Source organism: Oerskovia merdavium, from assembly GCF_014836755.1.
GTDB lineage: Bacteria > Actinomycetota > Actinomycetes > Actinomycetales > Cellulomonadaceae > Oerskovia > Oerskovia merdavium.
In genome coordinates, this window is record NZ_JACSQF010000008.1 from 34,761 (window position 1) to 91,331 (window position 56,571).

52 protein-coding genes and 3 tRNA genes (1 of these 55 cut by a window edge) are annotated in these 56,571 nt (G+C 72.8%); 32 read left to right on the forward strand and 23 right to left on the reverse strand.

Going from position 1 to position 56,571, the window contains the following annotated elements; all coding sequences use genetic code 11:
* Nucleotides 1–219 precede the first annotated feature (219 nt).
* A complete protein-coding gene (locus H9641_RS09070) occupies nt 220–855 on the reverse strand; it encodes an alpha/beta hydrolase (protein WP_191803023.1) in 636 nt (211 codons plus the stop codon).
* 217 nt (nt 856–1,072) lie between these two features.
* On the opposite strand from H9641_RS09070, the gene H9641_RS09075 reads away from it, so the two are divergent.
* From H9641_RS09075 to H9641_RS09160, 18 genes are all read left to right on the forward strand, one after another.
* Complete coding sequence (locus tag H9641_RS09075; protein ID WP_056648538.1) at nt 1,073–2,290, forward strand: toxic anion resistance protein; 1,218 nt, start codon at nt 1,073–1,075, stop codon at nt 2,288–2,290.
* A gap of 10 nt (nt 2,291–2,300) precedes the next feature.
* On the forward strand, nt 2,301–2,858 hold the full coding sequence (locus tag H9641_RS09080) for a hypothetical protein (protein WP_056648536.1): 558 nt from the start codon (nt 2,301–2,303) through the stop codon (nt 2,856–2,858).
* Nucleotides 2,855–4,600, forward strand: coding sequence for an AAA family ATPase (locus H9641_RS09085; protein WP_191803024.1), 1,746 nt, complete (start codon nt 2,855–2,857; stop codon nt 4,598–4,600). Before H9641_RS09080 ends, H9641_RS09085 begins: the two co-directional genes overlap by 4 nt.
* On the forward strand, nt 4,597–5,964 hold the full coding sequence (locus H9641_RS09090; protein WP_191803026.1) for a hypothetical protein: 1,368 nt from the start codon (nt 4,597–4,599) through the stop codon (nt 5,962–5,964). Before H9641_RS09085 ends, H9641_RS09090 begins: the two co-directional genes overlap by 4 nt.
* Nucleotides 5,961–6,959: a glutamate ABC transporter substrate-binding protein gene (locus H9641_RS09095; protein ID WP_318244479.1), complete on the forward strand. Its 999-nt coding sequence runs from the start codon at nt 5,961–5,963 to the stop codon at nt 6,957–6,959. The genes H9641_RS09090 and H9641_RS09095 overlap by 4 nt, the downstream gene beginning before the upstream one ends.
* Nucleotides 6,956–8,149, forward strand: coding sequence for a hypothetical protein (locus H9641_RS09100; RefSeq protein WP_225220233.1), 1,194 nt, complete (start codon nt 6,956–6,958; stop codon nt 8,147–8,149). Before H9641_RS09095 ends, H9641_RS09100 begins: the two co-directional genes overlap by 4 nt.
* Nucleotides 8,149–10,506: a serine/threonine-protein kinase gene (locus H9641_RS09105; protein WP_191803028.1), complete on the forward strand. Its 2,358-nt coding sequence runs from the start codon at nt 8,149–8,151 to the stop codon at nt 10,504–10,506. Before H9641_RS09100 ends, H9641_RS09105 begins: the two co-directional genes overlap by 1 nt.
* A complete protein-coding gene (locus H9641_RS09110; RefSeq protein ID WP_191803030.1) occupies nt 10,503–11,738 on the forward strand; it encodes a PP2C family protein-serine/threonine phosphatase in 1,236 nt (411 codons plus the stop codon). Before H9641_RS09105 ends, H9641_RS09110 begins: the two co-directional genes overlap by 4 nt.
* Before the next feature lie 22 nt (nt 11,739–11,760).
* Nucleotides 11,761–13,044, forward strand: a complete 1,284-nt coding sequence (locus H9641_RS09115) for a VWA domain-containing protein (RefSeq protein ID WP_191803032.1) — start codon at nt 11,761–11,763, stop codon at nt 13,042–13,044.
* Nucleotides 13,041–14,039 carry an FHA domain-containing protein gene (locus H9641_RS09120; RefSeq protein ID WP_191803034.1) on the forward strand — a complete coding sequence of 333 codons (999 nt, stop codon included), beginning with the start codon at nt 13,041–13,043 and terminating at the stop codon, nt 14,037–14,039. The genes H9641_RS09115 and H9641_RS09120 overlap by 4 nt, the downstream gene beginning before the upstream one ends.
* Nucleotides 14,040–14,304: 265 nt before the next feature.
* Nucleotides 14,305–15,012: a TetR/AcrR family transcriptional regulator gene (locus H9641_RS09125; RefSeq protein WP_318244480.1), complete on the forward strand. Its 708-nt coding sequence runs from the start codon at nt 14,305–14,307 to the stop codon at nt 15,010–15,012.
* A gap of 80 nt (nt 15,013–15,092) precedes the next feature.
* Nucleotides 15,093–16,862, forward strand: a complete 1,770-nt coding sequence (locus H9641_RS09130; protein ID WP_191803036.1) for an oleate hydratase — start codon at nt 15,093–15,095, stop codon at nt 16,860–16,862.
* 190 nt (nt 16,863–17,052) lie between these two features.
* Nucleotides 17,053–17,574: a hypothetical protein gene (locus H9641_RS09135; protein ID WP_191803038.1), complete on the forward strand. Its 522-nt coding sequence runs from the start codon at nt 17,053–17,055 to the stop codon at nt 17,572–17,574.
* Nucleotides 17,575–17,768: 194 nt separating this feature from the next.
* A complete protein-coding gene (locus H9641_RS09140) occupies nt 17,769–18,512 on the forward strand; it encodes a biotin transporter BioY (protein WP_318244481.1) in 744 nt (247 codons plus the stop codon).
* 18 nt (nt 18,513–18,530) lie between these two features.
* Nucleotides 18,531–19,964 (forward strand): AMP-binding protein, encoded by a 1,434-nt coding sequence (locus H9641_RS09145; protein WP_191803040.1) that lies wholly within the window; start codon nt 18,531–18,533, stop codon nt 19,962–19,964.
* Nucleotides 19,961–21,148 (forward strand): thiolase family protein, encoded by a 1,188-nt coding sequence (locus tag H9641_RS09150; RefSeq protein WP_318244482.1) that lies wholly within the window; start codon nt 19,961–19,963, stop codon nt 21,146–21,148. Before H9641_RS09145 ends, H9641_RS09150 begins: the two co-directional genes overlap by 4 nt.
* A 65-nt stretch (nt 21,149–21,213) precedes the next feature.
* Complete coding sequence (locus tag H9641_RS09155) at nt 21,214–21,906, forward strand: energy-coupling factor ABC transporter ATP-binding protein (protein ID WP_191803239.1); 693 nt, start codon at nt 21,214–21,216, stop codon at nt 21,904–21,906.
* Nucleotides 21,903–22,517 (forward strand): energy-coupling factor transporter transmembrane component T family protein, encoded by a 615-nt coding sequence (locus tag H9641_RS09160; protein ID WP_191803042.1) that lies wholly within the window; start codon nt 21,903–21,905, stop codon nt 22,515–22,517. The genes H9641_RS09155 and H9641_RS09160 overlap by 4 nt, the downstream gene beginning before the upstream one ends.
* Before the next feature lie 16 nt (nt 22,518–22,533).
* Here H9641_RS09160 and H9641_RS09165 read toward each other — a convergent pair whose 3' ends face one another.
* A complete protein-coding gene (locus H9641_RS09165) occupies nt 22,534–23,469 on the reverse strand; it encodes a phosphotransferase (RefSeq protein ID WP_191803044.1) in 936 nt (311 codons plus the stop codon).
* A 70-nt stretch (nt 23,470–23,539) separates the two neighbouring features.
* A complete protein-coding gene (locus tag H9641_RS09170; RefSeq protein WP_191803046.1) occupies nt 23,540–24,085 on the reverse strand; it encodes a hypothetical protein in 546 nt (181 codons plus the stop codon).
* A gap of 304 nt (nt 24,086–24,389) precedes the next feature.
* Between H9641_RS09170 and H9641_RS09175 the strand changes: the two genes are divergently transcribed.
* Nucleotides 24,390–26,684: a choice-of-anchor I family protein gene (locus H9641_RS09175; RefSeq protein ID WP_191803048.1), complete on the forward strand. Its 2,295-nt coding sequence runs from the start codon at nt 24,390–24,392 to the stop codon at nt 26,682–26,684.
* A 5-nt stretch (nt 26,685–26,689) separates the two neighbouring features.
* On the forward strand, nt 26,690–27,736 hold the full coding sequence (locus tag H9641_RS09180) for a WxL protein peptidoglycan domain-containing protein (RefSeq protein WP_191803050.1): 1,047 nt from the start codon (nt 26,690–26,692) through the stop codon (nt 27,734–27,736).
* A gap of 203 nt (nt 27,737–27,939) precedes the next feature.
* Here the strand turns inward: H9641_RS09180 and H9641_RS09185 are convergent, their stop codons facing one another.
* The 7 genes from H9641_RS09185 to H9641_RS09215 all read right to left on the reverse strand — a co-directional run bounded on the left by H9641_RS09185 (nt 27,940) and on the right by H9641_RS09215 (nt 34,292).
* Nucleotides 27,940–29,193 carry an MFS transporter gene (locus H9641_RS09185; protein WP_191803052.1) on the reverse strand — a complete coding sequence of 418 codons (1,254 nt, stop codon included), beginning with the start codon at nt 29,191–29,193 and terminating at the stop codon, nt 27,940–27,942.
* Entirely contained in the window at nt 29,190–29,924 is a 735-nt protein-coding gene (locus tag H9641_RS09190; protein ID WP_191803054.1) for an ArsR/SmtB family transcription factor, read from the reverse strand. Before H9641_RS09190 ends, H9641_RS09185 begins: the two co-directional genes overlap by 4 nt.
* A gap of 108 nt (nt 29,925–30,032) precedes the next feature.
* The gene (locus H9641_RS09195) at nt 30,033–30,719 is read right to left on the reverse strand and encodes an ABC transporter ATP-binding protein (RefSeq protein ID WP_191803056.1); all 687 of its coding nucleotides are present in this window, start codon (nt 30,717–30,719) and stop codon (nt 30,033–30,035) included.
* Entirely contained in the window at nt 30,716–31,996 is a 1,281-nt protein-coding gene (locus tag H9641_RS09200) for a hypothetical protein (protein WP_191803058.1), read from the reverse strand. The genes H9641_RS09195 and H9641_RS09200 overlap by 4 nt, the downstream gene beginning before the upstream one ends.
* Nucleotides 31,993–32,913 carry a hypothetical protein gene (locus H9641_RS09205; protein WP_191803060.1) on the reverse strand — a complete coding sequence of 307 codons (921 nt, stop codon included), beginning with the start codon at nt 32,911–32,913 and terminating at the stop codon, nt 31,993–31,995. Before H9641_RS09205 ends, H9641_RS09200 begins: the two co-directional genes overlap by 4 nt.
* 60 nt (nt 32,914–32,973) lie before the next feature.
* Entirely contained in the window at nt 32,974–33,261 is a 288-nt protein-coding gene (locus tag H9641_RS09210) for a hypothetical protein (RefSeq protein ID WP_191803062.1), read from the reverse strand.
* A 263-nt stretch (nt 33,262–33,524) separates the two neighbouring features.
* On the reverse strand, nt 33,525–34,292 hold the full coding sequence (locus H9641_RS09215; protein ID WP_191803064.1) for a phosphatase PAP2 family protein: 768 nt from the start codon (nt 34,290–34,292) through the stop codon (nt 33,525–33,527).
* A 151-nt stretch (nt 34,293–34,443) separates the two neighbouring features.
* Between H9641_RS09215 and H9641_RS09220 the strand changes: the two genes are divergently transcribed.
* From H9641_RS09220 to H9641_RS09240, 5 genes are all read left to right on the forward strand, one after another.
* Nucleotides 34,444–34,593, forward strand: coding sequence for a hypothetical protein (locus tag H9641_RS09220; RefSeq protein ID WP_157257454.1), 150 nt, complete (start codon nt 34,444–34,446; stop codon nt 34,591–34,593).
* A 215-nt stretch (nt 34,594–34,808) separates the two neighbouring features.
* The gene (gene orn / locus H9641_RS09225) at nt 34,809–35,447 is read left to right on the forward strand and encodes an oligoribonuclease (protein ID WP_225220251.1); all 639 of its coding nucleotides are present in this window, start codon (nt 34,809–34,811) and stop codon (nt 35,445–35,447) included.
* Nucleotides 35,448–35,516: 69 nt separating this feature from the next.
* Nucleotides 35,517–35,592: transfer RNA gene (locus tag H9641_RS09230), tRNA-His, on the forward strand.
* Nucleotides 35,593–35,723: 131 nt separating this feature from the next.
* Complete coding sequence (locus H9641_RS09235; protein WP_191803068.1) at nt 35,724–37,130, forward strand: FAD-binding oxidoreductase; 1,407 nt, start codon at nt 35,724–35,726, stop codon at nt 37,128–37,130.
* A complete protein-coding gene (locus H9641_RS09240; RefSeq protein ID WP_191803071.1) occupies nt 37,127–38,401 on the forward strand; it encodes a class I SAM-dependent methyltransferase in 1,275 nt (424 codons plus the stop codon). The genes H9641_RS09235 and H9641_RS09240 overlap by 4 nt, the downstream gene beginning before the upstream one ends.
* 48 nt (nt 38,402–38,449) lie before the next feature.
* Here the strand turns inward: H9641_RS09240 and H9641_RS09245 are convergent, their stop codons facing one another.
* Nucleotides 38,450–38,839: a nuclear transport factor 2 family protein gene (locus H9641_RS09245; protein WP_191803073.1), complete on the reverse strand. Its 390-nt coding sequence runs from the start codon at nt 38,837–38,839 to the stop codon at nt 38,450–38,452.
* Between the two features lie 308 nt (nt 38,840–39,147).
* On the opposite strand from H9641_RS09245, the gene H9641_RS09250 reads away from it, so the two are divergent.
* Entirely contained in the window at nt 39,148–39,627 is a 480-nt protein-coding gene (locus H9641_RS09250; protein WP_191803075.1) for an aromatic ring-opening dioxygenase LigA, read from the forward strand.
* Between the two features lie 169 nt (nt 39,628–39,796).
* Here H9641_RS09250 and H9641_RS09255 read toward each other — a convergent pair whose 3' ends face one another.
* Both H9641_RS09255 and H9641_RS09260 read right to left on the reverse strand, forming a co-directional pair.
* Entirely contained in the window at nt 39,797–40,717 is a 921-nt protein-coding gene (locus H9641_RS09255) for an ATP-grasp domain-containing protein (RefSeq protein ID WP_318244483.1), read from the reverse strand.
* A gap of 66 nt (nt 40,718–40,783) precedes the next feature.
* Complete coding sequence (locus tag H9641_RS09260; protein ID WP_191803079.1) at nt 40,784–41,830, reverse strand: ABC transporter ATP-binding protein; 1,047 nt, start codon at nt 41,828–41,830, stop codon at nt 40,784–40,786.
* 68 nt (nt 41,831–41,898) lie between these two features.
* Here H9641_RS09260 and H9641_RS09265 point away from each other — a divergent pair, with 68 nt between their 5' ends.
* The 3 genes from H9641_RS09265 to H9641_RS09275 all read left to right on the forward strand — a co-directional run bounded on the left by H9641_RS09265 (nt 41,899) and on the right by H9641_RS09275 (nt 44,441).
* Nucleotides 41,899–42,663 (forward strand): ABC transporter permease, encoded by a 765-nt coding sequence (locus H9641_RS09265; protein WP_191803081.1) that lies wholly within the window; start codon nt 41,899–41,901, stop codon nt 42,661–42,663.
* Nucleotides 42,660–43,340: an ABC transporter permease gene (locus H9641_RS09270; protein WP_191803083.1), complete on the forward strand. Its 681-nt coding sequence runs from the start codon at nt 42,660–42,662 to the stop codon at nt 43,338–43,340. The genes H9641_RS09265 and H9641_RS09270 overlap by 4 nt, the downstream gene beginning before the upstream one ends.
* Nucleotides 43,341–43,424: 84 nt before the next feature.
* Complete coding sequence (locus H9641_RS09275; RefSeq protein ID WP_191803085.1) at nt 43,425–44,441, forward strand: glycine betaine ABC transporter substrate-binding protein; 1,017 nt, start codon at nt 43,425–43,427, stop codon at nt 44,439–44,441.
* A 28-nt stretch (nt 44,442–44,469) separates the two neighbouring features.
* On the opposite strand, the gene H9641_RS09280 is transcribed toward H9641_RS09275, so the two are convergent.
* The 6 genes from H9641_RS09280 to H9641_RS09305 form a co-directional block, all read right to left on the reverse strand.
* On the reverse strand, nt 44,470–45,993 hold the full coding sequence (locus H9641_RS09280) for a dihydrolipoyl dehydrogenase family protein (RefSeq protein WP_191803087.1): 1,524 nt from the start codon (nt 45,991–45,993) through the stop codon (nt 44,470–44,472).
* A gap of 92 nt (nt 45,994–46,085) precedes the next feature.
* A complete protein-coding gene (locus H9641_RS09285) occupies nt 46,086–46,652 on the reverse strand; it encodes an AAA family ATPase (protein WP_191803089.1) in 567 nt (188 codons plus the stop codon).
* 124 nt (nt 46,653–46,776) lie between these two features.
* On the reverse strand, nt 46,777–47,514 hold the full coding sequence (trmB, locus tag H9641_RS09290; protein ID WP_191803091.1) for a tRNA (guanosine(46)-N7)-methyltransferase TrmB: 738 nt from the start codon (nt 47,512–47,514) through the stop codon (nt 46,777–46,779).
* A 169-nt stretch (nt 47,515–47,683) separates the two neighbouring features.
* The gene (locus tag H9641_RS09295) at nt 47,684–49,030 is read right to left on the reverse strand and encodes a TrpB-like pyridoxal phosphate-dependent enzyme (protein ID WP_225220234.1); all 1,347 of its coding nucleotides are present in this window, start codon (nt 49,028–49,030) and stop codon (nt 47,684–47,686) included.
* Between the two features lie 309 nt (nt 49,031–49,339).
* Nucleotides 49,340–49,415, reverse strand: a tRNA-Lys gene (locus H9641_RS09300).
* A gap of 120 nt (nt 49,416–49,535) precedes the next feature.
* The gene (locus H9641_RS09305) at nt 49,536–49,832 is read right to left on the reverse strand and encodes a GroES family chaperonin (RefSeq protein WP_191803243.1); all 297 of its coding nucleotides are present in this window, start codon (nt 49,830–49,832) and stop codon (nt 49,536–49,538) included.
* Nucleotides 49,833–50,010: 178 nt separating this feature from the next.
* On the opposite strand from H9641_RS09305, the gene bcp reads away from it, so the two are divergent.
* Together bcp and H9641_RS09315 are read left to right on the forward strand one after the other, a co-directional pair.
* Nucleotides 50,011–50,490, forward strand: coding sequence for a thioredoxin-dependent thiol peroxidase (bcp, locus tag H9641_RS09310; protein ID WP_068625717.1), 480 nt, complete (start codon nt 50,011–50,013; stop codon nt 50,488–50,490).
* 110 nt (nt 50,491–50,600) lie between these two features.
* Nucleotides 50,601–50,685, forward strand: a tRNA-Leu gene (locus tag H9641_RS09315).
* A gap of 12 nt (nt 50,686–50,697) precedes the next feature.
* Here H9641_RS09315 and H9641_RS09320 read toward each other — a convergent pair.
* Nucleotides 50,698–51,180 carry a hypothetical protein gene (locus H9641_RS09320; RefSeq protein WP_191803093.1) on the reverse strand — a complete coding sequence of 161 codons (483 nt, stop codon included), beginning with the start codon at nt 51,178–51,180 and terminating at the stop codon, nt 50,698–50,700.
* A gap of 93 nt (nt 51,181–51,273) precedes the next feature.
* Between H9641_RS09320 and H9641_RS09325 the strand changes: the two genes are divergently transcribed.
* Entirely contained in the window at nt 51,274–51,870 is a 597-nt protein-coding gene (locus tag H9641_RS09325; protein ID WP_318244484.1) for a protein-L-isoaspartate O-methyltransferase family protein, read from the forward strand.
* On the opposite strand, the gene H9641_RS09330 is transcribed toward H9641_RS09325, so the two are convergent.
* The 3 genes in view from H9641_RS09330 to H9641_RS09340 are tightly spaced (at most 43 nt apart) and all read right to left on the reverse strand, a layout consistent with a single transcriptional unit that may run on beyond the window.
* Entirely contained in the window at nt 51,857–52,489 is a 633-nt protein-coding gene (locus H9641_RS09330; RefSeq protein ID WP_191803095.1) for a thymidine kinase, read from the reverse strand. The genes H9641_RS09325 and H9641_RS09330 overlap by 14 nt on opposite strands.
* 43 nt (nt 52,490–52,532) lie before the next feature.
* Nucleotides 52,533–53,096, reverse strand: coding sequence for a GNAT family N-acetyltransferase (locus H9641_RS09335; RefSeq protein WP_191803097.1), 564 nt, complete (start codon nt 53,094–53,096; stop codon nt 52,533–52,535).
* Between the two features lie 36 nt (nt 53,097–53,132).
* Nucleotides 53,133–56,571: the 3' portion of an Rne/Rng family ribonuclease gene (locus tag H9641_RS09340; RefSeq protein WP_318244485.1), read on the reverse strand. Its footprint extends 506 nt past the window's final position; 3,439 of the gene's 3,945 nt are visible here — the last part of the coding sequence; its start codon lies off the right edge, out of view — the gene reads right to left on this strand; it ends in the stop codon at nt 53,133–53,135.

Below are 56,571 nucleotides of genomic sequence, written 5' to 3' on the forward strand. Positions count from 1 at the left end.
ATGGTGGTGGCTACACGAAAACACCACCCGCCCCCTGGCGGCCCAGCCCGGGCATCCGGCCGAGACACCCGGGACGCCCGCTCCGGCGTCGGGCCGGCGGGCCGGCGGGCCGGCGGGCCGGCGGGCCGGCGGGCCGGCGGGCCGGCGGGCCGGCGGGCCAAGCCAACAGAACCGGCGAGCTGTTTTCTCGAACGCGACCAGGCCTCGAGCCGCCCGAACCTACCGAGCCTGAGCAGCCGGCAGCACCTTCTCCAGGAACGCCGACACGTCGGCGAGCTCCTCGGCGCTGATCGAGTGCGGCAACCCCGGGTAGACGACCTCGGTCACGTCGGTGAACCGCGGCAGCCAGGTCGACGTCCGCGCGGTCGCGTCGGGCGCGATGACCTGGTCCGCGTCGCCGTGACCGAAGAACACCGGCGGCCGGCGCGCCGCGAGCGCCGAATCGCCGGGCAGCTCCGCGTCGAGCACGAAGCCCGAGAGCACGACGCCCGCCGCGAACCGCTCGGGCGCGGCCCGCAGGAGCTGGGTCACCATGAGCCCGCCCTGCGAGAACCCCACGGGTACGACGGCAGTCCCCGGCTCGACGTTCACGTCGAGCCAGGCGAGCACCGCGGCGGTCGCGGCAGCCACAGGCTGCGGGTCAGGCCGCCCGGGCACCCCGAGAGGGAACCACGAGAACCCTCCGTTGCCCGCGGCCAGGGGCGCTCGCAGCGAGGCCCAGTCCCACACCGCCGGCAGGTGCCCGGCGATCGCGGGCAGGTCGTGCTCGTGCGAACCGAACCCGTGGAGCAGCAGCAGGAGCGGTCGCCCCGCCTGGTTGCTGCCGCGGACGTGGACCGTGATGTCAGCGCTCATGCCGAGAATCCTTCCATGGGGAGTTCTCACCCCCCTCAGGGCGTGAAAGAGTAAAGAACCGGCCACCCGTCGCGGATATACTCCCGGGACCGGTCGGTGGACCGGCTTGCCCGGTTCGCCGGGTTTCAGGGGTGGGTCTCGCGCTGACCCCTGCTCCAGGATCGGCGTCCGGTCAGCGCCCCGGCAGCCGACCGGCAGAATCGAGCGAAGGATCACGATGACCGAGGCAGCACCGCTCCAGCCCCCCGCCGCGACCGAGCACCTGGTGCTCTCGGCACCCGAGCCCGTGAAGCCCGTCGCGACCACGCAGGCTCCCGCGATGGCCCCGCGTGTCGACGAGGCAGCGATCCCCGGCCTGGACCAGAAGGTCACGTCCTACCTGGACGCGCTCATGGCCTCCGACGCCCGCTCCCCCGAGTTCGCCGCCAAGGCCAACGACGTGCGCACCATGGGCGACCAGGACATCCGCACCGCTGCCGACTCCTCGAACCGCCTGCTGGCCACGCCCGTGCGCGCCCTCAAGGAGGGCGGGCTGTCCGAGGGCTCCAAGGTGGGCAGCACGCTCCTCGAGCTGCGCCGCACGGTCGAGAACCTCGACCCGTCCGAGGCGAGCATGGGCCGCAAGATCCTCGGCTTCATCCCGTTCGGCGACAAGCTGACGGACTACTTCCGCCGCTACGAGTCGGCCCAGGGCCACCTCAACGCGATCATCCGTGCGCTCTACGACGGCCAGGACGAGCTCCGCAAGGACAACGCGGCCCTCAACCTCGAGAAGCAGCACCTGTGGGACACCATGGCACGGCTCAACCAGTACATCTACGTGGCCGAGCGCCTCGACGCGCAGCTGTCCGCCAAGACCGCCGAGCTCGACGCGACGGACCCGGAGAAGGCCAAGGCCCTGCGCGAGGACGTCCTGTTCTACGTCCGCCAGAAGCACCAGGACCTCCTGACGCAGCTCGCGGTGTCCATCCAGGGCTACCTCGCGATCGACATCGTCATCAAGAACAACGTCGAGCTCATCAAGGGCGTCGACCGCGCGACCACCACGACCGTCTCCGCGCTGCGCACGGCCGTCATCGTGGCCCAGGCCCTCGCCAACCAGAAGCTCGTCCTGGACCAGATCACGGCGCTCAACACGACCACGTCGAACATGATCGCCTCGACGTCCAAGATGCTCGCGGACCAGTCGGCGTCCATCCAGTCGCAGGCCGCGAGCGCGACCGTCGGGCTCCCCCAGCTCCAGGCCGCGTTCCAGAACATCTACGCGACCATGGACTCGATCTCGACGTTCAAGGTCCAGGCGCTCGACTCGATGGCGCAGACCATCGGCGTCCTGGAGACCGAGACGACCAAGGCCCGCGAGTACCTGGACCGCGTGGCCCAGGGCGACCAGACCGGCGCCGCCACGGGCGCGCTCGACCTCGGAAAGGTCTGATCCGGACACCATGGGCTGGTTCCAGAACCTGTTCGGCGGCGGGCGCAACCGCCCGCCGGAGATCCCTGCGCTGCCTCCGGCGCCCACGAGCGCGGACATCCTCGCCTCGGTCGACGCCGTCCAGGCGCAGATCGAGGGCAGGGTCCCGCCCGCGGTGACCGCGCGCGTGAACCGCATCGCCAAGACCGTGGACGACATGGCGCCGCGCCTCGACCGCCTGGGGGGCGGCACGGCCCAGGCGCACACGGTCGTGGCGACCGCGACGAGCTACCTGCCGGAGGCCGTGGGCGGCTACCTGCGCCTGCCGCGCGACTTCGCGGACACGCGCGTCATCAACCGCGGCAAGACGTCGCTCATGATCCTGTGCGACCAGCTCGACCTGCTGGGCGTGACGCTCGACAAGATCTCGGACGCGGTCTCGCGCGCCGACGCCGTGGCGCTCGTGGCGCACGGGCAGTTCCTCGCGGAGAAGTTCCAGACATCCTCGATCGCCCTGGCCCCCGAGGCCGGGCTCGGCTCGGCCCAGCCGCAGGCGCCGGGGACCCCGGGCGGGCTGGAACGACCATGAGCGCCGCGCGCCAGGGGGCGCTCGCCCGCAGCATCGCGGTGCTGACCACGGTGGGTCGCCAGGCGGGCCTCGTGCCCGACGACGTCACGCGCGAGGGCGAGCGTCTCGCCGCCGCGGTGGCCGAGTCGTCCACGGGCGCCGCGCCCGCGTGGCTCGAGGCCGTGGGCCGCGCCCCCGACGACTTCACCGCGTTCTTCGAGGCCGCCCAGCGCGGTCGCCGGTGGCGCTCGGCCCCGACCGACCAGCTCACGACCCTCGTGCTGGCCGGCTCGGAGCACGCCGGCGCCTACGCCGAGGCGCTCGCGAGCGTGATCGACGCGGCCGGCGCCCTGGGCTCCCCCGGGCTCGCGGTATCGGCCAACGCCGCGTCCACGACGGCCGTACAGCGGGCCGCGGCCCAGCCCCGCACCACGCCGCAGCCGGCAGGGCCATCAGTGCCGTCAGCGCCGGCGGGCCCCCCGGCGGCCGGGCCTCACCCGCACGGCAAACCCACCCGCTTCCCCGCGCCCTCGTTCGACCCGACCCTCCCGAGCGGCACGAACCCGTTCGACCTGGGGTCCCTCGTCGGCGCGGGCGGGCTGCGGCCCCCTGCTCAGGACGTCGTCCCCACGGTCGACGCGATCCTCGACGCCCTGGGTGCGCGCACCCCGGGCGACGCGGCCCCCCCGACGCACGCGACGCCGTCGGGCACACCGGCCGCCGGCGGCCCGCAGAGCGCGACCACGGGCGACGCCCCCGCCGAGGAGGAGACCGAGGCCGAGCCGCCCCGGTCGCTCGAGGAGCTCCTGGCCGAGCTCGACGCCCTGATCGGGCTCGACCGGGTCAAGCACGAGATCCGTCAGCAGACCGAGCTCCTGCGCATCGAGCAGCTCCGCACGGCCGCAGGCCTGACCCGGCCCACGCTCACGCGCCACCTCGTGTTCCTCGGCAACCCCGGGACGGGCAAGACGACCGTCGCCCGCCTGGTCGCCGGGATCTACCGCGCGCTCGGGCTGCTGAGCAAGGGGCACCTGGTCGAGGTCGACCGTTCCGAGCTCGTCGCGGGCTACCTGGGCCAGACGGCCGTCAAGACCTCGGAGGTCGTGGCGACCGCGATCGGCGGCGTCCTGTTCATCGACGAGGCCTACGGCCTCGCGGAGGACCAGTACGGCGCCGAGGCGATCAACACGCTCGTCAAGGACATGGAGGACCACCGCGACGACCTCGTGGTGATCGTCGCCGGGTACCCCGGCCCCATGGCCTCCTTCATCGCGACCAACCCCGGCCTCGAGTCGCGCTTCTCGACGACCATCACGTTCGACGACTACTCGGACGCCGAGCTGCGCGGGATCTTCGAGCGCATGGCCACCTCGGCCGACTTCGAGCCGCTGCCCACGACCCTCGACCGGTTCGAGGAGATGGTCTCGCTCGTCCCGCGCACCGAGGGGTTCGGCAACGGACGCCACGCGCGCAACGTCCTGGACGGGGCCATCGCCCGTCACGCGTGGCGCCTCAAGGACACGCCCGAGCCCACGCTCGACGAGCTGCGCCGCCTCCTGCCCGAGGACCTGCTCCCCGCGGGCGAGGCGCCCGAGAGCATCCTGCAGGCGACGCCCACCGAGGACGCCGCGCCTGCGGACGTGCTCGACGAGCCCAGCTCGGCGGACGACGACCTCGACCTCGCCGAACCCGCCGAGGACCACCAGCCCGACGACGACCAGCCCACCGACGCGACCGTCTCCCCTCAGGAGGAGCCTGCATGAGCCAGACCCTGACGCCGCCGCCCGGGTCCGCCCCCGCGCCCGGTCGGGCCGTCCAGCCCGCCCACCCCGGTCAGCCGGGCGGGCAGGCCGGAACGGCGCCCACGACGCAGGCCCAGGAGCGTGCGGAACGCCGGGCCGGGGTCCGCAGCGCGCTGCGCCGCACCCCGGGCAAGCTGCGGATCGCGCTCGCGGTGTGCGTGCTCGCCTCGATCGTCTTCGGTGCGCTCGGCTTCCAGGCCGCGCGCGTCCAGGGGATCGCGCTCGAGGACGCGCGCTCGGACACGAGCCAGCTCGTGGGCATCCAGGACGTGCGCAACAACCTGGTCGTGGCCGACGCGTCCGCGACCAACGCGTTCCTGGTCGGAGGCCTCGAGCCCGCGGACCAGCGCGAGCGCTACGACGACGCGATCGCGAACGCCTCGATCCGTCTCGCCGAGCTCGCGGGCGCCAACAGCGCCGACGCGACCGAGCTGGGCGTGGTCGCGTCGCAGGTCACGGTCTACACGGGGCTGATCGAGCAGGCGCGAGCGAACAACCGGCAGGGCTTCCCGGTGGGCTCGGCCTACCTCGACCAGGCCTCGACGCTGCTGCGCGACGAGATCCTGCCGACGCTCACGACGCTCGTCGACGACAACGCCGAGCGCGTCGCGTCCGACCTGTCGATGGTGCGCAACGCGATGTGGATCCTCGCGGCTGGACTGCTGTGCCTCGCGCTGCTGATCGTCACGCAGGTCTGGCTCGCCAAGCGCACGCACCGCGTCCTCAACGTGGGCCTGCTGGTCGCGAGCATCGTGATCCTGGTCGTGGGCGTGGGCGGGGCCGTCCTGCTGAGCCAGACCAACAGCGCGGCCGCCGCGGTCCGCGACGGCCCGTACGCCGCGACGCTCGCGGCCTCGACCGCGTACTCCGAGGCCAACGACGCCAAGGCCATGGAGAGCTTCACGCTCATCAAGCGCGGCTCGGGCCAGACGTACGAGGAGTCGTTCGTCGAGCTGACGGCCGACGCGACGCAGCGACTCGACCAGGCGGGGGCCGACGGGAACCTCGACGGCACGTCCGCCGGGTACCTGGGCGAGTGGATCACCCAGCACCAGGCCATCCGCGCGCTCGACGACGCGGGAGACTGGGACGGGGCGGTCGCGCTCGCGACGAGCTCGGACGAGGGCGGTCCGAACGCCGCGTTCGCCGCGTTCTCGCAGACGGTCACGTCCGACATCGCCGAGAACATCAAGGCCACGCAGGCTGACCTCGCCTCGGCCGGCAACCGCTCGGCCCTCGCGGGCTGGCTCCTGCTGGCAGCGGGTCTCGCCGCGGCGGTCCTCGCCTGGCGCGGCCTGAACGTCCGACTGGAGGAGTACCGGTGATCACCTCGACCTTCCGCAAGAGCGGGCGCATGGGCGCCCTGGTGGCGCTGGGGCTCTCGGGCGCCCTGGTCCTGGCCGCCTGTGCCACGCCCGACGCAGCCCCCTCCGCGGGAGCGCCCGTCGCCTCGGTCGTGGGGACGTCGGGCGGAGCGGCCGGGTCCTCGGTCGCCGCTGCGGCGACGTGCGAGAACCCCGTCGCGTCCTACGCCCCCGACGGGCCGCTGCCCGGACCGGGAGCTCTGCCCGCGGGCAGCACCATGGCCGCGATCCGCGACCGCGGCTCGCTGATCGTCGGCGTCTCGGCCGACACGCTCCAGCTCGGGGCCCGCAACCCGCTCAGCGGGCAGATCGAGGGCTTCGACATCGACGTGCTGCACCAGGTGTCGAACGCGATCTTCGGTGACCCGGACCGGCTGCAGTTCCGCGTCATCACCTCGGGCCAGCGCCTCGAGGTGCTCGAGAACGGCGAGGTCGACGTGGTCGCCCGTGCCTTCACGATCAACTGCGAGCGCTGGGAGACCATCGCGTTCTCCTCGGAGTACTACCACGCGGGCCAGAAGGTCCTCGTGACGCGCGACTCCGAGGCGCAGGGCATCGCAGACCTCGCGGGCCAGCGCGTGTGCGCACCGGACGGCACCACGACGCTCGAGCGCCTCCAGGAGTACCCCGACATCACCGCGGTCCCCGCGACCACGCACACGGGCTGCCTCGCGCTGTTCCAGCAGGGCAAGGTCGACGCGATCACGGGCGACGACACGATCCTCGCGGGCTTCGCGGCCCAGGACCCGTACGCCAAGGTCGTGGGTCAGGCGATCTCGGACGAGCCCTACGGCCTGGGCATCCCGGCCCAGAACGTCGACATGGTCAAGTTCGTCAACGGCGTCCTGGAGCAGATGCGCACCGACGGCACGTGGACGGCGCTGTACGACGAGTGGCTCGGCGTGCTCGGCCCGGCCCCCGCGCCGCCCGTCGCCGTCTACGGCCGCACGCCGTGACCTCTGCCTCGTCCGCCTCGCCTGCTGCCGGGCCGCCCGTCGCCCCCCGGACCCAGCAGGCTCCGAGCGCGCCCGGACGTCTCGGCGAGGCGATCCCCGCGGCCGAGCTCTACGAGTACCTCTCCCGGCTCGAGGAGTGGCTGCGCGCCCGGCGGACCGAGCTCGACCGCCTCGACGCGGCCGCCCAGTCCGCGGCGTCCCCCGAGACGTACACGGCCGACATGCTGCTGGCCATGACCCTCTGGCAGGCGGCCCGCACGCGCGCCGACGAGATGGGCGCCGTGTGGGACTCGGGGCGCGCCGACGCGGTGGGCCGCGAGAAGATCTCCCAGCTCGTCTGGGGTCGGCTCAGCTCGCCCGACGGCTCGTCGCTCGTCTCGCTCGTGGAGGCCACGCGGCTGTGCGACGCGATCGTCTCCGCGCTGCGCACCCGTCTGTCGTTCGACCCGAACGCGGCCGACGAGGTCGCGCGCTTCCGCGGGCTGCGCGCCGAGCTGGCGCGCTGCGACGAGCTCGCGGGATCCGACACCACGGCTCGCGGACGCGTCGAGAAGCTGCGCGAGCGGTGGACGAGGCTGCGCGACAAGGCGTCGAACGGCGCCGACGTCACGGGCCCCCTCACCGAGCTCGAGGCCGAGGTCGCGCGCACCGAGCGGGACCTCATCGTGGGCGCCTCCGAGCGCCGCGAGCTCGCCCGCGACCGCAAGCAGGCGGTCGAGCGCTATGCGGCCCTCGAGGCGCGCGAGCCCTCGCTGCGCGAGCTCGCGGCCCGGTGCCGGCGCGAGATCGCCGCTCCCCCGCGCCTCGCGGTGCCCGACGTCTCACGGCTGGGCGAGGTCCCCGCGGACCGCGCCGGGCTCGACGGGTTCCTCACGCGCCTCGCGACCGTCGCGCGCGCGTTCGACACGGTCGAGGCCTCCTACTCCGCGCCGCTGCGCGAGCGCGCCGAGCTCCGCTACCGGCTCGACGCGTACCGCGTGCGGGCCGACTCGAACGGGCGCAGCGCGTCCCCCACGGTCCGGTCGGGACTCGCCGAGGCCCGCGCGGCGGGCGAGGCCGTACCGTGCGACGTCGTCCTCCTGCGCTTCCTCGTCGAGCAGTACCAGTTCCTGACCCGCGACCTGCCTGCTCACCTCTCGTCTCCCGCCCCTGGATCGTCGCCCGTCCCGGGCCAGGAAGGATCGTCCTGATGACCACATCGACCACGCAGGAGCCGTGCGCCCAGCCGGGCTGCGACGGCTTCATCGAGGACGGCTACTGCAACGTCTGCGGCTCGCCGGGCGGATCGTCCGCGTCGCCCGTGCCCTCCACGGGGGGTGCCACGGGCACGACGACGTCGCCCGGCGCGGCAGCGTCGCCGTCGGCCATGCTCGGCACGGGGATCGCCCAGGCCGCACCGAACTACGCCGCCGGTCCCGGACCCGAGGGCGAGGCCGTGTCCACGCGCACGGGCCGGACCAGCTCGACCCAGCTCGCGAGCGCCGCGCTGGGCTCGGCCCGCTCGGCCGTCACGGGCACCAAGTCCACGCGCCGTGTCGGCACGTCCTCGACGCGTCTGCGCGGGCACCGCCTGGGCGCGGGCCTCACGACCGTCCCCAGCGCCCCCGTCCGCGACCCGCTCCAGGCCATCATGGCCGTGCCCGAGCTCGCCGAGTCCAAGCGCTTCTGCCCCACGTGCGGCGCCAAGGTGGGCCGCTCGCGCGACGGCGTCCCGGGCCGCACCTCGGGATTCTGCCCCCAGTGCCGCACCGCGTTCTCGTTCGACCCGCAGCTCTCGCCCGGCGACGTGGTCGGCGGACAGTACGAGGTCGTGGGCTGCCTCGCGCACGGCGGGCTCGGCTGGATCTACCTGGCGCGCGACCAGAACGTCTCGGGCCGCTGGGTCGTCCTCAAGGGCCTGCTCAACTCGGGAGACCCCGACGCGTTCGCGGCCGCGATCTCCGAGCGCCAGTTCCTGGCCGAGGTCGAGCACCCGCTCATCGTCGAGATCTACAACTTCGTCATGCACGACGGCGCGGGCTACACCGTCATGGAGTACGTGGGCGGCAAGTCGCTCAAGGAGATCCTCAAGGACCGCCGCGACGAGAACGGCGGCGTGGTCGCCCCGCTGCCCGTGGACCAGGCGCTCGCGTTCGTGCTCGAGATCCTGCCGGCGTTCGCCTACCTGCACGACCTGGGCCTGATCTTCTGCGACTTCAAGCCCGACAACATGATCCAGCAGGGCGACGGCGTCAAGCTCATCGACCTGGGCGGCGTGCGGCGCCTCGACGACATGACGTCGGCGATCTTCGGGACCGTGGGCTACCAGGCCCCCGAGGTCGCCGAGGTCGGCACCTCGGTCGCGTCCGACATCTACACGATCGGGCGCACCCTCGCCACGCTCGTGCTCGACTTCCGCGGCAACCAGACGACGTACGTCTCCTCCCTGCCGCCGGTCGCCGAGACGCCCGTCTTCCAGAAGTACGACTCGTTCTACCGCCTGCTCGCCAAGGCCTGCGCGCTCGACCCGTCCGACCGCTTCGCGACGATCGACGAGATGCGCGCCCAGCTCATCGGGGTCCTGCGCGAGGTCGTCGCGACCGACCGGGGCCCGGGCAGCGGGGCGCTGCACTCGGCCGCGTCGATGCTCTTCGAGGCCCCGGTGTCCGACGACGCCGACGCGCCGCTGACCTGGGACGCGCTGCCCGCGCTCAAGGTCGACGAGTCCGACCCCATGGCCAGCTGGCTCGCGGGCGTCAACATCGCCGACCCCGCGGCGCGCATGGCCGCGCTGGCCGCGGCCCCCGAGGGCACGGTCGAGGTCCGCCTCGCCTACGCCCGGGCCGCGATCGAGCACCGTCGCTTCACCGAGGTCGAGAAGACCATCGCCTCGATCCTCGCCGACGACCCGTGGGAGTGGCGGGCCGCGTGGATGGGCGGGCTCGCCGAGCTCGCACGCGGCGAGGCCGCCGCGGCGCGCGCCTCGTTCAACGCGGTCTACGGCCAGGTGCCCGGCGAGCTCGCGCCCAAGCTCGCGCTCGCCGTCTCGTGCGAGGTCAGCGGCGAGCCGGACATCGCCGAGTCCCTCTACGTGATCTGTGCCCGCTCGGACGCCAACTACACGGCCCCGGCGGCGTTCGGGCTCGCCCGGATCCGCCAGGCCCGCGGTGACCTCGACGGCGCGCTGCACGCCCTGGACCTGGTCACCCCGACCCGGAGCTCGTACACCGACGCGCGCATGCGCCGTGCGCGCCTGCTCGCAGGGTCCGGCCGTGGCCTCCCGGCCCTGGCCGAGGCGCTCGCGAGCGTCGAGTCGGTCGCGATCCCCCAGCGGGAGCGGGTCTCGCTCTCGATCGACGTGCTGAGCTCGGCGCTCGCGGAGGTCACGACCGCGTCGACGAAGCAGGTCGGCACCGTGCGCATCGGCGGTGTCGAGCCCAAGGAGCCGCCGCTCCGCGACGCCCTCGAGGGGGCCTACCGCGAGATGGCGACGCTGACCGACGACAAGATCGCGCGCATCGACCTCGTGGACCAGGCCAACGCCGTGCGCCGCTGGACCACGACGTGAGCGCGGAGGACACCGGCGTGCTCGCGCCCTGCGCCACGTGCGGCGAGGTCCCCGCTCCCGGGGCGAGGTTCTGCGAGAACTGCGGCTCCGACGTCGGGCCGGCGGCGGGCGCCGCGGGCGGGCCGCCCGTCCTGGCGCGCCCTCCCGTGCCCGCGCTGCCCGAGCCTCCTGCCGACCTCAAGCCGACCGATCCCCCGGTCGACCCGGCGTCCGACCCCGTGCCCCCGCCCCCTCCCGTCGCCACTCACCGCCCCTGCACGAGCTGCGGCGGGACCGTCGCGGACGACGGCTACTGCGAGCAGTGCGGCGAGAAGGCCCAGGTCGAGCGCGACCACTGGGCCGAGCGACCCGCGCCCTGGGTCGCGGGCGTGTGCGACCGCGGCATCCGCCACGCGCGCAACGAGGACGCCATGGCGCTCGCCGCGTCGGGCGATCCGGCCACGGCCGGGCGCTTCGCGGCGCTCGTGGTGTGCGACGGGGTCTCGGCCGCGCCGGACTCGGACGTCGCGAGCCTCGCGGCCGCGCGTGCGGCCCGGGACGTGCTCGCGTCGGGCGGGCCCGACGGCGCCACCCCCGTCACGGGGGACGTCACCGAGCGCATCCAGGCCTGGCAGGCCCTCATGGTCGCGGCCTCCACGACCGCGAACGACGCCGTGCTGGTCGCGGTGGGCGACAAGGCCGAGCGGGCCGAGCCGCCGTCGTGCACGTTCGTCGCGGCCGTCGTGGACGGCCCGCTGATCGTCGCGGGGTGGGTCGGCGACTCGCGCGCCTACTGGATCCCCGACACCGGCACGGCCCGCCAGCTCAGCGTCGACGACTCGTGGGCGCACGAGCTCATGGCCATGGGCACCCCGCGCCACGTGGCCGAGAACTCGCCCCAGGCGCACGCGATCACGCGCTGGCTCGGCCCCGACTCGACCGACCCGGCCGCGCGGTGCGCCCCGACGGTCCCGGACTCGTCGGGCTGGCTGCTGGTCTGCTCGGACGGCCTGTGGAACTACTGCTCAGCGGCCGACGACCTCGCGGACCTCGTGCGCTCGACCGAGGCCTCGACGGGGCGCGAGCCCCGGGCGCTGGCCACCGAGCTCGTGCGCTGGGCCAACGCCCAGGGCGGCCGCGACAACATCACGGCGACCCTCGCCCGGTTCGAGGCGCTCCCCGCCTCGACCACCTCCGATAACCTGCACACAGACGCTGTCACGGGCGACGAGCCCGCGACGCGCGCCCTCTGATCCACGAAGGAGCCCAGAACCCATGGCCGAGTTCTCCGCCGAGGTCTTCCAGAACGAGTTCCTGTCCGAGGGCGCCACGGATGTGCACGCCATCGTGACGGTGACCGCCCGAGGGGCAGGTCAGGCCGGTGCCGCGACCTCCGGGGGCGGCGTCGCCGAGATCATCATGGTCGACACGTCCGGCTCGATGTCGGGACGCAACATGGAGTCCGCCAAGTACGCGGCGCAGGTCGCGGTCGACCAGATCCTCGACGGGACCTGGTTCGCGATCGTCGGCGGCAGCCATGTCGCGCAGCGCGCGTTCCCCTATCCCAACGCGCGCGTCGCGATGGTCCAGATGGAGCCTGCGGCGCGTGAGGAGGCCAAGCGGGCCATCGCGATGATGAGCCCGTCGGGCGGCACCGCGATGAGCACGTGGCTCCAGCTCGCTGCCCAGCTCTTCGACACCGTCCCCCAGGCCGCGCAGCGCCACGCGATCCTGCTGACGGACGGCAAGAACGAGTCCGAGCCGCGCGAGAACCTGTCGCAGGTCGTGCGCAACGTGACCGGGAAGTTCCAGTGCGACGCGCGCGGCGTCGGGTCCCGCTGGCAGGTCGACGAGCTGCGCGAGATCTCGACGGCCCTGCTCGGGACGGTCGACCTGATCGCCGACCCGAGCGAGATCGCGGCCGACTTCTCCTCGCTCATCCAGAAGTCCATGTCGCGTGGCGTGGCCTCCGCGGACCTGCGCGTGTGGGCCCCGCAGGGCGCGCAGGTGCTGTTCGTCCGCCAGGTCGCCCCGACGGTCGAGGACCTCACGACGCGCCGCGCCGTGGTCAACCCGCTCACGGGCTCCTACCCCACGGGGTCGTGGGGCGACGAGTCGCGCGACTACCACGTGGCCGTGCGCGTGGCCTCGAAGCCCGTGGGCTCCGAGCAGCTCGCCGCGCGGGTGCAGCTCGCCGTGAACGGCGAGGTGGTCTCGTCGGGTCTGGTCAAGGCCAAGTGGTCCGACGACGGTGCGCTCACCACGCGCATCAACCCCGAGGTCGCGCACTACACGGGCCAGGCCGAGCTCGCGTCCGCGATCCAGGAGGGCCTCGCGGCCAAGGCTGCGGGCGACGAGGCGACGGCCACGGTCAAGCTCGGCCGCGCGGTCCAGCTCGCGGCCGAGACGGGCAACGACGAGGCGACCTCGCGCCTGCGCAAGGTCGTGGAGATCGAGAGCGAGGAGCAGGGCACGGTGCGCCTCAAGCGCAACACCGACAAGCTCGACGAGATGGCCCTCGACACGGCCTCGACCAAGACCACGCGGGTCAAGCGATGAGCGCGATCTGCCCCAACGGGCACGCGTCCGAGTCGACCGACTACTGCGACGTGTGCGGCGAGCCCATGGGGGCCGCGTCGAGCAGCGCGTCGGGGGCGGTGTCCTCCGGCTCCGCGGGGGCCGGCGCGCCCGCCGCCTGCGAGGGTGCCGGTGGTGGCGAGCCGATCACGTGCCCGCACTGCTCGTTCCCGGCCGCGGCCGGTGCGCTGTTCTGCGAGAACTGCGGCTACGACTTCACGACGGGCTCGCTGCCCGAGCCCGCCGGGGCGCCGTCGGCCGCGACCCCCGCGCCGCTCGCTCCCCCGGCGTCCTCGCTCGACCTGGACCCGGTAGCCCCTCCCGCAGGGTCGCCCGCGGCCGCGCCGTCGCCCGACCCCCTGTCGGCTCCGGCGGCCCTCACGCCGCCCGGGGTCGATCCCGGGGCGGGTGGCCCGTCGACTGCCGCGGTCGCCGCCGGTGCCCCGGGGACGGGTCCGCTCGTCGCTCCCGGTGCTCCTGCCGACCCGGCCGAGGGCGAGGCGACGTCCGCGCGGACGGGCGCGACGCCGTCGGGCTCCGGGACGCACCTGCCCACCCCGCCCGTGCCGGGCGAGGACCAGTGGGTCGTCGAGGTGTGGATCGATCCCGACTGGTACCAGGCGCAGAAGGCCGAGGACCCGTTGCCCTCGGCCGGGCTGCCGGGGCTCGTGGTGCTGCGCGAGCGCAGCGTGCTCGTGGGACGTCCGTCGGCGTCGCGCAACATCCACCCGCAGATCGACTGCGGCGCCGACTCGGGCGTCTCGCGGCGGCACTGCCAGCTCAACACCGACGGGCAGCGCTGGTGGGTCGAGGACCTCCAGTCGTCCAACGGGACGTACCTCAGCCCTGCGGGCGGCGAGCTGCCGATCGACCCGATCCCCGCCGGCCAGCGCCGCGAGGTCGCCGACGGCGACCGCATCTACCTCGGTGGGTGGACGCGGCTCGTGATCCGCAAGGCGATGCCCGGCGAGGTCTGACCCTCGTGGTGTGACGGCGGGCGGCGCGAGGCCCCCGTCGGGCGCGCCCTCCGGCGAGGTCTGAGATCGGGGGGTGTCGTCCGCGCAGCCACCACAATGGTGGTGGCTGCGCGAACAACACACCTGTCCCCGGGCACCGGTCGAGCCGCGGACCGTCAGGAGATCGCCCCGTCCTGACGCGTGGGGGGACGGCTCGTTCCCCGGTTGCACGCCCCTCCTCGCGGAGTACGCTCAAAAATGAGCACACTCACCAGGAGGTGGTGTCGTGATCGCCACGGCAGCAGCGAACGAGCTCCGCACGACTCCCCCGACCGGGCGCCGCCAGCGTGCGATGCGCGAGAAGGAGAAGCGCATCTTCGAGGCGGCCTCGACGCTGTTCGACCAGCGCGACTTCCAGCACGTCGTGACCCAGGAGATCTCCGAGCGTGCCGACGTCGCGGTCGGGACCCTGTTCCGGTACGCGGCGTCCAAGGGCGAGCTGCTGCTCATGGTCTACAACGAGCACCTCCGCGAGGCTGTCGCGGCCGGCGAGAGAGCGTCGGCCGGGATCGACGATCCGCCCGACGCCGTGGTCGCGCTCGTCGCACCGATCCTCGTCGAGAGCTCGAAGCACGCGCAGAACGCGGCGGCCTACCAGCGCGAGCTGTTGTTCGGCTCCCCCGAGGAGAAGTACCGGATCGAGGGACTGGCCCTCGTCGAAGGCCTCGAGGCGCGGATCGCCGAGCGGCTGGTCGCGGCGGCGAGCCCCGCCCTCGGTGCGCCGGGCACCGCTCCCGGCCCAGCGGTGGAGGTACCCGACGCCGTCGGGCAGGACGCCTCCCGGGTGGCCCGCAGCGTCTTCGCGGTGCTCCACCTGCTGCTCGCCCAGGCCTCGACCGGCGCGCACGCGAGCCGAGACGCCTCGGTCGAGCTCGACGCGCAGGTGCGCCAGATCGTCCGCGGGTTCCTCGCGACCGTCGCCCCCGCCCCCTGACGTCCGGGCCGAGGGCGGAGATCCCGCCGCGGCCCGTGCTGCACCCACTTCAGAAGATCCGTCGATGAAGGGAATGGCACATGTTCTACAGCAGCGGCAACTACGAGGCGTTCGCGCGACCGCGCAAGCCCGAGGGAGCGGAGAGGAAGTCGGCCTGGTTCGTCGGCGCCGGCCTCGCGTCCCTGTCCGGGGCAGCCTTCATGATCCGTGACGGGCAGGTCCCCGGGAGCCAGATCACGATCCTCGAACGCCTCAAGCTGCCGGGCGGCGCCCTCGACGGCATCCGGGAGCCCAAGAAGGGATTCGTCGTGCGCGGCGGACGCGAGATGGAGGACCACATGGAATGTCTGTGGGACCTCTTCCGGTCGGTGCCGTCGATCGAGATCGACGGGGCGTCGGTCCTCGACGAGTTCTACTGGCTCAACAAGGACGACCCGAACTTCTCCCTGCAGCGCGTGACCGAGAAGCAGGGGCAGGACGCGCACACCGACGGCCTCTTCACGCTCAACGACAAGGCCCAGAAGGACCTCGTCAAGCTCTTCCTCGCGACCCGCGAGGAGATGGAGGGCAAGCGGATCAACGAGGTCCTGGGCAAGGACTTCCTCGCGAGCAACTTCTGGCTCTACTGGCGCACCATGTTCGCGTTCGAGGAGTGGCACAGCGCCCTGGAGATGAAGCTGTACCTGCACCGGTTCGTGCACCACGTCGGCGGCCTGCCCGACTTCAGCGCCCTGAAGTTCACCAAGTACAACCAGTACGAGTCGCTCGTGCTGCCGCTCACCCGCTGGCTCATCGACCAGGGCGTGACGTTCCACTTCCAGACCGAGGTCACGGACATCGACTTCGACATCACGCCCGAGCGCAAGCTCGCGACGCGGATCCACTGGATCAAGGACGGCGAGGAGGGCGGCGTCGACCTGGGCGAGGACGACCTGGTGCTCACCACGATCGGCTCGCTCACCGAGAACTCCGACGACGGTGACCACCACACCGCCGCGAAGCTCGACGAGGGCCCGGCCCCGGCCTGGGACCTGTGGAAGAACATCGCCCGGCGCGACCCGTCGTTCGGGCGCCCCGAGGTGTTCTGCACCAACATCCCCGAGAGCAAGTGGGAGTCGGCCACCGTCACCACGCTCGACGCCCGCATCCCGGAGTACATCCAGAAGATCGCCAAGCGCGACCCGTTCAGCGGCGGCGTCGTGACGGGTGGGATCGTGACCGTGCGCGACTCGGCCTGGCTCATGAGCTGGACGGTCAACCGGCAGCCGCACTTCAAGCAGCAGCCCGAGGACCAGATCGTTGCCTGGGTCTACTCGCTGTTCGTCGACACCCCCGGGGACTTCGTCAAGAAGCCCATGCAGGAGTGCACGGGCGAGGAGATCACGCAGGAGTGGCTCTACCACCTGGGCGTTCCCGTCGAGGAGATCCCCGAGCTCGCGGCGACGGGTGCCATGACGGTGCCCGTCATGATGCCGTACGTGACCTCGTTCTTCCTGCCCCGCCGGGCAGGCGACCGCCCCGACGTCGTCCCCGAGGGGGCCGTGAACTTCGCGTTCATCGGCCAGTTCGCCGAGACCACGCGCGACACGATCTTCACGACCGAGTACTCGGTGCGCACCGGCATGGAGGCGGCCTACCAGCTCCTCGGGATCGAGCGGGGCGTGCCCGAGGTCTTCAACTCGACCTACGACGTGCGCAAGCTGCTCGCCGCGACCACGCGCCTGCGCGACGGCGAGGAGCTGCACATCCCCGGCCCCGGCATCCTGCGCAACCGCCTGCTGCGCAGGATCGACGCGACCGAGATCGGAGAGCTGCTCAGCGAGTTCGGGCTGCTGCACGAGAAGAAGTAGGGCGGGTCGTCGCACCGCGTCCGGCTCCCCGGGGGTGGGGTGCGTTGTTCGCGTCGTCGCAACAATCGTGGTGGCTGCGCGAACGACACACCCCACCCCCTGGGCCGTCCCTACCGGGAACGGGGTGCGTCCGGACGACCACGCACATCGACGAGCGCATCCTGCCCCCTCGAGGGGGCAGGATGCCGGTATGAGCACAGCATCAGCCGGCCCTCTGTCCGGCTACGTTCTCGAGGTGGTGCGCAACGACAGGTCCACGACCCTGTGGTGGGGTGAGGGTGCCGACGGCGGCGACGTCGTCGCGACGCGCAGCGGCAGGGTGCTCACGTGGACGAGCCCCGAGGCCTGCTTCGCCGCGGCGGCCGTCGAGGGCTGGGACGTGGCTCACGACGAGGCGACGCGGATGGACCTGACTCCGGTCCTCGAGTGGCTGGCTCGCCGACGAGCCCTCGATGCGGCGGCGGCTCTGAACGCGTGGAACCTGGCAGGCGACATGGCGCGCAGCACCAGGACACCCTGGGGAGACCGTGGGCGCGTCGCGGATGCCTGTCACGACAAGCTCACCGTGGCGTGCATCCCGTGGCTCGTCGGGCAGGACGACCGCTCGCCCCGTTGGACCGTGACCGAGGAGCGCTACCTGCGCAAGCGGGTCGGTGCGGCGGTCGCGCTGTTCGACCAGCAGGTCGCGGGGCGTCGCCACCTCCGCCCCTAGACCCGCGCCGGGACGATTCCTCAAGCCGGGACCCCCACGCAAGGCCCCGGTTGGAGGTTTCCTCCAACCGGTTGTCGACTTCCGCCAACGCACGCTGCTCTCCCTGATTCGTGGCGCCGACGCACCGGCCCCCTGTCCCCGACAAGAGTGGACACGTGCCACCCGGCACCTCACGCCCTTCCCGAGGAGACCCCGTGGCCCGCGCAGTGCGCACCGACCTGCCCGCAGAACTGCCCGCTGACGTCCCCGCGAGCGAGCACCCCGACGCACCGGTGTCGCACGAGCCGGCACCCCGCAGTGCGGGTTCCGAGACCTCCGCGACCTCCCGCTGGCGCATCACCGCCGCCGACGCAGCCCGCATCGCGACCTTTGCCGCACTGACCGCGGTCCTCGGCATGCCCGGCTCGCTGGCCCTGTTCGGCAACGCGGTCCCGATCACGCTCCAGACCCTGGGCGTCATGCTCGCCGGCGCCCTCCTCGGCGCGTGGCGCGGTGCGCTCGCGATGCTCACCTTCCTCGCCCTGGTCGCGGCGGGCCTCCCGCTCCTGTCGGGCGGCCGCGGCGGCCCCGCGGTCTTCGTGGGCCCGTCGGTCGGCTACCTGATCGGGTTCGTGGCGGGCGCTGCGGTCGTCGGCCTGATCGTCGAGCGCTTCCGCACCCTGACGTTCTGGCGGGTCCTGGTCGCGAGCGTCGTGGGCGGCATGCTCGTCATGTACGCCCTGGGCATCCCGCTCCAGGCGCTCGTCACGGGCTTCCCGCTCCAGACCGTCGCGACCGGGTCGCTCATGTACCTCCCGGGCGACCTCCTCAAGGCCGTGATCGCGGCCTCGGTCACGGTCGGCGTGGTCCGCGCCTACCCTGCGGCCTCGCCGCTGCGCCGCCCCCAGAGCCCCCGACGCTCCACCGAGCAGCGGTCCGCCGCGAGCCCCGCGGCCTGATCGACCTACGATCCCCTCATGCCCGTCGCCCGCACCGTCATCGCGCACGCCCGCAGCTCCGCAGGGGGTCGCTGCGCGCTGCGCTCACCGGAACGCTCCCGCACCTACCGAGCCCTCGCCGCGGACGTCGTGGCGGGCGCGGAGTTCCTGCGGGCGACCGGGACGGTCATGGGCGATGTCGTCGCGATCTCGCTGCCCGACCCGGTCGACCTCCTCACGGCCCTCCTCGCGGTCGACCTCGCGGGAGCCACTCCCCTGGTCTGCGACCACTCGTGGTCGCGGGCCCAGCGCGCCGAGGTCCTGCGGACCATCGCCCCGGCGGGCTTCGTCGAGGTCCCGCTCCCGCGCGGCAGCGCCACGGACGCGCTCGCCCCGCTCAGCGGCCCGGTCACGAGCACCCTGCCCGACGACGTCGCTCCCCTCGAGCCCTCGGCTGCGGACCTCGCGTGGGCCGGCTTCTCGTCGGGCAGCACGGGTCGCCCGCGCGCCGTGGTCCGCACGCGCGGCTCGTGGGTCGGGTCGTTCGAGGCGGCGGCCCGCCTCACGGGCACCAAGCCCGAGGACACCGTGCTGGTGCCCGGCCCGCTCGCGTCCTCGCTCTACTGCTTCGCGGCCGTGCACGCGCTCGCGACCGGGGCGTGCGTCCAGCTCGCCAAGGGGGACGCTGCGATCACGACGGCCCTGGCGACCTCCGACGTCGTGCACCTCGTCCCTTCGGCGCTCGAACCGATCCTCGACGCGATCGAGGCGGGGGCCCCGAGCCGTCTGCGGACCGCCGTGGTCGGCGGTGCCTCGCTGCCCACGGACGTGCGCGAGCGCGCGGCGCGCGCCGGGGTCGCCGTCGTGACCTACTACGGGGCCGTCGAGCTGTCGTTCGTGGCGATCGACACCGACGGCACGGGTCTGCACCCGTTCCCGGGCGTCGAGGTCGAGGTGCGCGAGCTGCCCGGTGCGACGCTGGGCGAGGTCTGGGTGCGGTCACCCTGGGTCGCGCAGGGGTACCTCGCCCGCGCGACCGGCCCGTTCCGCCGCGAGGGCGAGTGGTCGACCGTGGGCGACCTCGCGGAGCTGCCCGCCCCCGGGGACGAGGACGCTCCCCTGGTCCTGCGCGGGCGCGGCGACGGCGCGATCCTCACGGGCGGCGCGACCGTGGTCCCCGAGGACGTCGAGGTCGTCCTGCGCGCGATCCCGGGCGTCGAGGACGTCGTGGTCGTCGGCACCCCGCACCGGCGCCTGGGCGCGGTCGTGACGGCCGTGGTGCAGTGCGCCGACCGCCCGGGCCTCCGCGCCCACCTCGAACGGGTCGCCCGCGCCTCGCTCTCGGCCGCCCAGCGACCGCGCCGCTGGTACGGCGTGCGCGAGCTGCCGCGGACGCCGTCGGGCAAGGCGGCGCGCGGCGCGATCAGCGAGGCTCTCCTGTCCGGCGGCCCCGCGTACGAGGCGCTGCGGTGAGCGCCTCCCCCGACTCCCCCGTGATCGTCGCCGCGCGGCGTACCTGGATCGGCACGGCGGGGCACGGGCACGCAGACCTGTCGGCGACCGACCTCGCCGCCCCCGTCCTCGGAGCGGTGCTCGCCGACCTCCCGGCAGGCCACGGCCTGGGCGTCGAGGACGTCGTGCTCGGGAACTGCACGGGACCTGGCGGGAACCTCGCGCGCGTCGCGGTCCTCGCCGCCGCCCTGCGCGACCCGGCAGGACCGCTGTCCGAGCGCGTCCCCGGCCTCACGATCGACCGGCAGTGCGGCAGCGGGCTGGCCGCGGTCCTGCTCGCGGCCCAGGGTGTCCGCGCCGGCGACGGCGACCTGGTGCTGGCCGGTGGTGTGGAGAGCGCCTCGACCGCCCCGCTGCGCGCCCACCGCCCGCCCCGCGGGTCGGGTGCCCAGCCGGTCCCCTACGACCGCGCCCCCTTCACACCCTCCGCGCTCGGCGACCCCGACATGGGCGCCGCGGCAGACACCCTCGCTCGCGAGCACGGCATCGACCGCGAGCGCCAGGACGCCTACGCCGCCCGTTCGCACGCCCGCGCCCTCGCGGCGCACGCGGCGGGCCGCTTCGGCGCGGAGGTCGTCCCGGTGGATGGCCTCGCCCGTGACGAGCGCGCCCGCAGGCTCGACCCCGCGCTGCTCGCGCGCCTCCCGTCCGCCTTCACGCCGGGCGGCGACGGGACAGCGGGCAACGCGAGCCCGGTCAGCGACGGGGCCGCCGCGGTCGCGGTCGTCCCCGAGCGGGTCCGGGCACGGCTGGGCGTGCCGGGCCTGCGGCTCGTGGGCGGCCTGACGCGCGGCTGTGACCCGCGCCTGCCCGGGTGGGGCCCGGTCCCGGCGGTGCGCGAGCTGCTGGAACGCACGGGCCGCAGCACCGACGACCTCGCGGCTCTCGAGCTCGTCGAGGCCTTCGCGGCGCAGGTCCTGGCGTTCACGGGAGCGTTCTCCCTGCCCGACGACGACGCACGCCTCTGCGCGGACGGCGGCGCCCTGGCCCTGGGTCACCCGTGGGGCGCGAGCGGAGCGGTGTCGGTCGTGCGGCTGTTCAGCCGCCTCGTGCGCTCGGGCGCTCCGGCGGGTTCGCTCGGGCTCGCGGCCGCAGCGGTGGGCGGGGGCCTGGGCGTGGCCGGGCTGTTCGAGGTGGTCCGGTGAGAGGGACGAGCGCGCGGAGAGCGGCTGCGACAGAAGCACCGCGCCATGCGACCGAGCCGCCCGAGGTGGGCTGCGTCGTCGGGCTCGAGGACGTGCACGTGCGCCTGGGCGAGCGCGACGTCCTGCGCGGGATCACCGCGGAGCTGCACGAGCGGCGCATCGGGATCGTGGGGGCCAACGGCTCGGGCAAGAGCACCCTGGCCCGGCTGCTCGACGGGCTCGTCCTGCCCACGCGCGGGACCGTCCGCGTCGACGGCCTGGACACCCGCCGCTCAGGTGCCCAGGTCCGCCGGCGCGTGGGCTTCGTGTTCTCCGACCCCGACGCCCAGATCGTCATGCCGACCGTTGCCGAGGACGTCGCCTACTCGCTGCGCCGCAGCGAGCACGACCGTGCCGCGCGCGACCGGCTCGTCGCCGACTGGCTCGCGCGCCACGGCCTCGACAGGCACGCCGACCACCCCGCGCACCTGCTCTCGGGCGGCCAGAAGCAGCTCCTCGCGCTCACGTCGGTGCTCGTCAGCGGTCCGCGCCTCGTGGTGGCCGACGAGCCCACGACCCTGCTCGACCTGCGCAACACGCGCCGCGTCGCGGCGCTGCTGGCCGAGATCCCGCAGCAGGTCGTGCTCGTCTCGCACGACCTCGACCTCATGGCGGGCTACGACCGCGTCCTCGTGGTCGACGAGGGCCAGGTCGTGGCCGACGACGAACCCGCGCCGGCGATCGCGTACTACCGCCGGCTCCTGGACGAGCGGCCGTGAGCGGGACGAGCGCAGCAGCCGGGGCCTACGTCGTCGGGCGCTCGCTGCTGCACCGCGCGCCCGCCGGACCCAAGCTCGCCGCGCTCATGCTCTGCTCGCTCGCCCTGCTGCTGGTCCGCTCCCCCCTGGGCGTCGTGCTCGCTGCACTCGTGGTCGCGAGCCTCTACGCTCTCGCAGGCGTCGGCGGTCGCGCCGCATGGGGGCAGGTGCGCCCCCTGCGCGTGTTCGTGCCCGTGCTCTTCGCGCTCCAGTGGTGGCTCATGGACCTCACGTCCGCAGCCGTGCTCAGCACGCGGCTCGTGGTCCTCGTGGCGCTCGCGGGACTCGTCACGTGCACCACGCGGGTCGCCGACCTGCTCGGGGCGATCGAGCGCGGGCTCGCACCCCTGGGGCGCGTGGGCGTGGACGTCGAGCGCATCGCGCTCGTGCTCGCCCTCGCTCTGCGCAGCGTGCCCGTGATCGCGGACCTCGCGGGACGGGTCCGCGACGCGCAGCGGGCGCGTGGGCACGAGCGCGACGTCAGGGCGTTCGCCGTGCCGCTCGTCGTGGGCGCGATGCGCCAGGCCGACGCCCTGGGTGAGGCCCTGCGGGCGCGCGGGTTCGACGACTGAGGTCGTCGTCGCCGCCTCAGGCCCGGCGCCGCGCCAACCAGTCGATCGCGACGAACCCCTGACGTCGCTGGAACGCGCGCAGGGTCGGCATGTTCTGCGGTGCGGGGTGCCGCGCGGCGTCGAAGAAGTAACCCGCGAGCCCTGCGAGGAAGGCGTCGACGTGCTCGCGCGTGGCCCCGCGGAAGAGCGGGTGCGACGACGCGATCGCGTCGACGTCGACCGTGCTGTCGTTGACGCGCGCGTCGAGCAGCAGGGTCAGGGCGTCGATCCAGCGAGCACCCGTGGCGGCCCACGGCCAGTCGACGACCCACACGCGCGAGGACTGGTCGACCAGCACGTTGTCGAAGCGGAGGTCGAGGTGGACGAGGCGGTCGCCGTGCGCGGCCTGCGCGGCCGTCGCCGCGAGCGCCTCGAGCTCGTCGAGGTGCTCGACCGCCCAGGCAGGAAGACCCACCAGGTGACCGTCGGCGCGCAGCCGGGACCAGCCCGCGAACGTGGGAGCGAGCTCGGTCGTCGCGTCAGGGAACGGTGAGACGCCGGACCCGTCGCGGACCACGGGGAGCTCGAGCAGCGCGCCGAGCACCGCGATGAGCTCGCGGCGCTCGGGCGGCAGGTCGGGGTGGCGCCCCTCGACGTCCTCGACGACGAGCGCGACCCACTCGTCGCTCTGGTGCGCCCCCAGGAGCCGGGGCGCGGGGGCCGCGCCGGGCAGGCGGCGCAGCACGTCGAGCTCGCGGCGATGGATGTCGTACGCGTCGGCGTTGCGCGAACGGCTCACGGCCTTGACGAAGGCGCGAGCACCCGAGGCGGTGCGCACACGGTCGGCACTGCCTGGAGAGTAGCCCTGGACCTGGCTCGCGGCGAAGACCACCGGCCCGCCCAGGATCTCCTCGACGTCCGTGCGCACCTGCGGTGCGAGCTCCTGCCAGGTCGTGCGCCGCGTCGAGTCCACCCGGCGAGACTAGTGCGCGGGCGCGGCGTGCACGGACAGCGCGCGCCCGCGAGTCTGCGGAGCGCGCCGCCTACGTGCCCGCGGGCGTCGGCTGCTTCTCGATCTCGACCCTCGTCATCTCGGGCGTGAACGCGTAGACGGCCTCGCCCTCCGCCGAGATCCACCACTTGCCGCACATCACGGTGCTCCTGGCCTCCTGGTCCTCCGGCCACCAGCTCGCGAGCAGGGTGGAGTCGGTGCGGTAGTCGTCGGCCACCAGGTCGCCGCGCTCGGGCCTGGCGACCAGCGGGTCGTCGGCCGAGACGGCCGTGCAGTCGGCAGGCAGGCCGTCGAGCGACCCCTGGAACGTCACCAGGCGCTCGTCGCCCGTGGTGCGGAAGATCCCCCGGACCTTCGCGGCGTCGTCGGGCACCCAGGTCGGGACGACCTTCTCGTCCTTGCCCTCCTTGCCGGTCTCGAACGCGAAGGTCTTGGTGTGGCCGGCGTCGCGTTCCTCGAGCCCCTCGGCGATCGAGCCGCACGCGCTGAGCGTGAGGGCCGCGAGGCCTCCGAGGGCGACGACGAGGAGCGTGCGGGGGCGGCGGGACATGGACGGGGACGTGGTGTTCGTGGTCATGGCATTGACGCTACGGACGCGTCCCGGGGCACCGCGTCGGGTCCTGGTCGGGTCCTGCGGGCTCGTGGCTGCACCGCTCGCCGGACTCTCCTGCCGACCGGCTCCACCCCTCGGTGCAGGCCGGGGGCAGGTGTCCCAGGGTCATCCCCTAGGCGGTGCGGCGCCCGGTTCGTCCCGTCCGCCCCACTGGTCACCCGTCGGCCCCCACCGCGTCGGGCACCGTTCACCGACCGGACACCCGCCGCGCCTAGGTTCCGAGCGTCTGCCCTGCACCCTGCGGGGCCATCGGAACGAGGAGCACGGAATGCGCGTGGTTCACCAGTCCCGCCGGCACGGGAAGGCGGCCGGGATCGTGGCCGCCGGCCTCACGGTCGCCGTCGCCGCCGGGACGTTCGGGGTCGTCGGCACCGCCGTCGCCGCCCCCGACCCGTCCGTCCCCCCTGCCGTCACCCTCTCGCCGCTCGGCACGTACTCCACGGGCCAGCTCGACGAGTCCGCAGCGGAGATCGTCGCGTTCCACGCGGCCTCGAAGCGCCTGTTCGTCGTCAACGCCCAGTCCGGGAAGGTCGACGTCCTCGAGGCCCAGGACCCCACGGCCCCGACCCGCCTGTTCGAGCTCGCGGTCGGCGGCACGCCCTCCGCGGACGGCTCGGTCGTGGCGACCGACGCCGTCGTGAACTCCGTCGCGATCCGTCCCGACGGTCTCGCCGTCGCCGCGGTCGAGTCCAGCACCAAGACCGACGAGGGCTGGGTCGTCTTCTTCGACGCCGCCGCCCCCGTGACCACCCCGGGCACCGCGCCCGCAGCAGCGGTCCTCGGCGCCGTGCGCGTGGGCGCGCTGCCCGACATGGTCACGTTCTCGCCCGACGGCACGCGCATCGCGGTCGCCAACGAGGGCGAGCCCGCAGACGACTACAGCATCGACCCCGAGGGCTCGATCTCGATCGTCACAGCACCCGCGGGCCTCGCGAGCGCCGCCCAGAGCGACGTCCGCACCGCGACGTTCCACGCGTTCGAGGCGGGTGGACCCAGGACGCTGCCCGCGGGCGTCCGGGTGTTCGGCGGCCGGGAGGCCGCGGGCACGGGCGTCCCCGAGCGTCCCGTCTCGGAGAGCCTCGAGCCCGAGTACATCGCGTGGGACGCGACCGGCACGGTCGCCTACGCGAGCGTGCAGGAGGCGAACGCGCTCGCGGTCGTCGACGTCGCGAGCGCGACCGTGACCGACCTGCTGCCGCTCGGGACGCAGGACCACCTGGCAGCCGGCAAGGGCCTCGACGCGTCCGACAAGGACGGGAAGATCACCATCCGCTCCTGGCCCGTCAAGGGCCTCTACGAGCCCGACACGATCGCCTCCTACCAGGCGGGCGGCGCGACCTACCTCGTGACCGCGAACGAGGGCGACTCGCGCGACTGGAAGGGCTGGTCCGAGGTCGCGCGCGTCAAGGACCTCGGCAAGAAGGGCGTGCCCGGCCTGTGCGCCGACGCGTTCTCGTCGTTCGTCGGCGCGCCGGGCAACCCCGCGACGCTCGCCGAGCTCACGGCCGACGCCCACCTGGGCCGCCTCAACATCAGCACCGCGAGCGGCCTGCGCGCCGACGGCTCGTGCTACGAGGAGCTGTACTCCTACGGGTCGCGGTCGTTCTCGATCTGGTCGACCGACGGCCGACAGGTCTTCGACTCGGGCGACGCGTTCGAGCAGCTCGTCGCCTCGGTCGAGCCCGACTTCTTCAACTCGAACCACACCGGGTCCGGGTTCGACGGGCGCAGCGACGACAAGGGCCCCGAGCCCGAGGGGCTCACGCTGGGTGAGGTCGGCGGGCGCACCTACGCGTTCATCGGCTTCGAGCGCGTGGGCGGGATCGCGGTCTTCGACGTGACCGACCCCGCGCACGCGACCTACGTCTCCTACGTCAACAACCGCAACTTCTCGGTGAGCGCCGAGGCGACGCCCGAGAAGCTCGCCGAGGCCGGCGACCTGGGACCTGAGGGCCTCACGTTCGTCCCGGCGAGCGACTCGCCCACGGGCTCGCCGCTCCTCGCGGTCGGGAACGAGGTCTCGGGCACCACGACGTTCTACGACGTCGTCGTCCCGGGGGCCGAGCCCGGCGACGGCCAGATCGACCTGACGGTCACCATCCCGGCCGCTCCCGTCGAGCCGGGCGAGTTCGTCTGGACGGTCGACGGCGGCGCGCGCGTGGTCGACCTCGGCACGGCCCGGCTCGCGGGCGACCACCTCGCGGCGGCCGGACGCCTGGGCGCCGTGACGGTGACGGACACCCGAGCGACGGCCCCCGCCTGGTCCGTCTCGGCGCAGGTCGGGGACTTCACCACGACCGCCGGGGCGCGCACCCTCCCCGGCAAGCACCTCGGCTGGACGCCCGCCCTGGTCACGGCCGGCGGCGGGACGCTCGCGGGCGCACCGGTGGCGTCGGGCCTGGTGAGCGGGAACGGCCTGGCCGACTCCGCCCTGCTCGGATCCGCAGCGGCGGGGCACGAGCTGGGCAGCGCGGTCCTCGGCGCCGACCTCGACCTGCGCCTCCCGGTCGACGCGGCCGCCGGTACCTACACGGCCACGCTGACCCTCACCGCGATCGGCTGACCGACATGACCCGTCGCCACGTGAACGGTGGCACCCGGTCCACCCGGTCCCGCGTCGCGACGGCGCTCCTGGTCGGGGCGGTGGCAGCGCTGCTGTCCGCCGCCCCGGCCGGGGCCGCGGACCAGCCCGTCGCTCTGCCGGTGACCTGGGGCGTCGCCCCTGCCTCGGCCCCGACCTTCGACTTCGCCCTGGAACCCGGCGCGACCCTCACGGACCAGCTCGTCGTGACCAACCACGGCGAGGTCCCGCTCGACCTCGCGGTCTACGCCGCGGACGCCTTCACCTCACCTACTGGAGCGCTCGACGTCCTGCCCGCCGGCACACCGTCCGAGGACCTGGGCGCCTGGATCTCGACCGACGTCCCGCAGGTCGCGGTCGCCCCCGGTGAGCGCGCGACGGTCCCCTTCACCCTCACGGTCCCGACCGACGCCACGCCCGGCGACCACACGGCTGCGGTCGTGACCTCTCTCGTGACGGGCGCGGGAGCGGGTGGGGTCGCGGTCGACCGGCGCCTCGGCACGCGTGTCCTGGTCCGCGTCGCGGGCGACCTCGCCCCGTCCGCGACCGTCACGGACGTCGACGCCGACTACGCCGGGTCGTGGAACCCCGCCGGCACGGGTGACGCGCACCTCACGTTCACGGTGACCAACACGGGCAACGTGCGCCTCACGGGCCCGCTCGCGGCGACGGTCGCCGGCCCCATGGGTGTCGGGGCCGTCTCGGTCCCGCTGGGCGACCTCCCCGAGCTCCTGCCGGGCGACGCGATCACCCTCACGGGCACCGCGACGGGGGTGGCGCCGCTCGGGCGCCTGTCGGCGGCGGTCGCGCTCGCGCCCGTGGTCGCCACGACGGCGACCACCACCCTGCCCGACGACGCCACCTCCCACGCCCTCGACCCCGCCACGGGCGAGGCTCACCTGTGGGCGGTCCCGTGGTCGGTGCTCGCGGTGGCGACCCTCCTCGTGGGTGCGGTGCTCGCGTGGCGGACGCTGCGCCGTCGGGCACGCGTGCGCTTCGAGGCTGCGGTCCAGGACGCGCTCGCGGCCGCCTGACCGCGCCACGCACCGCCCCGGACCGCCACCGGCAGCCACGCACGGCCCCGGACGGACACCGGACCGACACCGGGCGCCCCGGTTGTCAGAAGTGGGCCGAGGTATCCCCCGGCCCACTTCTGACAACACATCCGTGGCAGGTCGTTGCGGCGGCCGGCTCGCGGTCCTCACCCCTCGGTCGCCGGCCCCCCTACCGCCAACGCTCAGCCCTCAGCCGTCGCCCCGGCCACCGCAGCCTCCTCGGCCGCCGACGCACGCGACCCCTTGAGCGAGAGCAGCATCGAGACGGCGAGCCCGGCCGCGGTCAGCCCGACCAGCAGGCGGTAGTCGACGACCCCGACGACGGCCGCAGCGACCACGGTCATGACGAGCTGCGGGACGTTGAGCAGCATGTTCGTCGCTGCCGACGTGCGCCCCTGGAGCGTGGCCGGCGTCTTCAGCTGGCGCTCGGTGACGAACCCGACGATCGCCCACGTGACCCCCAGGCCGATCGCGCCCATGCCCACGACGATCGCCACGAGGTTCGTGCCCAGCGCGGGCAGGATGCCGAGCGTCACGATCCCGAGCGCGAGCGCGACCAGTCGCTGCGACCCGATCCGCTTGATCATGCGCGCGGCCGTGAGACCCGCGACGATCGCCGTGACGCCCTGGACGCTCGAGATGGGGCCGAGCATCTCCGGCCCCAGCCCCAGGCCGCTCTCGATGATCGCGAAGCTCACCGCGTTGAGCACACCCACGGCCCCGAACCCGACCGCGAGGGCCACCGTCAGGACGCCGAGCGGGGTGGTGCGGAACAGGTGCCGGAACCCCGCCGTGACCTCGGCGAGGAACGGCTCGCGCTCGTCCTGCGGCGTCGGCGGGGTCTCCACGAGCACGATCCGGGACACGAAGAACGCCGCGACCACGAACGCGACCACGGCCGAGACCACGAGGGGCAGCGGCCCGACCGCGACGTACACACCAGCGCCCATGACGGGCATGACGAGGCGGAACGTCTGGTCGATCGTCGTGAGCCGGCCGTTGGCAGCCCCCAGGGCCTCGTCGGGCAGGAGGTCGCGGATGAGCCCCGACTGGGCCGCGGCCGTCGCGAACCCGATCCCCGAGTACAGGACCGTGACCACGAAGATCAGCCAGACCTGCCCAGGACCGCGCACGGCGAACAACGAGAGCAGCGAGACCGCGCCGACGAGGTAGGCCACGATCATCATGCGGCGGCGCGAGACGCGGTCGGCGACCTGGCCGAGCAGCGGCGAGACGAGCGCCGGGAGGCCCAGGGCCGCGAAGACCAGGCCCGCGGTGCCGTTCGAGCCCGTGAGGTCCTTGACCCACACCGCGAAGATGATCGCGAGGACCGAGTCCGCGAAGTTCGTGAATCCCCACGCGACCGTGAGGAAGCGGAAGGGCCGGGTGCGCAGCGCCTGCTTGACCAGGGTCTCCTCGTCGGTGGTCGTGCTCATGCGCGGGGCTCCTCGCCGGTCGGCAGCTCGACCGTGACCGGGCCGTCCGCGGGCGCGCCCGGGGTCCGTGCCGCGGGGCTCCCGGCGTCCGTCGGCGCGTCGGGGTCGAACGGGTCCGCGTTGACGACGCCGAAGAACCGCGCGGACCGCGATCCCTCGGGGCGCAGCTCGGGGTGCGTCCAGCGGCCTTCGAAGCGGTCCGTGATCGCCTGGAGCTCGCGCGAGAGCTCGGTCAGCTCCTCGGGCGTCGCCCAGAACGAGCTCTTGGTCATGACCGAGGCGAGCAGCCACTCGTGGGGCTGGCGGGGCGCGCTGTCGATCCAGTGCGCGACCCGCGCCGCCTCCTGGTCGACGACGATCCGCGCGAGCTCGCCCGCGGCCCGCAGCGACTCGGGCTGCTCGGGGTCGTAGCGGCTGGTCCGTCCGGTGCCCACGGGCTTCCACGGCTTCTCGCGACCGACCCGCTCGGCGGGCTCGACGAACCCGTACTTGGCAAGCATGCGCAGGTGGAACGAGCAGCTCGCGACCGACTCCCCCGTGACCTCGGCGCAGCGCGTGGCCGTGGCCTGGCCCTCGTCGTCGAGCAGGTCGAGGATTGCGAGGCGCAGGGGGTGCGCCAGGGCCCGGATGCGCTCCGGGTCGGAGGTCGTGACGGCCTCGTCGCGCTGCGCCGGGGCCGGGACCTGTGCGGGCGGGTGGGCGACGTCGTCGGGCGGGGTGCTGGGTGGCATGCCGCCACCCTACGACTCTAAAGAAGTCTTGCGCAAGAGTTCTTTAGAGTTGCAGGAGCGCGCTCCGGGCACTCCTCCCAGGTCCGCTACGGACGAGGTTCGGTGACGTCATTCGACAGAGACCAGACGCCCCCCGGTGAGCAGCAGCCGCACATCGCAGTGTTGAGCGACGGTCTCGCTGTGCGTCGCGACGACCATGTGCCGCCCGTCGCGCTGCAGGCGGGCGAAGAGCTGGAGAATGTCCTCCTCAGTACCCTCGTCGAGGGCGCCGGTCGGCTCGTCGGCGAGGATGATCTCCGGGTCCTTCGCGATCGCCCGAGCGATGGCGACCCGTTGCGCCTCCCCCCCGGAGAGAGTGTTGACTCGTGAACGCTCGAATCCGCCGAGACCCACCAGTTCGAGACACTCGCGCGCACGGGCCACTGATGCCTTCCGGTCGACCCGGCGGCCCGGGACGCCACGCACCTCCACGCCGAGAAGGACGTTGCGCAGGACGTTCCGGTCCTCGAGCAGATCGTAGTGCTGCGTCACGATCCCGACTTTCTCGCGACGGAATCGGGCCGCCGCGCTCGGCTGCCTGCTGACCTGCCTGCCGTCGGCGACATAGGTCCCGTCATACCGGAGATCGAGTCCCGCGAGGATCCGGAGGAGTGTGCTCTTCCCCGAGCCCGAGCGGCCGAGCACGGCCACCGACCGGACGTCGTCACGGAACGCCAGGTCGAGCCCGTCGAAGAGGACGCGTTGCGCACCGTTCCTGTCCCGCAAGACCTTGGTCATACCCTCGAGCCTGATCATGACCGACCTCCTGGAACTGCGAAGACCGCTCCGACGAGGAGGCGGTGCTGGACGAGCCCGTCCACGACGAACCAGACGACCATGAGCGCGAGAGTCGCCAGGAAGGCTCCCGGGCCCACCCCTGGAAGCAGGGGCAACCCGAGAGCGAACAGCGCCCCCACTGCCACGTACTCGACCATCCAGAGCCTGCGCTGCAGGCGAACGATACGTGGGAAGCTCCACCCCAGCGTCCACAGCACACTGGCAGCAGGACGCCGCCGAGCGCGCAGGTGCAGCGAGACGAACGTCCCCGCGCAGGCCACCCCCCCGGCGAGCAACGCCAGCACGACGACGAGCAACCCGCGGTTGTCCACGATGAGCTGTCTCATCAGACCGAACTGGATGAGGTACGTCGGAACGCCGATGAGCGAGTAGTCCTCGAACCCCGTCCTCATCGAGATCTGCCTCAGCTCGTCGGCGACCCCGTCGAAGCCCGTGCCCCCGCCCGACGCGACGTCAGCGTTGATCATCGCGAACGAGAGGATCCCGAGAAACTCCTGGTCCAGCGAACCGATCTCGGTGAGAGACTCCGGGTACGGCACGATCATGGCCGAGTCCAGGTACGTGTTCATCTCTCCCTTGTAGAACATCGCAGACCCCTGCCTGAGGATTCCGACCACCTCGAACTCCATCGGGCGGAGGTAGAGCGAACCGCTCAACCTCTCTCCGACCTGGTAAACGCCCTCATAGGCACTGCCGAGGAGCACCGGCACCTTTCCGCCCGGATAGTCGACGGTGCCCCAGTCGATGGACGTGCCGCTGGCTACCTCGATGTCGTAGAACTCCAGGGCCTGACGGTTCATCTGCATCGCTCGGACGTCCTCGACCACCGACCCCGAGGTGGCATCGACGTACTCGTCCGTGAGCGAGAGCTCGTTCCCGTAACCTGGGTCGAATTCGTCCCCACCCCGGAAGTCCTGCACCGGGATCTGCTGGTCAAAGGCGGAGAGCAAGGTCAGGTCGTCGGACGTGTTGAGCCCGTCGTAGAACGCACCGAGCTGCTGGATCGACCGTGTTGACTGGCGGAAGGCATAGAAGGCGTCTGGGTCGGTCAAGGTGTCCACCACACCGAAGAGGTCGACTTCCGTCTCCTCGGAGAACGCCGAGCTGATCGCCGAGGAGACGGAAGTCGCAAAGCTCGCGACGGTCGCGACGATGAGGAAGAACAGCGCCAGCACGACGACCTTCACCGAGATCGGCACGACGTTTCTTCGTAGGTCGATCAGCACCTCGCTCACGCGCCCGCACCCCCTTGACGTGCCGCACCGAGCAAGAATGCACCGGCAACCACGGCACTCTGCACCAGGAGTCCCGCACCAAGAACGTCGAGCGGGACGTCAGTTTTCGACAGGAACGTCGACACCACCGCGACGACAGCAGCGGTCACGATCCCGATCGCGGTCACCTCCGCCAGCAGCCTCAGCCGCGTGAGCGAACGAGGAACACCCAGAAGGTGCAGGACCAGGTTCCGCCGACGGGTCGCGAAGCTCAGGAAAACACCTACGAACACCCAGCCCATCGCGACGAGCGCTGCGCCGAGCACGAGGATCAACGGGGAGACCACGTCGATGTTCGTCCGGCGGCTGGTGGCTGTCGAGAAGTGCTCGACCGACGCCGCACCGTGCAGCCCTGCATACCGCGTACCAGCATCTGGGCCGTCCAGCACGAGCGGCTGCGGTTCGCCCGAGTCGAACAGATCCGGATCGAGCACGAGGATGTCATTGGCCAGCAGGCTGTTCTCACGCAGCCCGAGCCGGCCGACGACCTCATAGGATCGCTCCCCGAGTTGGACGAACTCACCGGTCGCCCCCTGAGAGACCACGACCCTGGATCCGACGAGCGCCACTCCTCGCTCTCCGCTCCGGAAGGTTCGGCCAGCATGAACAGGAAAGCTCAGTCGGGCTGATGAGCTTGCAGCGACGGCACGCACGGTGCCACCTGACGTCAGTTCAGTGAAGACTCTCAGGTCACCGTCCGGCGATACCGCGAGCGCCTGTGCCGCGGTCGCGTCGACCAGGACTGCGTCGGCGGAGTAGAGCGAGTTCCCCTCTAGGTGGATGGCCCGCTGGCGGGAGTCGTAGATCGCAAGAGTCGCGGCGAGCGCCGAGAACAGGAGAAGCAGGAGAGCGCAGATCGCGCGACTCTTCACTGTCATGGTCGACCTTCGTGGTAGGCACTGGGCCGGGAGGGTCGTGAGAACCTCCCGGCCGGCATGTCACTTGCCGTAGTAGGTCTTTGCCTTGCCGTGGCCGCCACTGTTCGCATAGGGGTCGTACGCGACCCACTTGGTGACGGCCTCCGTACCACCGGTCCCCCACTTTCGACCCGAGGTCGCGATCACGCCCGAGTATGGCCAGTTGTGCTCGAGCTGAGCGGTCGTGTAGTGATACGTACCCACCCACGTGGTCCATCCGTGGGAGCGCTTGTGCGTCGTGCCGCCGATCAAGGTGTCCTCGGCCTTCCCCGTGTGCTTCGGGGTCGCAGCCAGGGCGGCGAACGGCAAGGCATGGCCATGTGCGGCGAACGCACCGCCGTCCTCCGACCAACCACCGAGCACATCGTTCGCCTGGGCCGACGTGGCGGGAACTAGAAGAGTTGCACCGAGGATTCCGGCGACGATGGCGGAGTACAGACGGTTTTCATGCGGCCCCCAGGTCGAGTGTGGTTGCGCGGGAGCCGACAGTTGCACAACCCCCCCGCTGTGAATACGCGCAGAGTAGCCCATTTCCGAAGATCAGGCCATAAGGGTTGTAAACGCGCACCCGGTCAGCCACGCCCGTTCGCCGCCGACAGGCGCTTGATCTCGTGCAGCCTGTCGATCACCACCACGCCCCCGAGGACCGCGACCGCGAGGCTCGCCCCCGCGAGCACGTCGGTCACGAAGTGATAGCCGAGGTACAGGCGACTGCCCCCCACGACGGCGATCACCACGACGCTCACGGCGACCCAGACCACGAGCACGAGCCGGCGCTGCCGCCCCTCCTGCCACTGCCGCCACACGAGGTAGCCGCCGACCAGCACGAGCGTCGCGGCACCGATCGTGTGCCCCGACGGGAACGAGAAGCTGCGCTCGACGCCTGGGACGACCATGGCGGCGTCGTCGGGCCGCGGCCTGGCCACGAGCGCCTTGAGGAGAGTCGACACGACCGTCGAGGCGATCATGGCCCCGGCCAGCAGGCCCGGTTCCCACCAGCGCCGGGTCGCGAGCCCCCACCACAGGCACCCCACGCCGACCAGGATCGGCAGCACCACCGGGCCGAACAGGTTCGTGACCACGGTCAGGACCGACGTCGCGGTGGCGGTCCGGTGCGCGACCATCCACGCGAGGACGGCGTCGTCGGTGAACCAGAGGTCGTCGCGCTCGCGCACCGAGTCGTAGACGACCAGGAAGCCCAGCACGCCGATCACGACCAGGACCAGGCCGGGCAGGGCGGCGACGAGCCGCGCGCGCCACACGCTCCCCGTGCCCGACGGCGCCACCTCCCCCGCGCTCACGTCACGTCGTGCGTCGCTCGGCTCGCTGTCTGCTCCCATCCAGAGAGCCTAGGGAGAAAAAGGCGTGCACCGCCCGGTGAAGAGGTGGTTGTGTTGCACCTATCACCGCGGTGGCGTCCGTCCGGTCAGTACCGGGCGGTGGAGGACCCGGCCAGGTCCACGAATCCGACGTCACGAAAGACGAACCACCATGCATCCCCAGCTCATGCACGACGTCGCCGACCTCGGTCGGCGCGAACAGCTCCAGGAGCAGACGCTGCGCCGCAGCAGCCTGCGACGGACGACGACCCGCATCCCGGCGCGCACCCGGCAGGCCCGCCTGCCGCGTCGCACCGCATGACGGCGCCCGGCCGCTCGGCGATCTCCCGCCGACCGGGCACCCACGACCGAAGGCCCTGATCTCCTCGTCACAGGAGTCAGGGCCTTCGTGCTGCCCGGCGCGCGGCAGGGAGCGCGGCCGGAGCGCCGCGGGCGACCCCTCCCCCGCCCACGGCCTAGGCTGTGGGCGTGAGCCCTGTGAACACCAATGACCGCATCGTGTGGATCGACTGCGAGATGACCGGTCTCGATCTGGGCGCCGACGCGCTCATCGAGGTCGCCGCCGTCGTCACCGACTCCGAGCTGAACGTCCTGGGCGACGGGATCGACGTCCTCATCGCCCCGCCGGCCGAGGCGCTCGAGCAGATGGGCGACTTCGTCCGCGAGATGCACACCACGTCCGGGCTCCTCGAGGAGCTGCCGGGCGGCACCACCATGGCCGACGCGCAGGCCCGCGTGCTCGAGTACATCCGCACCTGGGTCCCCGAACCGGGCAAGGCACCGCTCGCAGGGAACTCGGTCGGCACCGACAAGACGTTCCTCGAGCGCGACATGCCGGAGCTGGTGGGCCACCTGCACTACCGGATCGTCGACGTCTCCTCGATCAAGGAGCTCGCACGGCGCTGGTACCCGCGCGTGTACTTCGCGTCGCCTGCCAAGACCGGCGGCCACCGTGCGCTGGGCGACATCCTCGACAGCATCGACGAGCTGCGCTACTACCGCGAGGCGCTGTTCGTGCCGCAGCCCGGCACCGACTCCAAGACCGCGAAGGCGGTCGCCGAGCGCATCAAGGAGACCTCGGTCTCCAAGTCGATCGGGGCGTCCGGAACGGCCGCCAGGACCGGGACCGAGCCGGAGGCCGCACCCCTGTCCTGAGACCCCTCAGAAACCAGGTACACTTTTCGACGGCTGCTAAAGAGTTCTTCGGAGCTCGAGCAGGCCGTGGTGGGTATAGCTCAGCTGGTAGAGCACCTGGTTGTGGTCCAGGGGGTCGCGGGTTCAAGTCCCGTTACTCACCCCACGGAGAGAGGCCCCTCGCGTTCGCGCGAGGTGCCTCTTCTCATTCCGGTCACACCCCTCGACCCGCACGGGCGACGGGTGTGATTCCGCTCACCGGTGGCGGCCTCGCCAGCCCCACCTACAGTGGGTGAGGTGTCAGCCCCCGCGAACGTTGCCGTCCGTGGTGAGCACCAGCACGCCGAGGCCGTTGCCACGCTGGTCCGCTCCGCCGCCGCCGTCGAGTCCGGCCACCCGTTGCGCCTGGCCAAGCGGACCACCAACCTCTTCCGTCCCAGACGCCCGTCGGACGGGCCGGGCCTGGACGCGTCGGGACTGACGGGTGTCGTCTCGATCGACCCCGCGGCCGGCACCGCGGACGTCCAGGGCCTGTGCACCTACGAGGACCTGGTCGCGGCCACGCTCCCGCACGGCCTCGTGCCGACGGTCGTCCCTCAGCTGCGCACGATCACGGTCGGTGGCGCGCTGGCGGGCCTGGGCATCGAGTCGAGCTCGCTGCGCAACGGCCTGCCCCACGAGGCGGTCCTCGAGCTCGACGTCCTGACACCCGCGGGCGAGGTCGTCACGGCGGCGCCCACGGGCGCGCATGCCGACCTCTTCCGCGCGTTCCCCAACTCCTACGGCACGCTCGGATATGCGACACGGGTGCGGCTCCGCCTGGACCGGACCGAGCCGTTCGTCGCGGTCCGCAACGTGCGCCTCCACTCGGTCGCCGAGGTCGCGGCCGCGATCGGCAAGATCGCGGCGGACGGGTCGTGGGACGGCGAGCAGGTCGACTTCTGCGACGGCGTGCTGTTCGACCCGGGCGAGCTGTACCTGTGCCTGGGCCGGTTCGCGTCGCGCGACGAGGCACGGACGCTCGCGCCTGCCCCGAGCGACTACACGGGCCAGGAGATCTACTACCTGTCGCTGCGCGAGAAGTCGCTCGACGTCCTGCGCACGCAGGACTACCTGTGGCGCTGGGACACCGACTGGTTCTGGTGCTCGCGCGCGTTCGGGGTCCAGAACCCGCTCGTGCGCAGGCTGTGGCCGCGGCGGTGGCGACGTTCGGACGTCTATCGCCGGATCGTGGGTCTCGACGAGCGCCTGGACCTCACGGGTCGGCTCGCCGACCTCCGCCGTCGGCCCCGCAACGAGCGGGTGGTCCAGGACGTCGAGGTCCCGCTCGACCAGGTCGAGAGCTTCATGGCGTGGTTCACGAGCCACGTGCCCATGACGCCGGTATGGCTATGCCCGCTGCGCCTCGCGTCGCCCGAGCCCTGGCCGCTGTACCCCCTCGAACCTCACCGGGTGTACGTCAACGTGGGGTTCTGGGGCGGCGTGCCGATCGCCGAGGGCGCGCACGACGGCGACGTGAACCGCCAGATCGAGATGGCCGTCGCCGTCCGCCACGGCCACAAGTCGCTCTACTCGACCTCGACGTACGGCCGCGAGACGTTCGACACCCTCTACGGCGGCCTCGACTACGCGGCGGTCAAGGACCGCTACGACCCCGCGGGGCGCACGCCCACGCTCTACGAGAAGGCGGTACAGGGAGCATGACGCAGATCGCAGTGGCCGACGTCCTCGACCAGCTGGCCGACGGCCCGCTCCCGTTCGGGTTCACCGCGTACGACGGGTCGAGCGCGGGGCCCGCCGATGCCGCGTTCCACGTCCACCTCGCGAACGAGCGCGGCCTGCGCTACGTCGCGACGGCCCCGGGCGGGCTGGGACTGGGACGCGCGTACGTCGCGGGCGACCTCCAGGTCGACGGGGTTCCCGGAGGGGACCCGTACCCCCTGCTCAAGGCCGCCGCGGACGGGTTGCGGCTGCGCCGGCCGAGCGCAGCGGAGGCCGCGCGGATCGCCCGGGGCCTGGGGCTGGGCGTGCTGCGCCCGCCCGAGCCCCCGCCCGAGGAGCACCTGTCGCGGCTGCGCCGGCTCACCGAGGGGCTGCGGCACTCGCGCCGGCGCGACGCCGAGGCCATCAGCCACCACTACGACGTCTCGAACGCGTTCTACCGCCACGTCCTGGGCCCGTCCATGACGTACACGTGCGCGTGCTTCCCGACCCCGCAGTCGACGCTCGAGGAGGCACAGGAGCACAAGTACGCGCTCGTCGCGGGCAAGCTCGGCCTGCACCCCGGCATGCGCCTGCTCGACGTGGGCTGCGGATGGGGAGGCATGGTCCGGCACGCGGCCCGCTCGGGCGTCCGGGCCCTCGGGGTCACCTTGTCGCGCCAGCAGGCCGAGTGGGCGCAGGACCAGATCGAGCGCGAGGGTCTCGCCGACCTTGCCGAGGTCCGGTACGCGGACTACCGGGACGTCACGGAGGGCGGGTTCGACGCCGTGAGCTCGATCGGGCTCACCGAGCACATCGGGGTCGCCAACTACCGCGCGTACTTCACGTTCCTCCAGGGGCGGCTGCGGGACGGCGGGCGCCTGCTCAACCACTCGATCACGCGCCCGACCAACACCGCCCGCCCCCGTGCGGGCGGCTTCATCGACCGGTACGTCTTCCCGGACGGGGAGCTCACGGGATCGGGCCGGATCATCTCGACCATGCAGGACGTGGGTCTCGAGGTGCGGCACGCGGAGAACCTGCGCGAGCACTATGCGATGACACTGCGCGAGTGGGGGGCCAACCTGACCCGCCACTGGGACGAGTGCGTGGCCGACGTCGGGATCGGGACCGCCCGCGTGTGGGGCGTGTACATGGCAGGGTCACGGCTCGCGTTCGAGCGCAACGAGATCCAGCTGCACCAGGTGCTCGCGGTCCGTCCGGAGCCGGGCGGGGGGGCGGACTTCCCGCTGCGCCCGGACTGGACCCCGTAGGCCCGACGGCGGCGCTCGCCGTGGCGGTAGCGTGCGGCGTCCGAGGAGTCAGGGCTCGTCGCGCGCGGTCGTGAGGTGCGTGCGCACGCACCGCCAGCCGTCGGCTCCTCGGACGAACACGTCGGTGATCCACTCGTCGGAGCTGAACGCCTGTCCGCGGTAGTGCCCGGTGTTGGCGCCGCGCCCGGTCAGGACGGCGACGTCCCCCAGGTCGCGCACGCTGCCCGTGATCTTGCTCATCGTCTCGTGCGTGAGATCCCCTGAGCGGACGAGGGCCAGGAAGGACTCGCGGGACGTGATGCCGTCCTCGCCGACGATCTGCCAGTCGTCGGTCGTGAAGCGGCCGATCGCACCGGCGTCGTTGTCGACGATCGCCCGTCCCCAGGCGGCCTCGACCGCCTCGAGCTCGGTCGTGAGGTCGTGCTCCTCGTCGGTCATCCGTCGATCTCCCGTCGGTTCCTGGTGCGGCCGGGACGGCCCGTGAAGAGGGCCGTCAGGACCTTGGTCCCCCGGCTGCGAACCCTTCGGCACTACGCCCCGGCGGGGTCCGTCGGATCACGCCTCTCCTCATTGACAATCTGTCATCTCCGCGTGACAGAGGCCACACTCTCACGCTTGTGAAGGCATTCACAAGCAGGTTAGGGTCGACACATCGAAGCGCTCCCAGCCCCGGGTTCGCAACGAAGTTCGGCCCTTTCCGTTCCTTCACCGCAGGTCGTCCGACCTCTTCCTCTGGGAGTCACACCATGAGCACCAGCACCGCTGGTCCCGCCCGCTCCGTCCGTCTCATCGGCCTCGTCACGATGATCGCAGGCCTCGTGCTGCTGCTCGCCGGCGCAGCCACCTGGGCCACCATCTCCTCGCAGCTCGCCGCCGAGAAGATCACCGTCTCCGAGGACGCCTCGATGTTCGGTGGCTCGCAGGTCCGCGGCCCGTTCACCGCCTACGCCCAGGCAGAGGTCATCAACAAGCACGCGCTCGCTGCCTCGGAGGGCAAGACCTACGCCGAGCTCGACAAGGAGGACCCGGCCCGTGCGACCGTCATGAACGGCTCGTTCCTCCGCGCCTCGCTCTTCACCTCGGTCGTCTCCTACGGCGTCAGCGCACTGGTCATGGGCCTCGGTGTCCTGTTCGGTCTCCTCGGCTACGCACTGCGCCGCATCGGAGCAGCTCCCGCCCTGGTCGCCGGTCCCTCGACGCCCACCCCTGAGGTCGCCAAGGTCTGATCTCGGACCGGCTCCACCGCACGACCCGCACGGCAGATCACCCGGCAGATTCTCCCGGCATGGTGAAGGGCCGACGAGCACCAGTTCGTCGGCCCTTCATCACGTCCGGGCCCGGCCGGCAGCCCGTGTGCCCGCCGAGCAGGACACAGACCGTCGGGGACGGAGAGCGTCAGGCCGTGGGTGCCGCGACCAGGCGCTGCGCCACCGCGTCGGCGAACCGGTCGAGCGACCCCTTGCCGAGCGAGAAGAAGAGCGAGGGCTCGGTGAGCTCGACCTCGATGACCATGGGCGCGCCGTCGTCCCCGCCCACCAGGTCGACGCGCGCGTAGAGGTTCGGTTCCTGCCCCGGGACGGCCTTCGCTGCGACCTCGAGCGCCTGCTGCGCGACCGCGAGCTGCTCGGGGCTGGCCTCGAAGCGGCTCATCTCCTCCTGCTTGTACAGCCCCTGGGTGGGACGGTGCGGCCCGGTGAGGAGCGCGTTCTTGCGCACCGCGTGCGAGAACTCGCCGTCGATGAAGACCAGGCCGGTCTCGCCGGCCGTGTCGACGCTGCGGACGTAGGGCTGCACCATGACCTGGCGGCCCGAGACGAGCAGGTTCTTGGCGTGCTGGATGGCGAGGCCGCGCGAGTGGGCCTCGCCCGACTGGTAGCGCCCGGTGTCCTTGGCCCCAGCGCTCACGACGGGCTTGATGACGAAGTCGCCCTGCGCGGGCAGGCGCGTGTGGATGGCGCGCGACGACAGGTTCTGGCTCGGGTCGAGCCAGAGCGTCGGGATGACCGGGACGCCCTGCTCCTCGAGCTCGCGCAGGTAGCGCTTGTCGGTGTTCCAGCTGATGACCGCTGCGGGGTTCAGCACCCGCCCGGCGCGCTCGGCCCACTCGACGAACTCGTCGCGGCGCGGCGCGTAGTCCCAGGCGGAGCGCACGACGACCGCGTCGAACGAGGTCCAGTCGACCGTCTCGTCGTCCCACACCGAGGGCACTGCCTCGATCCCCCGCGCGGCGAGGGCCCCGACGAGCGGTGCGTCGTCGGGGTCGAGGTGCGGCAGGACGGAGCAGGTGGCGACGGCGATGCGCGAGGTGGTGGTCACGCACAAGAGCCTAGACGCCCTGGGCGCGCTGAACACGTGGGATCGGGTGAGATCTCCGTCGCGCCGCTAGACCGCAGCGGCGTCGGCCGTGCGGCGCAGGGCGGCGAGGATGCCGTCCGCGGTGAAGGAGCCGACGACGTCGCCCACCTCGTCCGCGACGGGCACCCTGCCCATGGCGGACCCGGGCAGGGCCGCGATCGCCTCGAACGCCTCGGTCAGCGGCGCGCCGAGCCGGATGGGCTCGGGGGCCGGGGCGGAGATCAGCTCGGCCCCGTCGAGGTCTCCCCGCTGCACCGTGGCCAGGCCGAGCATCCGGACCGGCGCTCCCTCACCGATGAACTCGCGGACCGCGTCGCTCGCGGGGTGCGCCAGGACGGTCAGCGGCTCGGCGAGCTGTTCGAGGTGCCCGCCGAAGCTGAAGACCGCGATCCGGTCGGCGAGGCGGACCGCCTCGTCGATGTCGTGGGTCACGAACAGGACCGTGGTCCCGAGCTCGCGCTGGATGCGCCGGAACTCGGTCTGGAGCCGGCGGCGTCCGGCAGGGTCGACCGCGCCGAACGGCTCGTCCATGAGCAGGACGGGCGGGTCGGTCGCGAGCGCCCTGGCCACTCCCACCCGCTGTCGCTCGCCCCCGGACAGCTCGTGCGGGTAGCGCTCGGCGTAGGTGCCGGGGGCCAGCCCGACGAGCTCGAGCAGCTCACCGACCCGCGCCCTGGTGCGTGCCCTGTCCCACCCGAGCAGCCCGGGCACGGTCGCGACGTTCTGGGCCACGGTCCGGTGCGGGAACAGGCCCACGTTCTGGATGACGTAGCCGATCCTGCGGCGCAGCGCCACGGGGTCGCCCTGCGTGATGTCCTCGCCGCGCAGCAGGATGCGCCCGGCCGAGGGTTCGACGAGCCGGTTCGTCATGCGCAGCGTCGTGGACTTCCCGCAGCCCGAGGGCCCGACGAGCGCGAGCATCTCGTGCTCGCGGACGCTCAACGAGAGGTCGCCCACCGCGACCGTGCCGTTGGGGTACTCCTTGCGGACGCCGTCGAACACGATGGCCGACTCGTCGGTGATGCTCGGGAAGGCTGCGGTCGCCTCGCTGGTGCCTGTCGTGGAGCTCGCCATGCCCCGACGCTACCGGGCGCCGCACGTCGTCGCGCGAGCGGTGGGCGGCTCGGGATAGGTTCGACGGCATGCCACCCAACCCGTGGTTCTCGTGGAGCTACGTCCAGAACAACTGGGGAGAGATCTCCCAGGCGCTCGTCGAGCACACGACGATCACCCTCGAGGCCGTGCTCATCGCGCTCGTGATCGCGCTGCCCCTCGCGGCCCTCGCGCACCGTGTGCGCTGGCTGGCTGTGCCCGTGCTCGGCATGACGGGCGTCATGTACACCATCCCGTCGCTCGCACTCTTCTCGATCCTCGTCCCGTTCACGGGGATCGGGCGGACACCCGTGCTCATCGGTCTGGTCATGTACGCCCTGCTGATCCTGGTCCGCAACATCCTCGTCGGTCTCCAGGGCGTGGACCCGGACGTCCGCGACGCCGCCCGGGGCCTGGGCTACGGCTCGACCCGGCTCCTGGCGTCGGTCGAGATGCCCAACGCGCTCCCGAGCATCATGACGGGCGTGCGCCTCGCGACGGTCTCGACCGTCGCCCTCGTGACCGTGGGGTTCGTCGCAGGCTACGGCGGGCTGGGCACGCTCATGTTCCGTGGCTTCCGCTCGAGCTACAACGCGCAGATCATGACCGCGACGCTCCTGTGCCTGCTCCTGGCGGTCGTGCTCGACCTCCTGCTGCTGCTCCTGGGGCGGGCGCTGACACCCTGGTCACGCACGCGCGGCGCCTCGTCGAGGACGGGGGCCCGGGCTGCGGCCGTCGCCACCGGCGCGGCCACAGCGCCCGAGCCGCAGGAGCCGCAGGAGCCGCAGGACCGGACGGCGGTGCGGGACGCATGAACGTCGTCGAGCAGGCCCTGACGTGGCTCAACGACCCGCTCAACTGGACCGGACCGGACGGGCTCCTGGTCCGCACGGGCGAGCACCTCGAGATGACGGCCGTCGCGGTCCTTCTCGCGGCACTCGTCGCGCTGCCCGTCGGCATCTGGCTCGGGCACTCCGGGCGCGGGGCCGGGCCGACCATCGTGGTCGTCAACACCTCGCGCGCGCTGCCGACGTTCGGGATCCTGCTCATCCTCGCCGCTGGCGGGCTGTTCGGGAACCGTGCGGCGGTCATCTCGGCCGTGATCTTCGCGATCCCGCTGATCCTCGCGAACGCCTACACGGGCGTCGCCGAGGTCGACCCCGACGTCAAGGACGCCGCGCGCGGCATGGGCATGTCGTCGCAGCGCTCGTTGTGGCTCGTCGAGGTGCCGCTCGCCGTGCCGTTGGTCGCGGCGGGTCTGCGCACCGCGATCGTGCAGGTCATCGCGGTGCTGACCCTCGCGGCGTTCGTGGGGGGCGGGGGGCTCGGGGTCCCGCTGCGGGTCGGCTTCTCCAACCAGCGGTACGGGCAGGTGCTCGCCGTGGGCGTCGTGATCGCGGTCCTGTGCCTGGTCGTGGACGCGGTCCTCGCCCTGGTCCAGCGAGCCGTGACCCCCGCACCGCTGCGAGTCCGGGCCGGGACCTTGCGCTGAGGTGTCGCTCGGGTTGCCGGTCTGCGGCCCCGGGGGTGGAATGGGTTGTCCGTGCGAGCCGACGATCGAGAGGCCCCGACACACATGTCACGGCGATCCACCACCCTTCGCACCCTGTCCGCTTCCGCCCTCCTCGTCCTGGCCCTCGCGGCGTGCGGCGAGGCCGGCTCCTCCGGTACCGGAGGGAACACCTCCGGCGGTTCGACGTCCACAGCGAGCGGCGCCGCGTGCGAACCGGTCGCCGGTGACGCGCTCGTCGTCCTCGAGGACGACAAGCACCTCCAGACGGTCGACAACATCATCCCCGCGGCCAACGCCGCCGCGGTGGCGAACCAGCCCGCGGTCCTCGAGCTCCTCGACACCGTGTCCGCGGCGCTGACGACCGACAAGCTCATCGCGCTCAACAAGGCCGTCGACGTCGAGCGGCAGACCTCCTCACAGGTGGCCCAGAAGTTCGTCGAGGACGAGGGCCTCGCAGCCCAGGACACCCCGGGGACGGGCACGTCGCTGGTCGTGGGGGCGGCGAACTTCTCGGAGAGCACGACGCTCGCGGAGATCTACGCGGCCGTGCTGCGCTCGGGCGGGTACGACGTCACCGTGCAGACCGTCGACGCGCGCGAGACGTACCTGCCCGCGCTCGAGTCGGGCCAGCTCAGCGTCTTCCCCGAGTACGTGGGCACGCTCACCGAGTTCCTCAACAAGGAGATCAACGGCCCCGACGCGGAGCCCCTCGCGAGCGGAGACCTGGACACCACGGTCGCGGCGCTGCGCGAGCTCGGTGCCGAGAAGGGCCTGACGTTCGGCGAGCCGTCGTCGGCCCAGGACCAGAACGCGTTCGCGGTCACCACGGCCTTCGCCGAGGAGCACGACGTCTCGACCCTCTCCGAGCTCGCCGAGGCCTGCCCGGGCGGCATCACGCTGGGCGCCGGTCCCGAGTGCCCCGAGCGCGCGTTCTGCGAGCCCGGGCTCGAGGAGAAGTACGGCCTGAACATCACCAACTTCGTGAACCTGGACGTGGGCGGCCCGCTGACCAAGGCCGCCCTCCTGCAGGGCGAGATCGTGCTCGGCCTCGTGTTCTCCTCGGACGGCCAGCTCGGCTGACGAGTAGGCGGCTGCTCGGGGCAGACGGTCACAAGCCGTAGGTCTCGAGCAGCCGTAGCCAGACCTCGCTGATCGTCGGGTAGGCGGGCACAGCGTGCCACAAGCGTGCAAGCGGCACCTGCCCGACGATCGCGATGGTCGCGGCGTGCAGCATCTCCGCCGCGTCCGGGCCCACGAACGTCGCGCCCACGATCACCTGGCGCTCGGTGTCGACCACGATCTGCGCGGTCCCCTCGTAGCCCTCGGCCACGAGCACGGCCCCGGACACGGACCCGAGCTTGTACTGCACCGCACGGACCGGCAGGCCCGCCTTCTTCGCCTCGGCCTCGGTCGACCCCACCGACGCGACCTCAGGACGCGTGAACACGACCTGGGTCCTGGCCCCGTGGTCCGCGGTCGCGGCGTAGCGGCTCCAGGGTTCGGGGACCTCGCGCGCCGCCCCGCCCGCCCCGGCGGCCCGCGCCTCCTCGGGTCGGACCTTCCCGAACCGTGCCGCGACCACGTCGCCGACGACCCTGCCCTCGTACTTGCCCTGGTGCGTGGTCGCGACCCGTCCCGTCACGTCACCGCACGCGAACAGCCACCCGCCCTCGACCCCCTGGACCTCGAGCTGGTCGTCGACCGCGAGCGCCTTCCCGGGCTCGAGCCCGACCACCTCGACCCCCAGGTCCCCCGTGCGCGGCACCCGACCGGTCGCGACGAGCACCTGTGCGCCGGCGACCCACCCCTTGCCCTGCGGGCCGTCGTACGCGAGGCGCGCTCCGCCGTCGGGCAGGGAGGTCGCCCCCGTGACGCTCACCCCCAGCCGGACGTCCACCCCGATCGACCGCAGGCCCGTCGCGACGGCCTCGCTCGCGAACGGCTCGGAGCGTCCGAGCAGGCGACCGCGCGAGAGCAACGTGACCTTCGACCCGAGGTCGGTGAAGGCCGTGGCCATCTCGACCCCCACCACTCCCCCGCCGACGACCACCAGCGACGCCGGGACGTCCTGCACGCTCGTCGCCTCGCGGCTGCTCCACGGGTCGGTCTCGGCGAGGCCGGGCGTGTCGGGCAGCACGGGCACGCTGCCCGTCGCGACGATCACGGCGTGCCGCGCCGCGATCAGGCGGGTCGCGGGGAGGTCGTCGACGTCGGCGTCGGGGTCCTCGGGGCTGACCTCGACGAGCCTCGGCCCGACCAGTCGTCCCAGGCCGCGCACGAGCGAGATCCCCGCGCCGTCGAGCCACTGGACCTGGCCCGAGTCGTCCCAGTGCGAGACCATCTCGTCGCGGCGTGCCAGGATCGGCGCGGGGTCGAGCGTCGGGCTCGCCTCGACGCCCGGCACGGCGCGGGCGGCCGCGAGCGCCGCCCCGGGGCGCAGCAGCGCCTTGGACGGCATGCACGCCCAGTAGGAGCACTCGCCGCCGACGAGCTCGGCCTCGACCACGGCCACGCTCAGGCCCGTGCGGCTCGCGCGGTCGGCTGCGTTCTCGCCGACGGGTCCACCGCCGATCACGATCACGTCGAAGGTCTCGTCGGGGGTGGCCTGGGTCCGGGGGTCGCTGCTGCTCATGCCTCCCATCGTGGCCCGGAGGACGCGGGGCTGCGCGTCGGGCGGTCGGCTCGCCGAGCGGCGGGGCGGGCCGCTCGGCCGCCGGCCGCGGCTCAGGCGACGCGCGCCTCGTCGAGACGGTCGAGGATCTGCGCGACCGTCTCGGCGACGGTCCACCCCGTCGTGTCGAGAAGCAGCCCGCCCGGGGTCTCGCGGGCGGCCTCGGCGAACTCCTCGGGGGTCCAGGCACCGTAGGCCTGCTTGTGCCGGGCGGCGTCGCGCGCCGCGAGGGTCGCGGCGTCGGGCGTCAGCACGACGGCGTAGCGCGGGCGGGTGCGCAGGCTCGCCGTGAAGCGGGCCAGGTCCGGCCCCAGCAGGATGTCCTGGACCACTGCGGTGATGCCCGCCGCCGCGTACGTGTCCGCAGCGTGGGCCGCGAGGGACTGCCGCAGGTCGAGCTGAGCCCGCGCAGCGGGTGAGATCGGCGGGTCCATCGAGGCCTGGCCGCTCACGACGAACCGCCGGAACATGTCGCCGCGCACGTGCGCCGCGAGCGGGAAGGTGCGAGCCAGGGCCTCGGCGACGGTCGACTTCCCGGAGGCCATGGCCCCCGTGACGACCAGGACGGGAGCCGACGGACCGAGGTGAGCGGCGCCGTCGGGCGGGGAGGTCGAGGACATGTCCGGAGCCTAGGTCGCACGGCCCTCGCCGCGAAGCGAATTACCGCCCCCGACCGGAGCGGAAAAGGGGCGTCAGCTCACTTCTCGGCGAGAGCCGGCCCTGCGGGACCGAAGCCCGGCGGCCTCAGACCCGGCGGAACTCGAGATCCGTGATGGACCGGCCCGCGGCGTGGCCCTTGCCCTCGAAACTCGTGCGCACGCGCCCCTCGAAGCGCGGCGCGACCGCCCCGACCCCGTGGACGTTGACGAACGACGGGTTCGCTCCGATGACCTCGAGCATCTGGTCGGCGTACTCGGCCCAGTCGGTCGCGAGGCGCCACGTGCCGCCGGGGCGGATCGCGCGCGCCGCGAGCTCGACGAGCGAGGGCGTGACGAGGCGACGCTTGTGGTGCCGCGCCTTGTGCCACGGGTCGGGGAAGAAGACCCACAGCTCGTCGACGGACCCCTCGGGGAGCGTCGTCGTGAGGACCTCGGCGGCGTTGGCCTGCAGCAGGCGCACGTTCGTCAGCCCGCGCTGCGTCGCGCGCAGCACGGTCTGCGCGAGCCCGGGCGTGTAGACCTCGACGGCCAGGAAGTCGCGCTCCGGGGTCGCCTCGGCCGCGTGGACCACGGCCTCGCCCAGGCCCGACCCGACCTCGACCACGAGCGGAGCCCGGCGACCGAACGTGGCTGCGACGTCGAGGACGTAGGCGGGGTCCACCGAGGTGCGGGCCTCGGCGCGCGGGACGTCGACGACGAGCCGCTCGGCGTGCTCGTCCCACGCGCGCTGCTGGCGGGGGTTGAGGCGGCCGCTACGACGGACGAAGGACACGATGTCGGTGCGGAAGCCCTGCTCGCGGGCTTCGTCGAGGGTCTCGGGCATCCGACAAGTCTAGGCGGGCCACGAGGCGGCCCCCGGTGCGTAAGGCGGACCTCCTGGAGGTCCGCCTCACGCACCGGGGACTACTGCGACCGGGCCGCGGCCGGCAGGACTCGCACGGGCGGCCGGGTCGACAGCGCCCGCGCGCCGCGCCGGTCCCAGCCCGACGGCGTCACACGTACTGCGCGTACGCCGGCAGGTCGAGCTGGCCGTTGCCCGACAACCCGATCACGACGACCTCGGGCTCCGTGACGGTCCGCGCGTACGCGATCGCGGCGGCGACCGCGTGCGTCGACTCGGGCGCCGGGATGATGCCCTCCGAGCGGGCGAACTCGAGCCCTGCCCGGAACGCCTCGTCCTGGTCGATCGCGACCGCGTCCATGAGCCCCAGGTTCACGGCGTGCGACACCATGGGCGACATGCCGTGGTAGCGCAGGCCGCCCGCGTGGATGGCCGGCGGCACGAAGTCCTTGCCCAGCGTGTGCATCTTGAGCAGCGGCGTGAGGCCCGCGACGTCGCCGTGGTCGTAGCGGTACTCGCCCTGGGTGAGCGACGGGCAGGCCGCCGGCTCGCACGCGACGAGCCGCGTCGTCGTGCCCTCGCGCAGGTTGCGCCCGAGGAACGGGAACGTGAGCCCCGCGAGGTTCGACCCGCCGCCCGCGCAGCCGAACACGACGTCCGCGCCCGTCTCCCCCGCCTCCTCGAGCTGGACCAGCGCCTCCTGGCCGATGACCGTCTGGTGCAGCATCACGTGGTTGAGCACGCTGCCCAGCGAGTAGTGCGCCTGCGGGTCCTGCGCCGCGACCTCGACGGCCTCGCTGATCGCCATGCCGAGCGAGCCCGTGGTGTCCGGGTCGCTCGCGAGGATCGCGCGCCCCGACGCGGTCAGCTCCGAGGGCGACGAGTGGCACACGCCCCCGTAGGCCTCCATCTGGAAGCGGCGGTACGGCTTGGAGTCGTACGACGCCCGGACCTGCCACACCTCGCACGTCAGACCGAGCAGGGCGGCGGCCATCGAGAGCGAGGCCCCCCACTGCCCGGCGCCCGTCTCGGTCGTGAGGCGCGTCGTGCCCTCGATCGCGTTGTAGTACGCCTGGGCGATGGCCGTGTTCGGCTTGTGCGAGCCGACGGGGCTCACGCCCTCGTACTTGTAGTAGATGCGGGCGGGCGTGCCGAGCTCGCGCTCGAGGCGGTGCGCACGGACGAGCGGCGCGGGCCTCCACATCGCGTAGATCTCGCGGATCGTCTGCGGGATCTCGATGTAGCGCTCGGTGCTGACCTCCTGCTCGATGAGCGCCATGGGGAACAGCGGGGCCAGGTCCGCAGGCACGAGGGGCTCGAGCGTGCCCGGGTGCAGGTGCGGCGGCACGGGCTCGGGCAGGTCGGCGTTGAGGTTGTACCAGTGCGTCGGGACGGTGGAGGGGATCTCGACGCCGAGCGGCTCGAGCGAGCGAGCGGTCGGACGGATCGGCACCCGGGGTGCGGCCGGGACGGAGGTGGAGACGGGGGACGTCGTCAAGGGACTCTCTCCTTCATGGATGGGCACGTGCCGGGGCACGTTCCGGGCGATCCACTCCGGGAGACCTGCTGGACCGCCCGTCGTCGGGCTCGGTCAGCACGCCACAGCGTCCGACCGTCAGTGGTCGGGCCACCAGGTGTGCGCGGTGAGCAGGTTCACACCGGTGACCATAGCCGACGACGGACGGGGTGTGAAACGGGTCTCACCAGCGGCCTGCAAGGAAGGGCGTGAGGGGGGCCGGCCGCGCGGCGGCGGGCGGGAACGCCGAAGGCCCCTCCCCCGCGTCTCCGCAGGTGAGGGGCCTTCGTGTGGTGCGCCATCATGGACTCGAACCATGAACCCGCTGATTAAGAGTCAGCTGCTCTGCCAATTGAGCTAATGGCGCGCGAGAAGAAACACTACTGAACAGGCCCGGTAGAGACAAATCAGGAGGCCGGGCGGGCCTGTGACCTGCGCGACAACCGCCTGCGCACACGGTTCGCCCGGCCTCTTCTCGCCGGCGGACCTACAGGTACAGGCCGGTCTTGCCGTCGCTCTCCTCGGGCTGCGAGACGGCACTGACGTCCTTCTCGCGCAGCAGCACGTAGCTCTTGCCGCCCAGCTCGACCTCGGCGCGCTCCTCGGGGTCGAACAGCACGCGGTCCCCGCGGCTCACGTGCCGGACGTTCTCGCCCGTCGCGACGACCTGCGCCCACGCGAGGCGCTTGGGTCCCACGGCCGTGGCGGGGATCACGAGCCCCGCGGACGACTGCCGCTCGGACGCGTCGACCTCGGGCAGGACGAGGAGACGGTCGTGCAGCATGCGCAGCGGGAGTCGCTCGGGCGCGGTGGCCGACGGCGTCGCGCGGCTCGCGGAGGCGGCCTTCCGGGGGGCGGGGGTCGGGGTGTCGTTCGTGCTCGGGGTCGTCTTGCTCACGACCCCCACGCTACCCGTGTCCTCTAGGCTCGGAGGGAACCGTGAACGCTTCCCGAGGAGTCCCATGAGCACGCGCCTTGCCGTCGGAGACGACGCCCCCGACTTCACCCTCCCGACCGCCGACGGCGGCTCCGTGACGCTCTCCGAGCTGCGCGGCAGCTCCGTGATCGTCTACTTCTACCCGGCCGCGTCGACGCCCGGCTGCACCAAGGAGGCGTGCGACTTCCGCGACTCCCTCGCCTCGCTCCAGGGCGCGGGCTACCAGGTCGTCGGCATCTCGCCGGACCCGCTGCCCAAGCTCGTGAAGTTCGCCGAGGAGGAGCTGCTGACGTTCCCCCTCGCGTCCGACGAGTCCAGGGCGACGCTCGAGGCCTACGGCGCGTGGGGCGAGAAGAAGCTCTACGGCAAGACGGTGACGGGCGTGATCCGCTCGACCGTCGTCGTCGACCCCGAGGGCAAGGTCGCGCTCGCGCAGTACAACGTCAAGGCCACGGGCCACGTCGCCAAGCTGCGCCGCGACCTGGGTCTCGACCCCAAGAAGTAGGCCGCTCATCGGCGACCGGGGCAGTCGCCGAGCGCCCCGGTCAGGGCCGGTGCCACACCCGGCGAGCCGACGAACGACGCACCCCTCGCGCGCCCGTAGACTGTGCGGGCGCGCGAGTGGCGTAATTGGCAGCCGCGCCAGGTTTAGGTCCTGGTGTCTTCGGACGTGCGGGTTCGAGTCCCGCCTCGCGCACCACGTCGGTGCAGGTCAGCCGACCGGCACGTCGATTGCCCCCGGCGCCAGGCCTGGTCGCGGCTCGGCACAGCCGGACTCGTCCGGGTAGCCCCAGCCCTTCACGGGCACGGCGTCCCCGGCACAGCCGACGAGCTCGCGCTCACCGAGCGGTTCCTCGAGCTCGACCGTCACCTTCCGCACCCCGAAGTCCTCGCTGCACTGGCCCCTGGTGCGGAGCACGTACGCCCGGACCTCGACGCTCTTCGCGCCCTCCTCGACCTCGATGCCGTCGTCGTCGGTGCACGTGCTGCCGCCGGCGTAGACCCCGAGGTCGAGTGACGCCCCCTCCTCGGACACCAGGATCCACTCGACCCGCTGTCGTTCGGGCGCGCCCGGACCGCACCCGACGAGCACCCCGGCACCGACCGCGCACACGACGGCTCCTGCGAGCACCCGACCGACCGCACCCGGTCCCCTCCGCGCCGACCTGCGCCCGCCCGCTGCCCGTCCCGTCATGTGCGGGACCCTACCGTCCGCCGGGCCGGCTGCCCGCCCCTCCGACGCCTCGTCGTCCTACCCTGGAAGCAGGTCCCGAGGAGGCGATCCGACGTGCCGAACGGTCACAGGGTTCAAGAGACCACCGCGCGCGACGTCGCAGCAGCGATGTCGGCGATCGACCGGCGGCGCTTCCTGCCGCGCAACCAGCGCCCGTACGCGCGCGACGACCGACCCTTGCCGATCGGGCACGGGCAGACGAACTCGCAGCCACGGACTGTCGCCGACACGCTCCGGCTGCTCCAGGTGCCGCGCGGGGCGCGCGTCCTGGACGTGGGGTCGGGCTCGGGGTGGACGACCGCGCTGCTGGCTCACCTCGTCGGCCCGGGTGGCAGCGTCGTGGGCGTCGAGATCGACCCGGACCTCGCGGAGTGGGGGGCCTCCAACCTCGCGAGCTACCCGATGTCCTGGGCGCGGATCGAGGTCGCAGAGCCAGGACTCCTGGGGCGCCCGACGATGGGCGGCTACGACCGCATCCTCGTGTCGGCGGCCGCCCAGGTCCTGCCGCAGGAGCTGGTCGACCAGGTCGCGATCGGCGGGCGCCTCGTGATCCCCGTGCAGCACGTCCTGGTGCTCGTCGAGCAGCACCTGACGGGCACCGTCACGAGCCGACACGGTACCTACAGCTTTGTCCCGCTCATCGGCTCGTGACCGTCGGGTCGTCAGGAGCCGCTGCACCGGGAGTGCCCGTACGCCAGCGCGCCGCCGAGAAGTGGACCCTGCACCGCGCCTGGTAGGACTCGAGGCCGCCGACGTGCTCCGCACCCGCCGTCAGGGCGTCCCCGTCCGCGGCGGCGACGACGCGCTCGTGGAAGGGCGCGTCCTCCCCGCAGACCGTGCAGACGGCCGTGAGACGGTCGGCACGCTCAGCGAGGGCTCCGAGGGCCGGGATGGGCTCGAACGGCCGGCCGTCGAACGTCACGTCGAGGCCCGCGACGATCATCACGAGGCCGCCGTCGGCACCGCGCTGCACGACGTCGAGGAGGTCCGGCCCGAAGAACTGGGCCTCGTCGACCGCCACGAGCTCGACCGACGGGTCGAGGCGGTCCAGGATCTCGGCAGCCGATGCCGCAGGACGCGACGGGATGTCCAGACCGGAGTGCGAGCTGACGACGCCCTCGCCGCGCCGGTCGTCGAGCTCGTGGTGCACGACCTCGACGCGGCGCCCCGCGATCTGCGCCCGGCGCACACGCCGCAGCAGCTCCTCGGTCTTGCCCGCGAACATGGGCCCGCTGATGACCTCGACCCGTCCCCGCCTCACGTCCTCCATCGGGCCAGTACAGCACCGGCGTCCGACACGGGCCCGCCGAAGGTCAGGCGCGTGCTTCCCACTCGCTGCGGAGCACCCCCATGACCACCGCGTCGTACCGCTTCCCGCGCACGATCCGCGCATCGCGGAAGCGTCCTTCCTCGACGAACCCGAGGCTGCGTCCGACCCCCAGCATGGGCAGGTTCCCCGACCACGTCGCGAAGTCGAGCCGACCCCAGGCGGTCACCTGGAACAGGTAGGTGGTCCACAGGGCGAGCGCCTCGCGCCCGATCCCCCGCCCACGAACGGCCGGGTCGTAGACCCCGACGCCCATGCGCGCCCACGACGTCTCCTGCGACTCCCAGTACCAGGAGACGGTCCCCACGAACCGGTCGTCGGCGTCGGCGACCACGACGGTCCGAGGCGGCATCCCGTCCACCGCCCCGGCAGGGGCGGCAGCCAGGGCCGCGACGCGGGCGTCTGCCTGCGCGTCGTCGGGCACGGGGTAGTACGGCCCGTCCCAGTCGTGCCACTCGTGATGGGGCCGCAGCCACTCACGGAAGACGGCGAGGTCCGCGGGTCGCCAGCCTCGGAGCCGGGCAGCATGCCCGACGCCGTAGACCGGCACCCGCGGGTCCCTCGCCGTCACGTGTCCTTCAGCAGGTCAGGAGTCGTCGCGCGACTCGTCGTCCGCGACCGTCTCCTCGTCGTTCAGCCCAGCCGTCGGCGCAGGCTCTCCAGCAGCCTCGTCGCCAGCGGTGGCCGGCTCGGCGTCAGGTTCGACTGCCGTTCCAGGCGCGGCTGCCGCTCCGGACGTGTCTCCCGAGGCCGGAAACTGGCCCTCGTCGGCGACCTCCGGGGCGCCCTCCACGGCCTCGACGTCCGTCAGGACGGTCTCGACGCCCACGACCTCGGCCTCGGTGATGACCTCCGAGGTGACGGTCTCCTCGACCGGTGCGACGCCGTCGTGCTCGTGCTCGTGCTCGTGGGCGTGCGCCGCTGCTGCGGCGATCGTCGCGAGCGTGGCCTTGACGGCCTCACGGGCCTCCGACGTGACCTCGGGCAGGACCGGCACCGCGGGAGCCGCGGCGACCGGAGCGGTCTCCTTGGTCACGCGCTTGCGGCGCGAGCGGGACCGCGAGCCCTCCGCCTCGGCAGCGGGCTCCTCCGCCACCGGAGCGGCAGCCACCGGGGCGTGCTGGTGCTGGCCGCCGCCGTTGTTCGAGCCGCCCGACTTCTCGATCGGGTCGGTGTGCACGATGAAGCCGCGACCGTTGCAGTGGTCGCAGGTCTCGCTGAACGCCTCGACCAGGCCCTGTCCCACGCGCTTGCGGGTCATCTGGACCAGGCCGAGCGAGGTGACCTCGGCGACCTGGTGCTTGGTCCGGTCGCGGCCCAGGCACTCGACCAGACGACGGAGCACGAGGTCACGGTTGGACTCGAGCACCATGTCGATGAAGTCGATGACGATGATGCCGCCGATGTCGCGCAGGCGGAGCTGGCGGACGATCTCCTCGGCGGCCTCGAGGTTGTTGCGCGTCACGGTCTCCTCGAGCGTGCCACCGGAGCCGGTGAACTTGCCCGTGTTGACGTCGACGACCGTCATGGCCTCGGTGCGGTCGATCACGAGCGACCCGCCCGAGGGCAGCCAGACCTTGCGATCCATGCCCTTGGCGAGCTGCTCGTCGACGCGGTGCGCCGAGAAGGCGTCCTTCTCCGACGTCCAGCGCGAGACGCGCTCCTTGAGGTCCGGCGCGAGCTCGGCGACGTAGCTCGAGATCTCGTTCCAGGCGTTGTCGCCCGAGACGACGAGCGAGCTGAAGTCGTCGTTGAAGATGTCGCGGACGACACGGATCGCGAGGTCGGGCTCGCCCTGGAGCAGTGCAGGGGCGGAAGCCGACTTCGCCTTCTTCTCGATCGCCTCCCACTGGCCCTGCAGGCGCTCGACGTCGGCGCGCAGCTCGTCCTCGCTCGCACCCTCGGCGGCCGTACGGACGATCACGCCCGAGCCCTCAGGGACGATCTCGCGGAGGATCTTCTTGAGACGGGCACGCTCGGTGTCCGGGAGCTTGCGCGAGATACCGGTCATGCCGCCACCGGGCACGAACACGAGGTAGCGGCCGGCGAGCGTGATCTGCGACGTGAGGCGCGCACCCTTGTGGCCGATCGGGTCCTTGGTGACCTGCACGAGCACGGAGTCGCCCGACTTGAGCGCCTGCTCGATGCGGCGCGGCTGGCCGTCCAGGCCGACCGCGTCCCAGTTGACCTCACCGGCGTACAGGACCGCGTTGCGCCCCTTGCCCACGTCGATGAACGCGGCCTCCATGGAGGGCAGCACGTTCTGGACGCGGCCCAGGTAGACGTTGCCGGCCATCGAGACCTGCGACTGCTGGGAGACGTAGTGCTCGACGAGCACGCCGTCCTCGAGCACCGCGATCTGCGTGCGGCCGTTCTTCTCGCGCACGATCATGGCGCGCTCGACCGACTCGCGGCGGGCGAGGAACTCGGCCTCGGTGATGATCTGGCGGCGGCGGCCCGCGTCGCGGCCCTCGCGACGGCGCTGACGCTTGGCCTCGAGGCGCGTCGAGCCCTTGAGCGCGGTGACCTCGTCGGACACGCTGGTGCTGCGCTCGCGCGAGCGGGTGCGGCTCGACGACGACGTCGTCACGGTGACGCCCGCGCTGTCGCCCGACTCGGGGCGGCCGCCACGGCGACGGCGGCGACGGCGACGGCTCGAACCGACCCCCTCCTCGCCGTCGTGCTCGTCGGCGTGCTCGTCGTGCTGGTCGTCCGTCTCGGCCGAGGGCTCGACCGCGCCGGTCGTGTCGGTCGCGTCGGCGGAGGGCGACTGCTGCTCGTGCGAGGACTCGTCGTCCCCGTACTCGTCGTCGTCAGCACCTTCCGCGCGCGGCTCCCCGCCGCGCGAACGGCGGCCACGGCCACCGCGGCGGCGACGACGACGCGGGGCGCCGTCCTCGTCGGTCTCCGTGGCGGGGGCGGGCTCGGCGACCTCGTCGGCCTCGACCACGAGGTCGAGGTCGTCGAGCTCGAGCGCGTCGGCCGGGATCTCGACGCCCTCGGCGACGAGCTCTGCTTCGATCAGCTCGATCTCCTCGACCGCAGCGAGGTCCGCACCCACGAGCACGATCTCCGCAGCGGGCGTGACGGCGGCCGGGGCCGCCTCGGGTGCGGCGTCCGGGGCAGCCTCGGTCGCGGGCTGGGTGGTCGGAGCAGCAGTGGTGCCGGCCGACGCGGGAGCACCCGCGCCACGACGGGCAGAGCGTCCGCGTCCGCCGCGGGTGCGCGCCGGAGCCTCGGTCCGCTGCTCGACGGCCGGCTCGGGAACCTGCTCGGCGGCCGGGGCCCGGCGAGCCGGCTCGACGCGAGCCGCGGGGGCCTCGGCCGGGGCCGCAGGCTCCTCGGGGGTCCGGGACGTCGGCGTGGCGAAGCTGGGCATGGCGTCCGTCGCGAACGGAGACGTCGTGGGACGCACCACGCGGCGCGAGCGACGAGGCGCAGCGGCGGGGTCGGGAGCCTGGAAGAGCAGCGCGGTCGTCGCGAGGCGCGGCGTCGCGGAGCCGCCGCCCGTCGAAGCGGTCGACGGTGCGGGAGCGGGCTCCGTGGCGGGGGCCTCGGGAGCGGCGGCGGCCTGGGCAGCCTGGGTCGCGGAGACCTTGTTGATGCGGCGCGAGCGAACCTTGGGCGCGGCGGGCTCGGCCGGAGCCTCGGCGACCGGGGCCTCGGCGACGGGGGCGACGGCCTCGGCCGGCGCGGCGGTCGCGGCCGTCTTCGAGGTCGCACGGCGACGCTTGGCCGGAGCTTTCTCGACCGGAGCCTTCTCGGCCGGCTCCTCGACGGAGGCGGGCGCCTCGACCGGAGCCGCCTCGGCAGCGCTCGAACGCGTCGCCCGGCGACGCGTGGCGGCCCGCGGTGCGGCGGTCTCGGTGGGAGCAGTCGCCTCGACAGGAGCAGTGGCCTCGGGGGCCGAGGGCTCGACGGGAGCAACCGTCTCGGTGACGGCAGCCTCTGCGGCAGGCTTGCGGGTCCGGCGGGCGCGAGCCGGCTTCTCGGCCGGGGCGTCCTGCTCGGTGGCGGGCGCAAGT

Excerpts from the sequence above, each read along its gene's own strand:
- H9641_RS09070 (WP_191803023.1), bottom strand. The coding sequence starts at position 855 with ATGAGCGCTGACATCACGGTCCACGTCCGCGGCAGCAACCAGGCGGGG.
- H9641_RS09075 (WP_056648538.1), top strand. The coding sequence starts at position 1,073 with ATGACCGAGGCAGCACCGCTCCAGCCCCCCGCCGCGACCGAGCACCTG.
- H9641_RS09080 (WP_056648536.1), top strand. The coding sequence starts at position 2,301 with ATGGGCTGGTTCCAGAACCTGTTCGGCGGCGGGCGCAACCGCCCGCCG.
- H9641_RS09085 (WP_191803024.1), top strand. The coding sequence starts at position 2,855 with ATGAGCGCCGCGCGCCAGGGGGCGCTCGCCCGCAGCATCGCGGTGCTG.
- H9641_RS09090 (WP_191803026.1), top strand. The coding sequence starts at position 4,597 with ATGAGCCAGACCCTGACGCCGCCGCCCGGGTCCGCCCCCGCGCCCGGT.
- H9641_RS09105 (WP_191803028.1), top strand. The coding sequence starts at position 8,149 with ATGACCACATCGACCACGCAGGAGCCGTGCGCCCAGCCGGGCTGCGAC.
- H9641_RS09115 (WP_191803032.1), top strand. The coding sequence starts at position 11,761 with ATGGCCGAGTTCTCCGCCGAGGTCTTCCAGAACGAGTTCCTGTCCGAG.
- H9641_RS09120 (WP_191803034.1), top strand. The coding sequence starts at position 13,041 with ATGAGCGCGATCTGCCCCAACGGGCACGCGTCCGAGTCGACCGACTAC.
- H9641_RS09130 (WP_191803036.1), top strand. The coding sequence starts at position 15,093 with ATGTTCTACAGCAGCGGCAACTACGAGGCGTTCGCGCGACCGCGCAAG.
- H9641_RS09135 (WP_191803038.1), top strand. The coding sequence starts at position 17,053 with ATGAGCACAGCATCAGCCGGCCCTCTGTCCGGCTACGTTCTCGAGGTG.
- H9641_RS09145 (WP_191803040.1), top strand. The coding sequence starts at position 18,531 with ATGCCCGTCGCCCGCACCGTCATCGCGCACGCCCGCAGCTCCGCAGGG.
- H9641_RS09170 (WP_191803046.1), bottom strand. The coding sequence starts at position 24,085 with ATGACCACGAACACCACGTCCCCGTCCATGTCCCGCCGCCCCCGCACG.
- H9641_RS09175 (WP_191803048.1), top strand. The coding sequence starts at position 24,390 with ATGCGCGTGGTTCACCAGTCCCGCCGGCACGGGAAGGCGGCCGGGATC.
- H9641_RS09180 (WP_191803050.1), top strand. The coding sequence starts at position 26,690 with ATGACCCGTCGCCACGTGAACGGTGGCACCCGGTCCACCCGGTCCCGC.
- H9641_RS09185 (WP_191803052.1), bottom strand. The coding sequence starts at position 29,193 with ATGAGCACGACCACCGACGAGGAGACCCTGGTCAAGCAGGCGCTGCGC.
- H9641_RS09190 (WP_191803054.1), bottom strand. The coding sequence starts at position 29,924 with ATGCCACCCAGCACCCCGCCCGACGACGTCGCCCACCCGCCCGCACAG.
- H9641_RS09195 (WP_191803056.1), bottom strand. The coding sequence starts at position 30,719 with ATGATCAGGCTCGAGGGTATGACCAAGGTCTTGCGGGACAGGAACGGT.
- H9641_RS09205 (WP_191803060.1), bottom strand. The coding sequence starts at position 32,913 with ATGACAGTGAAGAGTCGCGCGATCTGCGCTCTCCTGCTTCTCCTGTTC.
- H9641_RS09215 (WP_191803064.1), bottom strand. The coding sequence starts at position 34,292 with ATGGGAGCAGACAGCGAGCCGAGCGACGCACGACGTGACGTGAGCGCG.
- H9641_RS09220 (WP_157257454.1), top strand. The coding sequence starts at position 34,444 with ATGCATCCCCAGCTCATGCACGACGTCGCCGACCTCGGTCGGCGCGAA.
- orn (WP_225220251.1), top strand. The coding sequence starts at position 34,809 with ATGACCGGTCTCGATCTGGGCGCCGACGCGCTCATCGAGGTCGCCGCC.
- H9641_RS09240 (WP_191803071.1), top strand. The coding sequence starts at position 37,127 with ATGACGCAGATCGCAGTGGCCGACGTCCTCGACCAGCTGGCCGACGGC.
- H9641_RS09245 (WP_191803073.1), bottom strand. The coding sequence starts at position 38,839 with ATGACCGACGAGGAGCACGACCTCACGACCGAGCTCGAGGCGGTCGAG.
- H9641_RS09250 (WP_191803075.1), top strand. The coding sequence starts at position 39,148 with ATGAGCACCAGCACCGCTGGTCCCGCCCGCTCCGTCCGTCTCATCGGC.
- H9641_RS09260 (WP_191803079.1), bottom strand. The coding sequence starts at position 41,830 with ATGGCGAGCTCCACGACAGGCACCAGCGAGGCGACCGCAGCCTTCCCG.
- H9641_RS09265 (WP_191803081.1), top strand. The coding sequence starts at position 41,899 with ATGCCACCCAACCCGTGGTTCTCGTGGAGCTACGTCCAGAACAACTGG.
- H9641_RS09270 (WP_191803083.1), top strand. The coding sequence starts at position 42,660 with ATGAACGTCGTCGAGCAGGCCCTGACGTGGCTCAACGACCCGCTCAAC.
- H9641_RS09275 (WP_191803085.1), top strand. The coding sequence starts at position 43,425 with ATGTCACGGCGATCCACCACCCTTCGCACCCTGTCCGCTTCCGCCCTC.
- H9641_RS09280 (WP_191803087.1), bottom strand. The coding sequence starts at position 45,993 with ATGAGCAGCAGCGACCCCCGGACCCAGGCCACCCCCGACGAGACCTTC.
- H9641_RS09285 (WP_191803089.1), bottom strand. The coding sequence starts at position 46,652 with ATGTCCTCGACCTCCCCGCCCGACGGCGCCGCTCACCTCGGTCCGTCG.
- trmB (WP_191803091.1), bottom strand. The coding sequence starts at position 47,514 with ATGCCCGAGACCCTCGACGAAGCCCGCGAGCAGGGCTTCCGCACCGAC.
- H9641_RS09305 (WP_191803243.1), bottom strand. The coding sequence starts at position 49,832 with ATGCTGCACGACCGTCTCCTCGTCCTGCCCGAGGTCGACGCGTCCGAG.
- bcp (WP_068625717.1), top strand. The coding sequence starts at position 50,011 with ATGAGCACGCGCCTTGCCGTCGGAGACGACGCCCCCGACTTCACCCTC.
- H9641_RS09320 (WP_191803093.1), bottom strand. The coding sequence starts at position 51,180 with ATGACGGGACGGGCAGCGGGCGGGCGCAGGTCGGCGCGGAGGGGACCG.
- H9641_RS09330 (WP_191803095.1), bottom strand. The coding sequence starts at position 52,489 with ATGGAGGACGTGAGGCGGGGACGGGTCGAGGTCATCAGCGGGCCCATG.